Below are 55240 nucleotides of genomic sequence, written 5' to 3'. Positions count from 1 at the left end.
CGCGGCGCCAACGAGCGCGGCCTGACCTTTGCGCTCGCCGGCTACGACCTCTGCCCGGAGGTGACCATCCTCAACATCATCGGCCAGGTTCGCGCCGCCGCGATCGCGCTGCACCGGCGGATCGGCCGCGCGGTGGTCGCGGTCGGCCACGGCGCCGGCGGCCACCTCGCCGCCTGCCTGGTCGCCACCGACTGGTCGACCATCGACCCCTCGCTGCCGACCGATCTGGTGCCGACTGGCCTTGCCATCTCCGGCCTGTTCGACTTGAAGCCGCTGGTGTCGACCAGCCTCAACGCCAAGCTCGGGCTCGACGACAGCGAAGCCCACCGGCTGTCGCCGCTGAACTGGCAGATCGCCGCCGGCCGCACCTTCGACGCCTGGGTCGGCGAGAATGACACCGCCGAGTTCCAGCGCCAGGCCCGCGACGTCGCCGCCGCCTGGGCCGAGCGTGAGGTCGACGCCCGCATGGTGGTGGTGCCCGGCGCCAACCACTTCAACATCCTGGCACCGCTGGCCGACCCCAACAGCACCATCACCCACCGGCTGGTCGAGCTCGCCCGCGGCAGCAAGATGTCGCGGCCGTCGAGCTGAACGATAGCGGCCAGGGCTTGCCGCCAGCGCGTTGCCCCTTCTGCCAAAAATCATGCCGTTTGGGAGGATTTCATGGGAATTCTGTCGGAAATTGGCGCGGTGATCGGCTTGGGCCGCAAGGCCGAGGCGATCGATCGCGCGGCGCTGAAGGCCGGGCTCGCCAACGGCACGGTGGCGTTGGTGGATGTCCGCGAGGCGGGCGAGTTTGCCTCCGGCCACGTGCCCGGCGCCACCAACATGCCGATGTCGGCGTTCAAGGTCGACCAGCTGCCGAACGACGGCCGCAAGGTGGTGGTGATGTGCCACACCGGGGCGCGGGCGCGCATGGCGGCGGTGCGGGCGGCGGACCGCGGCCGCCCCGGCGTTGCGGTCTACAACGGCAGCATGGTCGACTGGACCAGAGCCGGCGAGACCGTCGAGAAATAGGCCGGCGCGTCAGCCCGCCGTCTTGCCTGGGAACCGGCAGAGGTCGGCCACCGGGCAGTGGCCGCAGTCCGGCTTCAGCGCCTTGCAGACGTAGCGGCCGTGCAGGATCAGCCAGTGGTGGGCGTGGCGCTTGAACGCGTCCGGCACCACCCGCTCCAGCTCATCCTCCACCGCCAGCGGCGTCTTGCCCGGCGCAAGGCCGAGCCGGTTGGCGACCCGGAACATATGGGTGTCGACCGCCATGGTCGGCTCGCCGAACGCGGTGTTCAGCACCACGTTGGCGGTCTTGCGGCCGACCCCCGGCAGCGCTTCCAGCGCGGCGCGCTCGCGCGGCACCTCGCCGCCATGATCGGCGATCAGCCGCTCTGACAGCGCGACGACGTTCCTGGCCTTGTTGCGGTAGAGCCCGATGGTCTTGATGGCCTCGCGCAGCCGCTCCTCGCCCAGCGCCACCATCTTGGCCGGGGTGTCGGCGATAGCGAACAGCGGCTTGGTCGCCTTGTTGACCCCGGCGTCGGTGGACTGCGCCGACAGCACCACCGCCACCAGCAGGGTGAACGGGTTGACATAGACGAGCTCGCTGGTCGGCGACGGGTTGGCCGCCTCGAAGCGGCGGAACAGTTGGACGATTTCGTCCGGCGTCAGGCGCGCCACCGCGGCGCCGAGCCGGGCCGCCGTGGCGTTGGCCTTGGCGCGGCCGCGCGCCGTCGCGGCGGTCTCGTGTGGCGGCGCCTCGGCCTCGTCGCCGGTGGCGGAACGGGGCGGATCGAACATGGGTTTGCGCGGCATGGCAGGGTCCGGACCGGAACGCTTCCTATATCCGGCTTGGCGGTGCGAGACCACGGCCGCGGACGCGGCGAAATCGGGTGGCGCGGTTGGCGCATTCGGTCACACTGCTGGCGCAGCGTTCCCGGAGGCTGGCTATGCTCGACCGCGCCACCTTAACACCTGATGCCGGCCCGAACCTTGGCTCAAGCCTTGATGCGCAGGCCGATTGGTGCGCCGACTATGAGGTGGTGCGGCGGGCGATCGCCTTCATCACCGAGGCGTGGCGCAGCCAGCCCGAGGCCGAGGCCATCGCCACCGCCGCCGGCGTCGACATTCGCACCCTCAACGCGCTGTTCCGGCGCTGGGCCGGGCTGACGCCGAAGGGGTTTTTGCAGGCGGTGACGCTCGACCACGCCAAACGGGTGCTGGCGGGAAGCGGCAACGTGCTCGACGCTGCGTTCGAGCTTGGCCTGTCCGGCCCCGGCCGGCTGCACGATCTGTTCGTCACCCATGAGGCGATGTCGCCCGGCGAATGGCAGCGCGGCGGCGCCGGCGCGGTGGTGCGGTTCGGCTTCCACCCCTCCCCGTTCGGCACCGCCCTGGTGATGGCGACCGCGCGCGGCCTCGCCGGTCTCGCCTTCGCCGACCCCGGCGGCGAGGCGGCGGCGCTGGCTGACATGCGGGCGCGGTGGCCGGCGGCACAGTTCGAGGATTGTCGCGACGCCACCGCGCCGCTGGTCCGGCGCATCTTTGACCCAACGGCATGGCAGCCTGAGGTGCCGCTGCGGGTGGTGCTGATCGGCAGCGACTTCGAGATCAGAGTGTGGGAGACACTGCTGAAGATCCCGTTCGGCCGGGCGGCGAGCTATGCGGCCCTGGCGCACGACATCGGCCGGCCCACAGCGGCGCGGGCGGTCGGCGCGGCGGTCGGCCGCAACCCGATCGCGTTCGTGGTGCCCTGCCACCGCGTGGTCGGCAGCGGCGGCGCCCTCACCGGCTACCACTGGGGGCTGACGCGCAAGCGCGCCATGCTGGGCTGGGAGGCGGGGTGGCGCGCCGCAGCGGCCTAGAGCATTTTTCGCACAAGTGGGATCCGGTTGTGCGAAAGAAAATGCGAAATAACAAAGACCTAAAGCATCCGACCTGATGCAGTCAGGTCGGATGACGCTCTAGCGGCATCACGTCGCCAGGCGGCCGGGGGCGGAGGATTTCGCCCGCGGCTGCTCGGCCGGCGCGGGATGGTGATGGGCGCCCGCCTTCGCTCCCGCCGGCAGCTGCAGCACCGTCACCTTCTGGCCGGGCCGCAGCGTCGTCAGCAGCACGATGCGCCCGTCCGGGAATTCCAGCGCGTCGCGGTGGGCGTAGACGCTGTCGGTCTCGAGCTGGCGGAAGCGCGCGAGCCGGGCGTGGATTTTCCTGCGCGGCATCAGCCAGAACGAGGAGACGCACTCGACGTCGGTCTCGAACCGAAGCTCGGTTCCCGGCAACAGGCAAACGGCGACCTCCGGCTCGGCCGGCGCAGCAAAGCCGCGGGTCACCGAATTCTCGAACTTCCGGGAGACCAGCGTTTCGCCGACTTTGGCCGGCCGGGAGGTCACATGGTGAAGACTGTAATCGCACATCAACGTTCTCCGTCGAAGACAGCGAAGAGCGCCGGTTCGCGACCCGGCCGAATGAGGGTGGCGCCCGGGCCCCTCGGCCACTCGCGTCAACCGGTTTCCGGGATCACGACGTGATCACCCGGAAACCGAATCAGAACGGGATTTTCGACGACCGGCACACCAATGCCGGCGCGATCAGTCGGAAGCCATCGCACCGGCCAGAGCCGGCGGGCGCTGCCCGGCCTCCTCCGTCGGCGCAGTTGCGGGTTCGGCGTCCTCGTCGGCGGGGTGGTGATGGTCGGCCTCGCCGGACACCCCGGCCGGAAGCTGCAGCACGGTGGCGCGCTGGCCCTGGCACAAATGGGTGACCAGCACCGTCTCGCCGTTGGGGAATTCCAGCGCGTCGTGATGGAGATAGGGGTTCTCCAGATTCACCTGACGGAAGCGGGCGAGGTTGGCGCCGACGGTCTTGTTGGACAGCATTCCGTACGCGAACTCGCACTCCACGTTCTTCTCGAACCCAAGTTCGGTGCCCGGCAGCAGGCACACCGCAACGTTCGGCTCGTCCGGCGAGGTGAAGCCCCGCGTGATCGAGTTGGGGAACGTCGTCGAGACCAGCGTTTCGCCGACCTTGGCCGGCCGGGACGCCACATGATGAAGACTGTAGTCGCACATGTGAGGCTTCCTCTGGTTACGAACAGCCGAAAGAGTCAGGTGCCGCGGAGGAACCCACGGCGGCCGATTCCACGATGACGGTTGCTGAAGCGTCCGGGCTGCGCCGGGCGCCCCGTTACCGATGGGTCGAAAATGTCCGAGCCAGAGCGGATGTTCCGGAGGGCAAGGCCCTGCGGCAACGTCGCGCGGTGGCAAAACCGGGACGATCGCGGCAGCTGTCGGAATTTCGGGAAGGTCAGCGTGGCCTTGGCCGCGGCTCGGCCGTCACGTCAGAGCACCGTCCGCACCGCGCGCGCCGGGTGCGACAGGCGCTGGGCGCGAACGGCAATGCAAGGCCTCGAAGGCTCACAGCGGCCGTCCGGTTCAATCGGATCGGCGGAGGCTCGAATAGTCAGCCCGGCGCCGGTCCTAAATGAACATCGGGTGGCCGGAGTCGTCGGCAGGCTCCGCCAGCAGCCGGATATTCTCGAGCGGCATTTGGTGGGCGTCGCGACTGCGGGATCGGGCGGCCTCGCTCAAAGTCGGCAGCCGCACCACGGTGGCGCGCTGGCCCTCGCACAGCTGCGTGAGCAACAGCAGCTGGGTGCCGCCGAACTCCAGCGCATCGTGGTGGATGCAGGGGTTGTCGATCACCACTTGGCGAAGGCGGGCCAGCCGGTGCCCGGTCGGCGCAGCGCCGGCCGAGGGCTCGCAGGCCACCGGCTCGGTGAAGCGGATCTCGCTGCCCGGCGGCAGCCCCACCGCCACCGAGGGATCGTCGGCCGCGGCAAAGCCGCGGAGGTCGTGACGGCCGAACGTGGTCAGCACCAGTTCGTCGCCCGGTTCGGCCAGCCGGGTCTTGATGTGACGGTCGATCTCGCCCATGCGCCGCATCCTCCCTCGTTTTTCTGCCGGACCACCGTTGCGCCCGCGAGACCAAGCGGTCCGGGGCGGTTCAGGTCACGTCATGGCTGGACAATGCGGTGAGGGAGCGGAGGTTCCGCCGGGCGCCGTCAGGCCGGGCCGACGTCGGCACCCATCACCTTGCGCAACGCCAGCGGGATGCGGGTGGCGCGCTCGCCGGCGACGAAGGCGACCTTGACCTCAGCCGCCACCAGGACCTCGCCGTCGCGCCGCACGCTCTGGGCCAGGGTGAGCGAGGCCCCGCGCACTTCGGCCGGGTGGGTGTGGACCTCCAGAATGTCGTCGATTCGCGCCGGGCGGCGGAAGTCGAGGTCCATGTGGCGGACCACGAAGGCGAAGCCGGCGCCGACCTCCTTCACCGCCTCCTCGAACAGCGCGCCCTGCTCGACGCCGAGCAGGCGCAGATAATCGGAACGGCTGCGCTCCATGTAGCGCAGGAAGTTGGCGTGATAGACGAAGCCGGAGAAATCGGTGTCCTCGTAATAGACCCGCACCGCCAGCACGTGGCCGCCGGGTACCAGACGGCCGGCAAGGTCCGGCCAGGATCGGCCCTGCGGGCCGGCAGTGTCGTTCACGTCAGTCATGTTCGCTCGTCGCCCCCATCGATGAAGAATGCCGCGTCGGCGCTGTTGTCGCCGGGCGCGCGCGATGCCGGCACCGCAGATGAATTCATTTGTAACTTTCGGTGTGCGGCCGTCGGCGCGATCAGGTCTTGCCCTCACCCGATATGACAGCGGCATAACGTCATCGTAAACCTCGCTCTAATCATTTCAGCGCCATGGCTGACGTAACGTTCACGCCAGGAACAAGCCATGCTCGCGAAACTCGGGTTGCGGACCCGAATCCTCGGCGCGGTCGCGCTCTTTCTCGTGCCGCTCGCCTATGTCACGTGGTCGCTGCTGTCGCTTCAGCTCGCCGAGATCCGCACCGCGGAACGCGAGCGGGTCGGCAACCGCTATCTGATGGCGATCGCCGACGTTAACACCGCGCTCGCCGAGCGCACCCGCGCCTGGGATTTCGGCATGCCGACCAGCAGCGATCTCGCCGCTGCGGCGGCCAAACTCAAGGCGGCCGAGGCCGAGTTCGGCGCCGGCTATGGAACCGGGGCGGAAAACGCCCGCGCCGCCGAGCTGCTCGAGGCGATGGCCGCCGCCAAGCGTCTCGACCGCGGCAAGGTGCTGGCGGTGACCGAATCCCTCACCAGGCTCCGCCAGGCGGTGCTCGATCAGTCCGGTCTGATCCTCGACCCCAAGCTCGATACCTACCATATGATGGATCTGGCCGGTCAGGTGATGCCGGCATTGTCCGAGTCGGTGCGCAACCTCGGCAATCGCGGCCGGCGCTTCTCGTCCGCCAACGTGTCGGACGAATCGCGGGTCGAACTGTTGATCGCCGGCGGCGCCTTCGATCTGGTCCGCCAGCGTTTTGGCGGCGTGGTCGCGCGCGTGCTGGAGAACGTCACCCGGCCGGACGTCCACGCTCGCATGGTGGCCGCGCGCGACCACGCGGTGCCGGCGGTCGATCGGCTGGGCGAGGCGGTGCGCCGCACCGCGCTCGGCGATCCGGTCGGCAGCTTCGCGCTGCACGACCTTGAGGTCGCGGCCGCGACTGCGCTCACCGCGTTCATCGCCACCGCCAGCGCCGACCTCGACCTTCTGATCGCCGACCGCATTGCCGACAACCGGGCGCAGAGCCTGACCTTGTTGCTGATCGCCGCTGGCACCTTCTGCTGCGCGGTGGCGGCGATCTACGCGCTGCTGTCACATGGGGTGTTCAATCCGCTCGACCGCATGACCGTCGCGCTGACCCGTCTGGCGGACGGCGACGTCACCGTCACGGTCGATCCCGCCAGCGGCGGCGAGGTCGGCCGCATGGCCGCTGCCGTGCTGACGCTGCGCGGCTCGATCGAGGAGCGTCAGCGGCTGGAGGCCGAACGCGCCGCCACCCGCGCCGGGATCGAGCGCACCGAGCGCCGCCGCCAGAGCCTTACCGAGGATTTCGACCGCGCCAGCGGCGCCGTGCTCGGCGCGGTGTCCGCGGTGGTGACCGACCTGCGTGCGGCGGCGCGCCACGTCCGCGACGAGATCGAGCTGGCCGGCGTCCGCTCCGGTTCGGTGGTCGAGGCCGCCGGCCGTGCCGCCACCGCGGTGGAAACCGCCCGCCGCTCCAGCACCGACCTCGACAGCGCCAGCGCCGACATCGCCGCGCGCGCCGACGCTGAGGCCAAGATCGCCGAGCGCGCCTTGGTCGCAACCGAACGGGTCGAGGCGGCGATCGAACGGCTCGGCGGCATCGCCGCCGGTATCGACCAGGTGGTGGCGACAATCGCCGCCATCGCCTCTCAGACCAACCTGCTCGCGCTCAACGCCACCATCGAGGCGGCGCGCGCCGGCGATTCCGGTGCCGGCTTCGCGGTGGTCGCCGCCGAGGTCAAGGGCCTCGCCCGCGAGACCTCCCGCGCCACCGACGACGTCGGCGAGCAGATCAAGGCGGTGCAGCAGGCGGTCGACGACGCCACCGCGCTGACGCGCGAGCTCGGCGGCACCATCCGCGACCTCCACGTCTCCTCCCAGGCCATCCAGCAGGAAACCGCGCAGCAGATCGCGCTGGCGGCGAGCATCGTCGAGGCGATGGGCACCGCCGAAACCGGCGCCTCCACCGTCACCCGCGACATCGCCGACGTGCAGCACGCGGTGGCGTCCACCGACGCGGTGGTGGCCAAGCTGACCGCGACCGCCGAGACGCTCGACCGCGAGTTCGAGCAGCTCCGGGAGCGTACCGAGACGTTCCTGCATGGCGTCCGCGCCGCCGACGCGGCGTGACACCAAATCCGGTCGATCGCGCTGGGCTTTCGTCGCCGGCGTTGGCTCCAGATGTTCGAGACGGCGGCTGAGCCCGCCGTCTCACCCTGCGGCCCGTGATGAGGCCCGGCACGGGCGTTCTCACCCGTCCCCCTCGTCCTGGAACAGCTGGAACTGCGGCGTCTCGCGCACCGGCTCGGCGAGGCCGAGGTGGCGGAAGGCCTGGGCGGTGAGGAGCCGCCCGCGCGGTGTGCGCTGCACGAAGCCCTGCTGGATCAGATAGGGCTCGATGATTTCCTCGATGGCGTCGCGCGGCTCCGACAGCGCCGCGGCGATGGTCTCGATCCCCACCGGGCCGCCGCCGAAATTGTGCGCGATCATCGACAGATAGCGGCGGTCCATGGCGTCCAGCCCGGCGGCGTCGACTTCCAGCGCCACCAGGGCGCGGTCGGCCACGGTGCGGTCGATCGCCCCGGACTTGTCGACCAGCGCGAAATCGCGCACCCGCCGCAGCAGCCGGCCGGCGATGCGCGGGGTGCCGCGGGCTCGTCGGGCGATCTCGTTGGCGCCCTCCGGCGTCACGCCGATGCCGAACACCCGGGCGCCGCGGCTGACGATGAATTCCAGCTCGGCGACGGTGTAGAAATTGAGCCGCACCGGAATGCCGAAGCGGTCGCGCAGCGGCGTGGTGAGGAGGCCGGCGCGGGTGGTGGCGCCGACCAGCGTGAACTTGGCGAGGTCGATGCGCACCGAGCGCGCCGCCGGCCCCTCGCCGATGATCAGGTCGAGCTGAAAATCCTCCATGGCGGGGTAGAGGATCTCCTCCACCGCCGGGTTGAGGCGATGGATTTCGTCGATGAACAGCACGTCGCGCTCCTCCAGATTGGTGAGGAGGGCGGCCAGGTCGCCGGCTTTGGCGATCACCGGGCCGGAGGTGGCGCGAAAGCCGACATTGAGCTCCTTGGCGACGATCTGGGCCAGCGTGGTTTTGCCGAGGCCGGGGGGCCCGACGAACAGCACGTGGTCGAGCGCTTCCTTGCGCTGGCGCGCCGCCTCGATGAACACTTCGAGGTTGGCGCGGGCCTGGGCCTGGCCGACGAAATCGGCCAGGCGCTGCGGCCTGAGCGTGGCGTCGGGCGTATCGTCCTCGCGCTTGTCGGGCTGCACCAGGCGGCGGGGGGGCGTGGTCACGGCAGTCCCTCTTGCGGTCGCGGGGTCCGGTCGGCAGCCCGGTTATACCCCGGCGGGGTCGGCAGGCCAGCCCGCAGGCCCGCTGGCGCTGCGGCGGTCGCCGCGACGCTCGCACGCGCGCGCGAAGTTCGCTATAGACCCCGCCAATGACCGTGCTCGTCAAGATCTGTGGGCTCTCGACCTTTGCGACGCTGGATGCGGCGCTGGAGGCGGGCGCCGACATGGTGGGGCTGGTGTTCTTCGCCAAGAGCCCGCGCCATCTGTCGCTGGCGGCTGCGGCCGAGCTTGCCGCCCATGCCCGTGGCCGGGCGCGGGTGGTGGCGCTGACCGTGGACGCCGACGACGCGGCGCTGGCCGGCATCGTGGACGCCGTTGCGCCCGACGTTCTTCAGCTCCATGGCCGCGAGAGCCCGGAGCGGGTGGCGGAGGTACGCGCAAGGTTCGGCCGGCCGGTGATCAAGGCGGTTGCGATCGGCGGTCGCGACGACCTTGGCGCGGTGGCGGGCTATGCCGCGGTCGCCGACATGCTGCTGTTCGATGCCAAGCCCGCGCCGACCGCAGCCCTGCCCGGCGGCAACGGCCTTGCCTTCGACCATCGTCTGGTGGCCGGTCTTGACCCCGGCGTGCCCGTCATGCTGTCTGGCGGCCTCGATCCCGCAACCGTGGCGCAGGCGATTGACTTGGTCAGGCCGGCCGCGGTTGACGTTTCCTCGGGGGTCGAGCGCGCTCCGGGCGACAAGGACCCGGCCATGATCCGCGCCTTCATCGCGGCGGCGCGGGCCGCTTGACGCGGCATTGCCCGCGATCCTTTGAAGGAGCCGCCGCAGTGACGGTGCATCAACCCAATTCCTTCCGCACCGGACCCGACGAGCGCGGCCGGTTCGGCGATTTCGGCGGCCGCTTCGTCGCCGAGACCCTGATGCCGCTGATCCTCGACCTGGAAGCCGCCTATGCCGCGGCCAAGGCCGACCCGGCCTACCGGCAGGAGATGGACGGCTACCTCAGCCATTATGTCGGCCGGCCCAGCCCGCTCTATTTCGCCGAGCGGCTGACCGACCATTTCGGCGGCGCCAAAATCTACCTCAAGCGCGAGGAGCTGAACCACACCGGTTCCCACAAGGTGAACAACGTTCTCGGCCAGATCCTGCTCGCCCGCCGCATGGGCAAGAAGCGCATCATCGCCGAAACCGGCGCCGGCCAGCACGGCGTCGCCACTGCCACCCTGTGCGCCCGCTTCGGCCTCGAATGCGTGGTCTATATGGGCGCGGTCGACGTCGAGCGTCAAAAGCCCAACGTATTCCGCATGAAGCTGCTCGGCGCCACGGTAGTGCCGGTGCAATCCGGCAGCAAGACGCTGAAGGATGCCATGAACGAGGCGCTTCGCGACTGGGTCACCAACGTCGCGACCACGTTCTACTGCATCGGCACGGTGGCCGGCCCCCACCCCTACCCGATGATGGTTCGCGACTTCCAATCCATCATCGGCCGCGAAACCCGCGAGCAGATGCTGGCGACCGAGGGCCGTCTGCCCGATTCGCTGGTGGCCTGCATCGGCGGCGGCTCCAACGCCATGGGGCTGTTCCACCCCTTCCTCGACGATCCCGCCGTCGAGATCTTCGGGGTCGAGGCGGCCGGCCACGGCATTTCCAGCGGCCTCCACGCCGCCTCGCTGTCCGGCGGCAAGCCCGGCGTGCTGCACGGCAACCGCACCTTTTTGTTGATGAGCGAGGACGGCCAGATCGACGAGGCCCACTCGATCTCGGCCGGCCTCGATTATCCCGGCATCGGGCCGGAGCACGCCTTCCTGCACGAGACCGGCCGGGTGAGCTATCTCTCGGCGACCGACGAGGAAGCGCTCGCGGCATTCCAGCTGTTGTCCAAGCTCGAGGGCATCATCCCGGCGCTGGAGCCGGCCCATGCCTTGGCCAAGGTCGCCGAGCTGGCGCCGGCGCGGCCGAAGGACCATCTGATGGTGGTCAGCCTCTCCGGCCGCGGCGACAAGGATGTGCCGCAGGTGTCCGAGATGCTGGAGAGCCGGCTGTGATGACCGGGGCCGACCACGCCCGCGGCGCCCGTCCCCGTTGCGGGGCAGGGTTGGCGGTGTTGCCGCCGGTTAGCCGCACCCTTGCCCCCCTCCCGGCGCCTTTCGCGCCGCCCTCCCCCGCCGCGGGAGAGGAAACCGGCAGAGCAATCGCATGACCGCCCGCCTCGACGCCAAGTTTGCCGCGCTCGCCCAGCAGGGCCGCGCCGGGCTTGTGACCTTCCTCACCGCCGGCGACCCCGACCCCGGCACCACGCTCGAGCTGCTGACGGGCCTGCCGGCGGCAGGCGCCGACGTCATCGAGCTCGGCATGCCGTTCTCCGACCCGATGGCCGACGGCCCGGCCATCCAGTGGTCGTCGCTGCGGGCGCTGAAGGCGGGCCAGACCCTGGCGAAGACGCTCGATCTGGTGCGCGCCTTCCGGGCCGGCGACGACACCACGCCGCTGGTGCTGATGGGCTACTACAACCCGATCTACGTCTATGGTGTCGCGCGATTCCTGGCAGATGCCAAGGCCGCCGGGGTCGACGGCCTGATCGTGGTCGATCTGCCGCCGGAGGAGGACGACGAATTGTGCCTGCCGGCGCTGGATGCCGGCATCGCCTTCATCCGCCTCGCCACCCCGACCACCGACGATCAGCGCCTGCCCAAGGTGCTCGCGAACACCGCCGGCTTCGTCTATTACGTCTCGATCACCGGCGTCACCGGCACCGCGACCCCCGACTTCGACAAGGTCGGCGCTGCCGTCGCCCGGCTGAAGCGCCACACGCGGCTGCCGGTCGCGGTCGGCTTCGGCGTCAAGACCGCCGCCCACGCCGGCGCGGTGGCGCGCGGCGCCGACGCGGTGGTGGTCGGCTCGGCGCTGGTGGAGACGGTGCGCACCTCGCTCGACGCCGAGGGGCTCGCCACCGACAAGACGGTGCCGGCGGTGCTCGGCCTCGTCCGCGAGCTCGCCGCCGGCGTGCGCGGCGCCGTTCGCGCCGCCTAGCGGCCCGGCCGCCGCACCTCGGCGCCAGGACCGGTTCGGCGCGGGCGGACACGACCAATGCGACCCGATCGGACGACGTGATGTTTCGTTCGCGGAGCATCGTGCAGAAAACAGGTTAGTTTCGGAGCAACAAAAATGCCCGTCGAATCCGGCATGAGAGGACCAGCCATGAACTGGATTTCGAATACGCTGCGTCCGAAGATCCGCACGCTGTTCAAGACCGAGACGCCGGAGAACCTGTGGATCAAGTGTCCCGAAACCGGGCAGATGGTGTTCCACCGCGATCTCGAGGCCAACCAGTACGTTGTGCCCGGCTCGAACTACCACATGCGCATGGGCGCGACGCTGCGGCTGAAGTCGGTGTTCGACAACGCCACCTGGTACGACATCTCGCTGCCGGAAGCGCCGGTCGATCCGCTCAAGTTCCGTGACGAAAAGCGCTACATCGACCGTCTCAAGGACGCCCGCACCAAGACCAGCATGCAGGACGCCGTCAAGCTCGGCTTCGGCAAGCTGGAGGGCCTGCCGGTGGTGATCGGCGTGCAGGACTTCTCCTTCATGGGCGGCTCGCTCGGCATGGCGGCCGGCGAAGCCATCGTCAAAGGGCTGGAGACCGCGCTCGAAAAGAGCACGCCCTTCATCCTGTTCGCCGCCTCCGGTGGCGCCCGCATGCAGGAGGGCATCCTGTCCCTAATGCAGATGCCGCGAACCACGGTGGCGGTGCAGCGCCTGCGCGAGGCGAAGAAGCCCTACATCGTGGTGCTGACCAACCCGACCACCGGCGGCGTCACCGCGTCCTACGCCATGCTCGGCGACATCCACATCGCCGAGCCCGGCGCGCTGATCGGCTTCGCCGGCCCGCGCGTGATCGAGCAGACCATCCGCGAGAAGTTGCCGGAAGGGTTCCAGCGCGCCGAATATCTGCGCGCCCACGGCATGATCGACCTCGTGGTGCACCGCCACGACATGCGTTCGACGCTGGCGCGGCTGTGCCACCTGCTGACCAAGACGCCGCTGCCGGCGGTCGAAACCGTGGCGGCGGCGGCGGAGACGGCGCCGCCGCCCGAGCCGGTCGCCGCCGCGGCGCCCGAGCCGGCCCCGGTAGAGACGCCCGCGAGCTGAACGCGCCCGCGCTGACCCCGACAGGGCGCCGCCCGGAGGACGCCGTGACCGCCGTTGACGCCGTGCTGGCGCGGCTTGCTGCGCTCCACCCCAAGACCATCGACCTGTCGCTCGAGCGCATCGCCCGGCTGCTGGCGCGGCTGGGCGATCCGCAGCTCAAGCTGCCGCCGGTGATCCACGTCGCCGGCACCAACGGCAAGGGCTCGACCGTCGCCTTTCTGCGGGCGATGCTGGAAGCGGCCGGCCGCCGCGTCCACGTCTACACCTCGCCCCACCTCGTCCGCTTCAACGAGCGCTTCCGCATCGGCCGCGTCAGCGGCGGCCGGCTGGTCACCGACGACGAACTGGTCGCGGTGCTCACCGACATCGAGCGCGTCAATGCCGGCGAGCCGATCACCGTGTTCGAGGTCACCACGGTGGCGGGGCTGGCGCTGTTCGCGCAGCATCCCGCCGACGTCACTTTGCTCGAGGTCGGCATGGGCGGGCGGTTCGACGCCACCAACGTGATCGAGCGGCCGGCCGCCACGGTCATCACCCCGATCTCGTTCGACCACATGGATTTTCTCGGCACCACCCTGGCGGCGATCGCCGGCGAGAAGGCCGGTATTCTCAAGCGCCGGGTGCCGGCGGTGTCGGCGCGCCAGCCGCCTGAGGCGCTCGCGGTGATCGAGCGCCAGGCAGCGCGCCTCGCCGCGCCGCTCGCCGTCTCCGGCGAGCAGTGGCACGCCCATGAGGAGGGTGGCCGGATGGTCTATCAGGATGACGACGGCCTGCTCGACCTGCCGCGGCCGCGGCTGGTCGGCCGCCACCAGATCGAGAACGCCGGCGCCGCCATCGCCGCGCTGCGGACGGCCGGGTTCGTGCTGCCGACCTCGGCCTATGAGGCCGGCGTCGCCGGCGCCGACTGGCCGGCGCGGCTGCAGCGATTGGGCAGCGGCCGGCTGATCCGGCTGTTGCCGCAGGGCGCCGAGCTGTGGCTGGACGGCGGCCACAATGCCGGCGGGGCCGAGGTCGCCGCCGCGGCGCTGGCCGACCTGGAAGAGCGGGCGCCGAAGCCGCTGGCGCTGGTGTGCGGCATGCTCGACACCAAGGAGCCGCTGCCGTTCCTCCAGCATTTCGCCGGGCTGTCGCGCCGTCTGGTGGCGGTGCCGGTGCCGGGCAGCGACCGCGGCCGCCCGGCGGCGGCGCTGGCCGAGACCGCCCGTGCGCTGGGTTTCACCGCCGATGTCGCCGGCGACGTCGAGGCGGCGCTGGCCCGGCTCGCTGGCGAGTTCGCGGTGCCGCCGCGGCTGCTGGTGACCGGCTCGCTCTATCTGGCCGGCGACGTGCTGGCGCGCGACGGCACCCTGCCGAGCTGACGGCTGTGCGGTTCGCGCGCACGCCCTCTTGCCCCCGGCCGCGCTTCCTCGCTAATGTCTGCCCGACGCGGGCGTAGTTCAGTGGTAGAACATCAGCTTCCCAAGCTGAGTGTCGTGGGTTCGATTCCCATCGCCCGCTCCAACGCCCAATCCAGCAAACTCGAAGAAACGCTGTCGGTGCGTGGCGGCGTGGCGCCGAAGGCTTGCGTTCACCGCCAAGCCGGGAATAGCCGCAGGGCGCTGGCGTAGTTCGCCGGGCCGACGGCGTTGGGTTTTCGCCTCGGCGGGTAGCGTTTCGGTGGCGGGGCGGCCGGCCGGAACAGGTTCACCAGCAGCGCGAACGGTCCGGCCGACAGCGCCTGCGCCGAATATGCGCGCGCGCGAGCGGACCGCGCCGCCTCGGCGCGGTCGCGCCTGGCCGCCGCCGATTCGCTCGGCCGCGGCCGCCGCGTCGGTGATACCTCGGCACGCCGCACCTTGGCGCTGGAGGCTTCGGGGTTCGATTCGGCCGCCGGCGGCTCGGCCAGGCGCCGCGCCTGGCCGAAATCGGCGCGGGCGAGGTCGAGTTGGCCCTTGGCATGATAGACGTTGCCGCGGTTGTGGAAGGCGTTGGCAGCGGCCGAGTTGAGCCGGATTGCCTCGTCATAGTCGGCGATGGCCTGATCGAGCCGACCCTGGCGGGTGAAGGCGTTGCCGCGGTTGAACAGGGCGGGGGCGAACGCGCGGTCGAGCCGAAGGGCGGCGTCGTAGTCGGCGATGGCGCGGTCGAGCTGGCCGCTGGCCTTGTAGGTGATGCCGCGATTGTTGAACGCTGCGGCGTGGCTTGGATGGAGCCGGATCGCCTGGTCGAAGTCGGCGATCGCCTTGGCGAATTCGCCCCTGGCGCGCAAGGCCAGCCCGCGATTGTTGAAGGCGTCGGCGAAGCTCGGGTCGAGTTCGATCGCCGCGCTGTAATCGGCGATGGCGCGGTCGGCGCTGCCTTTGCCCCAATAGGCGAGCCCGCGATTGTAGAGCGTCTGGGCGGAAGTGGGATCGAGCTGGATGGCCTCGTCATAGGCCGCAATGGCGCGGTCGAACTGGCCGGCATCGAGCTGGACGTTACCGCGGCCGGTGATCGCGGCCACCGCCTCGGGCCGTGCCGTCGCGGCGTCGAGGCTGGCGGTGCGGATTTTCCCCGGCGAGCTGTTGGCGGCGCCGGGCGGCACGGTGCCGCTCGGCCGCTCCTGGCGGGTGCGAGCGGCCGTGGTGTTGGCCACCACCGGTCCGGCGTCGTGGCGCAGGACGGCAGAACCGCGGCCGGTCGAATCGCCGCGGCGCGAGGCAAGGCCGGCCGGCAGCACCTTCGCGCACGCCAGCACCGTCGTCTCGTCCGATCGCAGCCGGCAGACGTCGAACTCGTTGGCCGCGTTCCAGATCAGGCCGACTGCCGCGACAAAAACTCCGGATGCCGCCCACACAAGCCAACGCGACGCCATGACGCCATCCTCGCCGCCCCGTCCGCCCGCGATGGCATGGCCGGCGGTTTCACCATACCGCATCCATGCCACAAATTGTCGCTGCGGCAACCTGACCCTGCAATACGCAACTAAGAGGACAGGATGCGGCGTTCGACAAGAGCCATGACAACCGTAGTCGCCACGATATCGTTCCGGCACGCCGCGGTCGGCAATTGCGGCCGGCGCTGCGACGGATGGACGGCACCCTGGCGTCTGGCCATAATCGGGCCATGACCCAGGCAGGCGACGTCCCTGGTCGGTCGGCAGCCAGGCCGGCATGGCGGTGGGCGATGGTCGCGAGCGCGGCCGTTGCGGCGTTCGGCGTCGGCCTCGGCGCCGGGCTGTTGTGGACGACTCAGGGCGGCGCGGTGTTCTACGAGCTGGTAACGGCCGGGTTGTCGGCCTGTTTCTGAACGGGTGGCCTGATGCGCAGAACCGTTGTGTTCGTCGTGCTGGCGGCGGTCGGCATTCTCGCTGGGGCCGGCGTCGGCCTGTGGCTGATGAACGGCGAGCGCGGCAGCTCGGCGTCGGCCTCCGCTGTCGGCGGGCCGTTCCGCCTCACCGCCCACGACGGCCGCACCGTCACCGAGGGCGATTTCAGGGGCATGCCGATCCTGGTGTTCTTCGGCTTCACCCATTGTCCCGACATCTGCCCGACCACGCTGTTCGAGGTGTCGGAGATGATGGGGCGGCTCGGCGCCGACGCCAGCCGGACCCAGGCCCTGTTCGTCACCGTCGATCCGGAGCGCGATACGTCCGAGGTGCTGGCGAGCTATCTCGGCTCCTTCCACCCCCGCATTCTCGGCCTCCGCGGCGATGCGGCGGCGACGGCGGACATCGTTCGCGCCTTCCGCGTTTATGCCAAGAAGGTGCCGCTCGCGAGCGGCGACTACACCATGGACCACACCGCGGTGGTCTACCTCATGGACAAGGACGGCCGCTTCGTCGCGCCGTTCAACCTCAAGCGGCCGCCGGAGGCGGCGGCTGCCGAGTTCAGGCGCTATTTCTGACGCTGGCGCTGCGGTCGCCGCACCGAGGTGCGGCCGAAGCCGTGCTCGGTCTTCTCCCAGCCGAACGGGTTGACCGCCAGCTGCCACAGCGCCCGCCACGCCGCGGCCGACAGCAGCAGCCAATAGAGCGGCTGGAACGCGAACACCCAGCCGATTCCGATCAGCCCTCGCCGCGTCAGGCCGGCCAGCGCCAGCGTCGCCGAGCCGACATAGCCCGCCACCAGCGTGGCGGTGGTGAGACCCGCCAGCACCAGCTCGAGCGCGCCGTGCTGCGCCCGCAGCCCGCCGGCGAGCTGCGCCACGAACAGCAGGGCGAATAGCGGGTGCACCAGCGCCGACAGCACGGTGCCGCCGACCGTGAGCTGGAAACTGGCGAAGCCGAGCCAGCCGAGTTCGCCGACCAGCCGACGCGGCTGGCGCATGTGGACCAGGTAGGTCTGCATCCAGCCCTTGAACCAGCGGGTGCGCTGCCTCAGCCAGGCCGGCAGCCGGCTCGGCGCCTCCTCCCAGGTGGTGGAGGCGATCAGGCCGGTGCGCCAGCCGAACCGGGCCAGCCGGATGCCGAGGTCGGCGTCCTCGGTGACGTTGAAGGCATCCCAGCCGCCGACCCGGCGCAGCGTGGCCAGCCGGAAGTGATTCGAGGTGCCGCCGAGCGGCACCGGCAGGCGTTGGGCCACCAGCATCGGCAGCAGCACGTCGAACTGCCCGGCATATTCGCCGGCGAACAGCCGGGTCAGCCAGCCGTCGCGCGCGTTCTCGATCGCCAGCCGGGCCTGGACGCAGGCGAGGTCGGGGCCGCCGGCGGCAAAGGCGGCGGCCGCCTTCCGCAACTGGTCGGGCTCCGGCCGGTCCTCGGCGTCGAAGATCGCCAGCAGCGCGCCGCGCGCGAGGGGCAGCGCGGCGTTGAGCGCCTTCGGCTTGGTGCGCGGGCCCGCGGCGGGGGCCTCCACCAGCCGGACATGGCGGGGCAGGCCGGCGGCGAGCACGGCGGAGCGCGTTTCGGCATCGTCGGGCTCGATCACGATCAGGATGTCGAGCTTCTCGCGCGGATAGTCGAGCGCGTCGAGCGCGCGCAGCAACCCGGCCACCATGCCGGCCTCGCGGTAGAGCGGTATCAGGATGGAATAGACCGGCAAGGCGCGCTCGGACGCCGGCGGCGGGCCGCGCGGCAGATCGGGAGAAAACAGCGCCAGGCAACGCAGCGCGATCCAGCCCAGGAATACGAGCGACAGCGCGACGTGCGCTGCCACCGCGGCGATGTCTGCGGCGATCAGCACGGCGAGCGCCGCCACGCCGCCGGCGACCGCCACCGGCCGGTAATGTTGCGCGCGCCGGGTTGCGGCCGACATGTCCGGCGCCCGCCGCAGCAGGCCGAACGCGGCGACGTCGCCGAGGCGGGGGCGGGCGCGCCGGGTGACATAGGCCTCGAAGCGGTCAGGCGTGGTGAGCACGAGGTTGCCCGTCCCGCTGGCCCGGGCATGCACCAGCCGCACCAACTCCCGGATCATCACGCCGCGCGGCGCGATGGCGATGCGAAGGCCGGCGGCGGTGCGCGCCACCGCGCCCACGCCGCTCGCAACGGCTTCGAGCCGCGGCGGCGGCAGATCGCCATCGCCAACATCGCCGCCATCGTCCGCCAGCTCGGCGAACGGCAGGCCGAGCCACGCCGCCAGCCGCCGGGCGTAGGCGTCGCGGTCGATCAGCCCGGCGGCGATGACGACCTCATCACCGCCGACGGCGATGAGGTCGGCCCGCTGCGCGGCGGCGACCAGGCATTCGAGCGGCAGACGATCGATCAGCGGCAGCAGCTCGACCGGCAGGCCGGCGCCGTCGTCAGCCCGCGGCCCGCGAATATCCGACGAGAATTTGGCCGACACGCTGCCCCGCCCGCTTGCGCCTGGGAGCATGGTCTGCAACCGTGCCGGCCGTGAAAACTGCGGACAAACGCGGAGCGTGTGAGCTGAACTCAATGCGACGACTGCGGGTATTCGCCACCGTGCTGGCGCTGCTGGGACTGGCGGCGCCGCTGTTGCCCGCCCAGGCGGCCGGGCCGGGCGATGGCGTGCGGGTGCCGAGCTTCTGGGATCCCAAGCGGCGGCCCGAGCGGCCGGACCTCGGCCGCCTCGGCCTGATCCGCTTCCTCACCGAGGAGGATTACCCGCCGTTCAACTTCAAGGGCGCCGACAACAACCCGACCGGCTTCAATGTCGACCTCGCCCGCGCCATCTGCGAGGAGCTGAAGGTCGCCTGCACCGTCCAGGTGCGCCGGTTCGACACCCTGCTCGACGCGCTGAACGAGAACCGCGGCGACGCCGTGGTCGCCTCGCTCGCCATCACCCCGCAGACTCGCGCCAAGGCCGATTTCACCGACCGCTATTACCGCACCCCGGCCCGCTTCGTCGCCCGCACCGACCTCGACCTCGTCGACCTCAAGCCGGAAACCGTGATCGGCCGCTCGGTGGCGGTGGTCGCCGGCACCGCGCACGAGGCCTATCTGCGCGCCTTCTTCACCGAGACCAGCCTCAAGCCGTTTCCGAGCCTGGAGGCTGCCGAGGAGGCGCTGAAGGCCAAGCAGGTCGACCTCCTGTTCGGCGACGGCATCCAGCTGGCGTTCTGGCTCAACGGCACCACCTCGGCCAATTGCTGCGCCTTCCGCGGCGGCGTCTTCTACGAAAGCCGCTATTTCGGCGAGGGCGTCGGCATCGCGGTGCGCAAGGGCAACGAGCCGCTTCGTCGCGCGTTCGATTGGGCGCTGCAGAAGCTGTGGGAGAAGGGCGTCTATACCGACCTCTATTTGCGCTATTTCCCGATCGGCTTTTTCTGACGCTTGACGCTGGCGGGGTCGCCGCCCGTTGACCCCCGGCGCCGCGCGGGATTTATGTCCGCGCGACCATCAGGGACATGCCATGACCACCGAAACCGCCGCCGCCCTCAGGGCGCTCGCCGAATCCTCCACCGCCTGGCCGTTCGAGGAGGCGCGGAAAGTGGTCGAGCGGCTGAAACGGCTGCCCAAGGACGAAGTGCTGTTCGAGACCGGCTATGGCCCGTCCGGCCTGCCGCACATCGGCACCTTCGGCGAGGTCGCCCGCACCACCATGGTGCGCCATGCCTTCCGCATCCTCACCGAAGACCGCGTCAAGACTCGCCTGATCGCGTTTTCCGACGACATGGACGGCCTGCGCAAGGTGCCGGACAACATCCCCAACAAGGAGCTGGTCGGCGCCAATCTCGGCAAGCCGCTGACCAAGGTGCCGGACCCGTTCGGCACCCATTCCTCGTTCGGCGCCCACAACAATGCCCGCCTGCGCGCCTTCCTCGACGCCTTCAGCTTCGACTACGACTTCGTCTCGGCCACCGACTGCTACACCTCCGGACGGTTCGACCAGACGCTGCTGACGGTGCTGGAGCGGTTCGATCAGGTGATGGCGATCATGCTGCCCTCGCTCCGCCAGGAGCGGGCGCAGAGCTATTCGCCGTTCCTGCCGATCTGCCCGCGCACCAAGGTGGTGCTGCAGGTGCCGATCGTCGCGCGCGACGTGAACGCCGGCACCATCTCCTACGACGACCCCGAAACGGCTGAGCGCGTCACCCTCCCGGTCACGGGGGGCCACTGCAAGCTGCAGTGGAAGCCGGACTGGGCGATGCGCTGGACCGCGTTCGGCATCGACTACGAGATGGCCGGCAAGGACCTGATCGACTCGGTCAAGCTGTCGGGCGAGATCTGCCGGGCGCTGGGTGGCACGCCGCCGGAGGGCTTCAATTACGAGCTGTTCCTCGACGAGAAGGGCCAGAAGATCTCCAAATCCAAGGGCAACGGCCTCACCATCGACGAGTGGCTGGCCTATGCCAGCCCCGAGAGCCTGTCGCTCTACATGTTCCAGCAGCCCAAGGCGGCAAAGCGGCTCTATTTCGACGTCATTCCCAAAACCGTCGACGACTATCTGACCTACCTCGAGAAGTATCCCGGCCAGGACGGCAGGACGCAGCTGTCGAACCCGGTGTGGCACATCCATTCCGGCGCGCCGCCGAACAGCGAGGTGCCGATCTCGTTCTCGATGCTGCTCAACCTCGCCTCGGTGTCGCACGCCGAGGACAAGGCGGTGCTGTGGGGCTTCATCCAGCGCTACGCGCCGGGCTCCTCGCCCGCGACCCATCCCAAGCTCGACCAGCTGGTCGGCTATGCGGTGCGCTACTACCACGACTTCGTCAAGCCGGCGAAGCGGTTCGCGGTGGCGGACGAGGTCGAGCGCGGCGCGCTCGAGGCGCTGCGCGCGGCGCTGGCGGCGCTGGCGCCGGACACCGCGGCCGAGGACATCCAGGTCAAGGTCTACGACATCGGCCGGGCGATCCCGCGCTACCACGACCTGAAAGCCAAGGGCGCGACGCCGGAGCGCCCCGGCGTGTCGCAGGAATGGTTCGGCGCGATCTACCGCCTGCTGCTCGGCCAGGAGCGCGGGCCGCGGTTCGGCTCGTTCGTGGCGATCTACGGCGTGCCTGAGACGGTGGCGCTGATCGACAAGGCGCTGGCGGGCGAACTCGCCAGCGCTGCCTGATCGGTCGGGCGGATCACGCCGCGGCGGCGCGGCGGAGGCCGACGCTCTTGACCAGAGCGTAGACCGCCGGGATCACCACCAGCGTCAGCACGGTGGACGACACCATGCCGCCGATCATCGGCACGGCGATGCGCTGCATCACCTCCGATCCGGTGCCGCTGCTCCACAGGATCGGCAACAGGCCGGCGATGATGGCGACCACCGTCATCATCTTCGGCCGCACCCGCTCGACCGCGCCGAGCATGACCGCCCGGTGCAACTCGGCGCGGCCGAACGTCCGGCCCTCGGCGCAGCACCTCGCGCGGACCTCGGCCATGGCGTGGTCGAGATAGATCAGCATCACCACCCCGGTTTCGGCGGCAACGCCCGCCAGCGCGATGAAGCCGACCGCCACCGCGACCGAGAAATTGAAGCCGAGCCACCACATCAGCCACAGCCCGCCGACCAGCGCGAACGGCAGCGAGGCCATCACGATCAGGGTCTCGGTCAGCCGGCGGAAGTTGAGATACAGCAACAGGAAGATCGCCAGCAGCGTCACCGGCACCACCACCTTGAGACGCGCCGCGGCGCGCTCGAGATACTCGTACTGGCCGCTCCACACAGCAAATGTGCCGGGCGGGAACGTCACTTCGCCGGCGACCGCGCGCTTGGCGTCGGCGACAAAGGAGCCGAGGTCGCGCTCGCGCAGGTCGACGAAGATATAGAGCGCGAGCTGGCCGTTCTCGGTGCGGATGGTGGTGGCGCCGCGCGTGCGCTCGAGCTTCGCCACCTCGCCGAGCGGCACCGCGCCGCCGCCATTCGGCAGCGCCACCAGCACCTCGCGGGCGATCGCCTCGGGGTCGGAGCGCAGGTCGCGCGGATAGCGCACGGTGACGCCGTAGCGCTCGCGGCCCTCGACGGTGGTGGTGACGGTCTGTCCGCCCAGCGCGCCCGCCACCACCTCCTGCACCGCGGCGATGGTGAGGCCGTAGCGCGCCAGCGCGGCGCGGTCCGGCACCACGTCGAGGTAGTAGCCGCCGATGACGCGCTCGGCGTAGGCGCTGGTGGTGCCGGGCACGCGTTTCACCGCCGCCTCGACTTGCCGCGCCACCTGCTCCATCTCGGCGAGGTCACGGCCGAGAATCTTGATGCCGACCGGGGTGCGGATGCCGGTCGACAGCATGTCGATGCGGGCCTTGATCGGCATGGTCCAGGAGTTGGAGACGCCCGGGAACTGCAGCGCCCGGTCCATCTCGGCGATCAGGCCATCGACGGTGAGGCCCGCACGCCACTCGGGCCGCGGCTTCAGGTTGATGATGGTCTCGAACATCTCCAACGGCGCCGGATCGGTCGCGCTATTGGCGCGGCCGGCCTTGCCGAACACCGAGGCGACCTCCGGAAACGACTTGATGATGCGGTTCTGGGTCTGCAGCAGCTCGGCCGCCGTGGTGACCGACAGCCCCGGCAGCGTGGTCGGCATGTAGAACAGCGTGCCCTCGTCCAGCGTCGGCATGAACTCCGTTCCGATCCGGCTGGCCGGCCACCAGCTTGCACCGAGCACGGCGAGCGCCAGCACGATGGTGACGACCTTGGCGTTCAGCACCGCGCCGATGATCGGCCGGTAGAGCAAGATCAGCGCGCGGTTGATGGGATTGTTCTGCTCCGGAATGATGCGGCCGCGGACGAAAAGCACCATCAACGCCGGCACCAGCGTCACCGACAGCAGCGCCGCCGCCGCCATCGCAAACGTCTTGGTGAAGGCGAGCGGGTGGAACATCCGGCCTTCCTGCGCCTCCAGCGCGAAGATCGGCAGGAACGACACGGTGATGACGAGCAGGCTGAAGAACAGCGCCGGGCCGACCTCAGCTGCCGCCTCGATCAGCACCTCGAGCCGCGGCTTGTCCTTCGGCGCGCGCTCCAGGTGCTTGTGGGCGTTCTCGATCATCACGATGGCGGCATCGACCATGGCGCCGATGGCGATGGCGATGCCCCCTAAGCTCATGATGTTGGAGCCGAGCCCGAGCGCCTTCATCAAGGCGAACGCGATCAGGATGCCGACCGGCAGCATGATGATCGCCACCAGCGCGCTGCGGACGTGGAGGAGAAACACCACGCACACCGCGGCGACGATCAGGCTTTCCTCGATCAGCGTCGATTTCAGCGTGGCGATGGCGCGCTCGATCAGCTCGGAGCGGTCGTAGACCGCCACGATGTCGACCCCCGCCGGCAGGCTCGTTGCGAATGCTGCGAGCGTCGCCTTGACGCTGGCGATGACGTCGAGGGCGTTGGCGCCGAAGCGCTGCAGCACCACGCCGCTTGCGACCTCGCCCTCGCCGTTGAGCTCGGCGATGCCGCGCCGCTCGTCCGGGCCGATCTCGATGCGGGCGACGTCGCGCAGCAGCACCGGGGTGCCGGCCTCGGCCTTCAGCACCACCTGTTCGAGGTCGGCCACGCCGGTGAGGTAGCCGCGGCCGCGCACCATGAACTCGAACTCGGCAAGCTCGACGGTGCGGCCGCCGACGTCGGTGTTGGAGGCGCGGATCGCCTCGCGCACCTGGGCGAGCGAAATGCCGAGCGCGCGCAGCCGGCGCGGGTCGACCACCACGTTGTACTGCTTGACGAAGCCGCCGACGGAGGCGACCTCGGCCACGCCGTCCGCTTTGGCCGCGGCGTAGCGGACGTGCCAATCCTGGAGCGAGCGCAGCTCGGCCAGCGTCAAATCCTTGGCGAGCAGCGCGTACTGGTAGACCCAGCCGACGCCGGTGGCGTCCGGCCCCAGCGTCGGCGTCACCCCGGCCGGCAGCCGCGCGGCGGCGGCGTTGAGGGATTCCAGCACCCGCGAGCGCGCCCAATAGATGTCGGTGCCGTCGGCGAAGATGACGTAGACAAACGACACGCCGAAGAACGAAAAGCCGCGCACCACCTTCGACTTCGGCACCGTCAGCATGGCGGTGGTGAGCGGGTAGGTGACCTGATCCTCCACCACCTGCGGTGCCTGGCCGGGAACGTCGGTCAGCACGATCACCTGGGTGTCGGACAGGTCGGGCAACGCGTCGAGCGGCAGGTGGCGCAGCGAATAGCTTCCGGCCGCGACCGCCATGGCGGTGGCGATCAGGATCAGCACCAAGTTGCGCGCCGACCACGCGATCAGGCGGGCGATCATCGCGCATCCCCCGCGGTGAGCCCGCGCAGCGCGCTGGTCAGGTTGCTCTCGGCGTCGATCAGGAAGGTCGCCTTCACCACCAGCCAGTCGCCGTCGTCGATGCCGTCACGGATTTCGACATAGCCGTTGCCGCGGCGCCCCAGCACCACGCTTTTGGGCTCGAACCGGCCCTCGCCGCGGTCGACGATCACGGTCTGGCGGGTGCCGGAATCGATCACCGCGCTGTCCGGCACCGTCAGCACCGCCTCGCCGGTGCCGCTGTCGATCTCGACCTCGGCGTACATGTCCGGCTTCAGGACGAGGTCGGGATTGTCGAGCTCGATGCGCACCCGCGCGGTGCGGGTCTCCTTGTTGATCTGCGGATAGATCAGCGCGACTTTGCCGGTGAAGGCGTGGTCCGGGTCGCCGCGCGGCCGCACCCGCGCGGTCTGGCCGAGCGCCACCGCCGGCAGGTCGGTTTCGGACATGTCGGCCAGCACCCACACCTTGGCGAGGTCGGCAAGGCGGAACAACACCTCGCCGGCCGGGGCCTTCATGCCCTCGACCGCGCTCCGCGTCAGCACCACGCCGTCGCGCGGCGCCGGCCAGTCGAGACTGAGCGCGACCTGCCGGGTGCGCTCGAGCGCGGCGATGTAGCTTGCCGGCACCGCGAGGTTTTCCAGCCGCTGGCGGGCGCCCTTCGCTCCCGTCGGGCCGTAGGCGGCGGCGCTGCCCGCTAGCACCGAGGCGTACTGAGCGGCGTCGGTGGCAAGCGCGGGGCCGTAGACCCGCATCAGCGGCTGGCCCTGGCGCACGGTGTCGCCGGTGGTGACGTTGGCGACGCTCTCGATCCAGGCATCGAAGCGCAGTGACACCACGCTCGCGCGCCGCTCGTCGACGGCAACGACGCCCGCCGCCCGCACAACGCGGCCGAGCCGGCGCCGCTCGGCCGGCGCCGACTGCACCCCCAGCTTCTGGATCTTCGCCGCGGTGAGGCGGACCGAGCCGTCGTCAGCCTCGCCGTCGTAGACGGGGACGTAGTCCATCCCCATCTGGTCCTTCTTCGGCACCTTCGAGGTGTCCGGCAGCCCCATCGGGTTGCGGTAGTAGAGGATTTTTCGCGGGCCGCCGGCCACGGCGGCAGCCGGAGGATCGTCGAACGAGACGTCCTCGCCGGCCCGCACCGGCAGATAGGCGCGGTGGTCGTCGGTGTGCTGCGGCGCGGCGGCGTAGCGCGGCTGGTCGGGGTGGCGCCAATACAGCACGGGCCCGCTCGCCGGCTGGGACGTGGCGGGCTGGGAGGGCGCCGCGCCGCGCTGACCGACAAGGTAGCCTCCCCCCGCCGCGGCGATCGCGGCGAGGGTGGCGACGACGATGGCCTGCCTCATGGCAGGGCCTTGACGATCAGCCGGCTCTGCAAGGTGCCGTCCTCGCCCTGCAGCTTGGCGGCGACCGAGAGCTGCCAGCGCCCGGCCATGGTGAGGTCGGTCCTGAAGCGGTAGACGCCTGGCTCGGTGGCCGGCAGCGGCTCCAGCGGCGCGGTCATCCCCGCCATGTTGTCCGGCGCCATGTCGAGCCGTTTGGAGAAGATCACGGCGTCCGGCACCGGCTTGCCGGTCGGCTTGTGCACCACGCGCAGCGCGACGATGGCCTCGCCGGTCTTGAGCTGAGGCTCGACCAGCTGGAACTCATAGTCCTTGATGTCGGCGCGGGCGGCGGTGGCGAACGAAACCGAGGCGAGCGCCAGGGCGAGCGCGGTGGCGCGCCCGAAATTTGAGGCGAACATGGAAATCTCCGAGATGTGAGGAAACGTCATCCGTGCCCGCGGCCGCTCGGCACGCGGGACGGCTCGCGGCCAAGTGGCCGCGCAACGCGTCGCTCAGGCTCGGGGAATCTTCGGCAGCGGCGAGGGGATGTGGCCGTCGCCGGCGCGCTCCAGCACAAGCCGCAGCACCGTGCCGGCGGTGACCGGCGCACCGATGCCGGCCGCGCCGGTCGGCAGCGCGGGCACGGTGACAATGCAGCACGCCATCAGCGGGCAGGCCGGCATTCGATGGCCCGCCGGCGGCGCGGCATTGCCGCCGCCGTCATCGCCCGCCATCGCCATCGCCGCACCGTGGCACGGCGCAGCGTCGGGTGCGGCAAGGTCGGCCGTGGCGAGGTCGGCGCTGGCGGCTGGCGTCAGGCTGTCAAGGCCGGTCGCGATCCGGCTTGCCGCCATCGGCGACGGCACCATCGCGCCCGCGATCAGCGCGATCGCGAGGCAAAACGTCAGGATCTGGTGCAGCCATCGCGCCATCGAGTTGCTTCTGCCACAGGCCGGCGCGGTCACGCCATTGGAGCGGTTCCGGATCAGCCTATACCAACGGCCCCGGATGCTGACGCATGGGGCCGTTGAAGTTCGCAGATTTTCGTTCCCGAAATCAATGATTTCACGAAAATCTGCGATCGGAACCAACGGCGGCGGCCGCCGGTATTACCGGAGCCGATTTGTCGCACCGAACCCGCCGCGGCTGCCAATCACGTCGTCGTCAGCGGCCCGGCGGTGGCGAAGGTCACGCGCTGCGGGCGAACAGCTCGTTGAAGGAATAGCCGGCGCCGCGCACGGTGCGGATCGGGTCGGGCTCGCGGCCGCGGTTGATCGACTTGCGCAGGCGGCCGACGTGGACGTCCACCGTGCGCTCGTCGATATAGACGTCGTGGCCCCACACCCCGTCGAGCAGCTGCTCGCGGGTGAAGACGCGGCCGGGCGACTGCATCAGGAATTCGAGCAGGCGGAACTCGGTCGGGCCCAGGTGGATCTCGCGGCCGGCGCGGTGGACGCGGCGGGTTTCGCGGTCGAGCTCGAGGTCGCCGAACCGGAGCAGCATGGCGACGTGCTCGGGCTTGGCGCGGCGCAGCAGCGCGCGGATGCGCGCGAGCAGTTCCGGCACCGAGAACGGCTTGGCGACATAATCGTCGGCTCCGGTGGCGAGCCCGCGCACCCGCTCCGATTCCTCGCCGCGGGCGGTCAGCATGATCACCGGCAGCCGCTGGGTTTCCGGCCGCGCCCGCAGGCGCCGGCACAGCTCGATGCCGGACAGGCCCGGCAGCATCCAGTCGAGCAACACCAGGTCGGGCAGGCGCTCGCGCAGCCGGGTCTCGGCCTCGTCGCCGCGGCCGACGGCGTCGACGTCGTAGCCCTCGGCTTCGAGGTTGTAGCGCAGGAGGAGGGTCAGGGGCTCCTCATCCTCGACGATGAGAATCTTGGTGCTCATCGCGCGCGGTCCGGTGGTGGTGTGTTCGAAGCTCACGAGTCTGCCGCCGCGTGCAAGGGGGAGATGGCAGTGGTGTCGATCTTCGGGCGCTCGCCCGGCAGCGCTTCACCGGTGACGAGGTAGTAGGCGGTCTCGGCGATGTTGGTGGCGTGGTCGCCGATGCGCTCGATGTTCTTGGCGCAGAACAACAGGTGGGTGCAGAAGGTGATGTTGCGCGGGTCTTCCATCATGTAGGTCAGAAGCTCGCGGAACAGCGAGGTGTAGAGGGCGTCGACCTCGTCGTCGCGCTTCCACACCTCCAGCGACAGCTCGACGCTGCGCTGGGCGTAGGCGTCCAGCACGTCCTTCAGCTGCGCCAGCACCAGGGTCGACAAATTGACGGCGCCGAACACCACCTTGAGCGGCGGGTATTCGCCGTTCATCGCCACCACGCGCTTGGCGATGTTCTTGGCGAGGTCGCCGATGCGCTCGATGTCGCTGGCGAGCCGCATCGCGGCGACAATCTCGCGCAGGTCCGAGGCCACCGGCTGACGCTTGGTGATGGTGAGCACCGCCTTGTCCTCGACCTCGCGCTGCAGCAGGTCGAGCCGGCGGTCGGCGACGATGGCGGTCTGGGCCAGGATGAGATCGCGCTTGAGCAGAGCCTGCATCGCCTCGCTCAGCATCTTTTCGGCGAGCCCGCCCATCTCGGCGATGCGCTGGCGCAGCTCGACCAGATCGGTGTCGTATGAGCGCACGGTATGTTCCGTCATGAATTCCTCCGCGCGGTTCAACCGAACCGGCCGGTGATGTAGTCGAGGGTGCGGCGGTCCTTGGGGTTGGTGAAGATGACGTCGGTATGGCCGTCCTCGACCAGCACGCCGAGATGGAAGAAGGCCGTCCGCTGCGACACCCGCGCCGCCTGCTGCATGGAGTGGGTGACGATGATGATGGTGTAGTTCTCGCGCAGCTCGTCGATCAATTCCTCGATCTTGGCGGTTGCGATCGGGTCGAGCGCCGAGCACGGCTCGTCCATCAAGATCACCTCCGGCGACACCGCGATGGCGCGGGCGATGCACAGGCGCTGCTGCTGGCCGCCGGACAGCCCGGTGCCGGGGTCGTCGAGCCGGTCCTTGACCTCCTCGAACAGCCCGGCCTTCTGCAGGCTGGAGATCACGACCTCCTCAAGGTCGGCCTTGCTGCGGGCGAGGCCGTGGATGCGCGGGCCGTAGGCGACGTTCTCGAACACCGATTTCGGGAACGGGTTGGGCTTTTGGAACACCATGCCGACCTGGGCGCGCAGCTGCACCACGTCGAGCGAGGAATCGTAGATGTCCTGGCCGTCGATGGTGATGTGGCCGGCGACGCGGCAGTTGGCGATGGTGTCGTTCATCCGGTTGATGCAGCGCAGGAAGGTCGATTTGCCGCAGCCGGACGGGCCGATGAAGGAGGTCACCGCGCGGGCGGCGATCTCGATCGACACCTCCTTCAGCGCTTGCTTGTCGCCGTAATAGACGTTCACGCCCTTGGCGACGACCTTGGCCGGGCGGTCGAGATGAGGCTGCGCCGTTCCGGAAGCGGCCGTTTCAAAGTTCGGCATCGTGGTCATCAATATACTCCGAAAGGATTCATGCTGCTGTCCGGCATGCCGCCTGTCACCAGCGGCGCTCGAAGCGCTTGCGCAGCACGATGGCGAAAGCGTTCATGCAGATCAGGAACGCCAGCAGCAGGATGATCGCGGCGGCGGTCTTCTGCTGGAAGGCGAGTTCGGGGAAGTCGGCCCACATGAAGATCTGGACCGGCAGCAAGGTGGCGGCGTCGGTGAAGCCCTTGGGCAGGTCGACCACGAACGCCACCATGCCGATCATCAGCAGCGGCGCGGTTTCGCCGAGGGCGTGAGCCATGCCGAGGATGGTGCCGGTCAGGATGCCCGGCATCGCCAGCGGCAGCACGTGGTGAAACACCGCCTGCTGGTGCGAGGCGCCGACCCCGAGCGCGGCCTCCTTGATCGAGGGCGGCACCGCGCGGATGGCGGCGCGCGAGGCGATGATGATGATCGGCAGCGTCATCAGCGCCAGCACCAGGCCGCCGACCAGCGGGGCCGAGCGCGGCATGTCGAAGAAGTTGAGAAACACCGCAAGGCCGAGCAGGCCATAGATGATCGAGGGCACCGCGGCGAGATTGTTGATGTTGACCTCGACCAGCTCGGTGAAGCGGTTTTTAGGCGCGAACTCCTCCAGGTACACCGCGGCGGCGACGCCGACCGGGAACGCCAGCCCCAGCGTGACCGCCAGCGTCAGGATGGAGCCGACGATCGCGACCCAGACGCCGGCCATCTCCGGCTCGCGGCTGGCGCCGCCGGTGAAGAACTCGCGCGAGATGCGCTGCTCGATCATGCCGCGTTCCTTGAGGAGTTCGAGGAACACGATCTCGCGGTCGCCGATGCGGCGGCTGGCCTCCGGCACCGCGAAGCGCATGATCTGCCATTCGCCGGGACCGGCGACGGCGTCCGAGGTCAGGGGCACGATCACCTGGCCCTCGGCCGTGGCGCTGGACAGCGCGGTGAGCTTGATCACGCCGCCATGGATGCGGACGAAATAGCTCGGGATCGAGCGCTCCAGCGCTTCGCGCTCGTCGGCGGCGGCGGCGCGGGCCTCCAGCGCCTCGGCACGGGTGCGCAGTTCGGCGGCGTCGTGGCGGGTGGAATCGAGCGCGCGGCTCTCGGTCTGGATGCGCGCCTCGTTGGCGGGCGAAGTCGGGCGGCTGCGCAGCTGGGCGATGTCGCGCTCCAGATGCACCACCACGCGCTCCTTGCCGGCGAGGTCGGCCCGCGCCCGATCGGCCGCCGCGCGCAGCTCGGCCTTCACCTCGGTCACCACCGCCTCGAAATTGTTGATGGTGGAGGACAGCTGCACCGTGCCGGTGGTGCCGGAGACGCCGATCTCGCCGAGGCCGGGCCGCGTCTCGACCGGGGTCATCAGGCCCTTGAAGAACATGTCGGCGACGTCGTCGACCGGCACGAACACCCGATGGCGGGTGCCGATCCAGTCCGGATTGTCCAGCACCTGCTGGCGCAGCAGCACCGGGGCGCCGGTCGACAGCACCGACTGCAGCGCGCGGCGGTCCGGCCGGCCGGTCACGCCCGGGAACTCGGCATAGAGCGCCTCGCGCACCAGCGCGTCGTAGTCGGCATTGCCGATCGCGCGCGGATCGCGGCTGCCGTCCGGGTCGATCTTGTCCTTGCGAAGATCGACCTCCAGCGCGGCGTAGTTCTGGAAGAACGCCGGCACGCCCTGCATGAAGATGGTGGCGAGGAACACCGCCAGGAAGGTGACGGCGAACAGGATCGCCGTCAGTCCGTAGGCCTTGAAGCGGGCCTCGGCGCGGTAGCGCTTCTTCAGGCGGGCCTTGGCAGCCGCGGTCTGGTGGACCTCGGGGGTGATGGTTGGAGTGCCCGTCCCGGGCAGCGCGACGTCACTCATATTGTTCCCGATAACGGTTGACCACGCGCAGCGCGATCATGTTGAGGACGAGGGTGATGAGGAACAAGGCGAGGCCGAGCGCGAACGCCGCCAGCGTCTTGGGACTGTCGAACTCCTGGTCGCCGGTCAGAAGCGTGCCGATCTGAACAGTGACGGTGGTGACCGCTTCCAGCGGGTTGAGCGTGAGGTTGGCGGCAAGGCCGGCGGCCATGATCACGATCATGGTCTCGCCGATGGCGCGGCTCACCGCCAGGATCAGCGAGGACACGATGCCCGGCAGCGCCGCCGGCAGCACCACCTTGCGGATGGTCTCCGACTTGGTCGCGCCCATCGCCAGCGAGCCGTCGCGCAGCGTCTGCGGCACCGCGTTGATGACGTCGTCTGACAGCGAGGACACGAACGGCACGATCATGATGCCCATCACCACGCCGGCGGCCAGCGCGCTTTCCGACGACACGTCGAGCGTGAGCTGGGTGCCGGCGTCGCGGATGGCGGGCGCCACCGTCAGCGCCGCGAAGAAGCCGTAGACCACGGTCGGAATGCCGGCCAGCACCTCCAGCACCGGCTTGCCGACGGCACGCACCGATTTGGAGGCGTAGTCGGACAGGTAGATCGCCGACAGAAGACCGATCGGCGCTGCCACCGCGATGGCGATCGCGGTGATCAGCAGGGTGCCGGCCAGCAGCGGCAGGAAGCCGAACGCCGCCTCGCCGCCGACCTGGTCGGCGCGGAACGCCATCTGCTGCGGCGTCCAGGACAGGCCGAACAGAAAGTCGATCGGCGAGACGTAGGTGAAGAAGCGCAGCGACTCCGCGATCAGCGAGAACACGATGCCGATGGTGATGAGAACGGCGAAGATGGCGCAGGCGACCAGGAACACCTTGACCGCGCCCTCGACCCGGTGGCGGGCGCGGAATGGCGGCGCGATCTTGCGCCAGCCATAGGCGAAGCCGACCGCCAGCACGATGGCGAGCAGCACCGCCAGCATCGCCGTGGAGCCGGCGTGGAGGCTGGCATAGCTCTGCGCCGCCTCCGCGCGCAGCGCGTCCTGGATGCCGGGGACGCCGCCCTCGACCATGGCGCGGACGTCGCGCCACATGCCCTCGAGCTGGGCCGGCCCCAGCCCGCCGATGCGGTCGGAGAACCGGTCGAAGATGATGATGCGTTCGATCCGCGGAACGATCAGCGTCCACAGCACGACCAGCATAAAGCCGGGCCCGGCGCAGACCAGCGCCAGCCAGCCGCCGTGATAGGTGGGCAGCGAATGGAGTTTCGAGAACTCGCCATTCACCACGCCGAGCGCTCGGTTGCGGCCGAGGACGATGCAGGCCAAGGCCAGCGCGAACACGCTCACGAACATCCAGAAGATCATCGACAAGTCCGCCGGGCTAGTGGATGAAACCGGGTGCCCAGTGCCGCGAGGCGTCCGGGCGTCCGGTGAATTTCACCCACAGACTCAAAAGCTTGTGGGCCGATTTGTCCCGACGTCTGCGAATTCAGCCGCCGGGATCGAACCACCAGAGCATCGGCCGGACCAATGCGGCCGGCCGGGTGCTCCAAGGTTGGGTTGTCGCGCTGTCGTCCGCAAAGCTGTTGCCACCGTTGCAGAACACGCTCTCGACCGGGTCTGCTCACCGCATCCGGCCAGCCGGCCCGCCCGTGTCGTACCAACGGCAGCGGCAGCCGGCCGTGGGTTCCGATCGCAGATTCGTCGGCGCCGTCAGGCGCCCCGCATCCGGCGCGGGGCCGGATGCGGCACGCGACAGGGGCCTGCGCTCGCGGATACGGTTTCCGGCCGATCAGGCCTTCGAACCGCGTGCTGACGCAAGCCCCGCTTTCGTCACAGGCCGGCGAGGCCGGTGCCGGCGCGGGCGGCCTTGGCGACGGCGTCGCGGTCCGCCTTCGGCAGCGGCACCAGGCCCTTCTTCTCCAGGTAGCCGTCTTCGCCGAACGCGGCCTCGGAGACGTACTCGTTGAGGAAGTCCTGCAGCCCCGGGATCACGCCGAGGTGCTCCTTCTTGACGTAGATGTAGAGCGAGCGCGACAGCGGGTATTGGGCCGAGGCGATGTTGTCGACGCTATCCTCGACGCCGTTGATCTTGGAGCCTTGGATCTTGTCCTGGTTCTCCTCAAGGAACGAATAGCCGAACACGCCGAAGGCATTCGGGTTGGAGTCGAGCTTCTGGACGATGATGTTGTCGTTCTCACCGGCTTCGATATAGGCGCCGTCGGCGCGAATCTGCATGCACTGCTTGGCTTCGATCTTGATGCCGAGACGCTTCTGCACCGACTTGCAGCCGCCTTCCATCGCCATTTCGTTGAAGGCGTCGCGGGTGCCGGAAGTCGGGGGCGGGCCGAGCACCTCGATCTTCTGGTTCGGCAGGTTCGCCGCGACGTCCGACCACTTTTCGTTCGGGTTCTTCACCAGCTTGCCGTCCGGCCCCGGAATTTCGGCGGCGAGGGCGAGGTAGAGCTGCTCGAGGGTGACGTCGATCTCACGCGCCTTCTTGGAGTTGGCGAGCACGATGCCGTCGAAGCCGACCTTCACCTCGATCGGGGTGATGCCGTTCTGCTTGCAGGTGTCGAATTCGGACTTGGTGATGCGGCGCGAGGCGTTCGACGCATCCGGGGTGTTGGCGCCGACGCCGGCGCAGAACAGCTTCATGCCGCCGCCGGTGCCGGTCGACTCCACGATCGGCGCCTTGCCGGACTTCTGGCCGAAGCGCTCGGCGACCGCGGTGGTGAACGGGAAGACGGTCGAGGAGCCGACCACCTGGATGCGGTCGCGAGCTTCGGCCGTGCCGGACACGAGGGCGCCGGCCGCCACGAGCGCGAGCGCGCTGGCGAAAGTCGTGAGCTTCACGGTAGATCTCCTTGCGTTGCGAGCCGACCACGATGACCGCCTCCGGGCGGCGGGCAGGGCTCTTCTGGCGCGGACAGTGCTACAGGTCCGCTCCCACGCTTGTATGACCCTCTCGTGAAGCCTATGTGACAGTCGATCGTATTGATAAGGCTTTGGTTTCAGCCGCTTAACGGGCTATGTGCCAAATCGAGCCGGATAACGAAGGCGGTGCCGCGGCCGACGTCGCTGGTAATCGCCATGCGTCCGCGGTGGCGGTTGACGATGTGCTTGACGATGGCGAGCCCGAGCCCGGTACCGCCCTGCTCGCGGCTGCGCGGCACGTCGATCCGGTAAAACCGCTCGGTGAGGCGGGGCAGATGCTCCGGGGCGATGCCGGGGCCGTAGTCGATCACCGACACCACCGCCTCGCGGGTGCCGTCCTCGCGCGCGCTCGCGGCGCAGACGATCTCGATGCCCTTGTCGCTGCCGCCGTATTTCAGCGCGTTCTCGACCAGGTTCTCGAACACCCGGATCAGCTCGTCGCGGTCGCCCTGCACCGGCAGGCTCGGCGCCTGCTCGATGAGGCGGAGCGCGACGCCGCGCTCCTCGGCGAGCGGGCCGAGCGCGTCGATCACCTCGCGCACGACATGGACGAGATCGACCCGCCGTTCCGGGCGGATGTGAAGGTTGAGCTCGATCCGCGACAGCGACAGAAGATCGTCGATCAGGCGTGACATCCGCTTGGCCTGCTCGGCCATGATGCCGAGGAAGCGCTCGCGCGCGGCGACGTCGTTGCGGGCCGGCCCCTGCAGGGTTTCGATGAAGCCGGACAGCGAGGCCAGCGGGGTGCGCAGCTCGTGGCTGGCATTGGCGACGAAATCGGCCCGCATCTGCTCCAGCCGGCGCTGCTGGGTCAGGTCGCGCAGCATCACCAGCACCACGTCGGGCGAACTGGCCGCCGCCGCGGCCTCGGGCGCGGGTTCGGAAAACCGCACCGGGGCGACGTGGGCCTCGAACCAGCGGTCGACCGGAATGCGGGCCTGGAACTCGACGCGCCGGGCCGGGCCGCCGCCGGCCACCGCGCGCACCGCTTCCAGCACCTCGGGAATGCGCAGCGTGAACGACAGCGGCTCGCCGAGCTGCGGCGGGCCGGCGGCCGCCTCGATCCGGGCATTGGCGGCCAGCACGATGGCGCGGCGGTCGACCAGCAGTGCCGCGTCCGGCAGCGCCGCCACCAGTCGGGCGAGGCGGTCGTCGGGCACCGGCGGCTGGGTCTGGCTCGACGCCACGGAAAGGTCCCGCCGCCGTGCCCGCCCGGGCAGCAGCGCCGCGGCCGCCACCACGCCGAAGCCGGCGATGGCGACGACGGGATCGAGCCCGCCCGCCACCACGCCGATACCCCCGGCCAGGGCTGCGGCGAGCAGGACCCGGCGCGCCGCCGCCAGCCGGCCGGCGAAGCCGGCGCGGGCCGAATCGTCGGCGCCGTCGGATCGTTCGAGGGAACTCATGGTCGTGTGTCCGCTTTCGTGCATAGCCCCAATGGCGTCGGCGCGCCATGTCTGCCACGGCAACCGGCGACGCGGCCGCTCCGGTCGCGCTATCCTGGTTGCAGATTCTGGTCGCAGATCCTGGTCGCCCGATTCCAGCGGTGCGGCGAGGCGGCATGTCTGCCACGGCCACACCACGACACGATGTCAGCGGCCACGCTGGTTCGGGAGGATGAGAAATGCGGTTCGGCCTTAACCGGGCGGGGGATGCCAAATCCCGCCGCCGCGGGCGGTGTTTCATTTGGCCAGGGCGCCCGGCGGATCGGGCCGGCGGGGCGTGGATGCGGTTTGCGGCCGAACGGGCGCGGGCCGGCCTTGCTGCTGCCGTGCTCGCCGGCGTTCCGGTCGCAGCGCCGGCGGCGGAAACCCTGCCGGTGCCGAGCGTCGATTTCACCGCCGAGGGCAGCTTCGCCAGCGGCGGCAAGATGACGGTGCGCCACCACGGCGGCGTGCTGCGCCTGGATATGACCATGCCGGGGGTGGCGGCGCCGGTGACCGGCTATTTCGACCTCGCCGCCAAGAAGGCGCTGATGGTGGTGGCGACCGCGGCGGGGCCGATGGCGATGGAGGTCAACCTCGCCGAGCAGGCCGGCTTCGGGGTGACGGTCGGCCAGGGCGAGCGCGCGGGGCAGGACACGGTGGCGGGCGAGCCGTGCGCGATCTGGCGGATCGAGAGCGGCCGCGCCGGCGAGCCGGCAGAAGCGTGCATCACCGGCGATGGCATCGCGCTGCGCACCGACGCCACGGTCGGCGGCCGCCGCCAGACGGTGTTCGAGATCGCCAGCCTCAGCCGCGCCGCCCAGGACCCGGCCGTATTCCGGCTGCCGAGCAACCTGCCGATGATGCGGTTGCCGCTGCCGCCCGGCGGTGGCAAGGGCCCGGCGCGGCCGGCGCCGTAATCGCGGCGGAATGGTCCGGGGGCTGCCTTAAGCCGCGGGCGGCAGGTGGTCCGGCCGCGGCTCTGCCTTGCAGGCCAGCGGCGGCGCGGCCGGCTTGGCCGCCGGCGCGGCGGGGCGAAACCGCACCGCGTCGCGCAGGCCGGCAAAGCCGCCCAGCCACAGCTCCCGCCCGGCCAGCAGCAGCACCGACAGCGTGAACGGAATCAGGTAGTAAAACACCCGGAACAGCAGCAGCGTCGCCAGCATCTCCTCCCGGTCGAACACCGGCACGCCCCAGTTGCCGCTGGTCAGCGCCACCAGTATGGCGGCGTCGAACACGCCGATGCCGCCGGGGGCGTGGCTGGCGAAGCCGAGCAGCGTCGCGGCCACGAACACCACCGCGATGGTGATGAAGCCGGCGTCCGGCGTTGCCGGCGTCAGCACGTACATCGCCAGCGCGCAGCAGCTGAGGTCGACCACGCCGATCACGATCTGCAGCAGGGTCGGCCCCCGCGACGGCAGCGTGACGTACCAGTCGCCGCGGCCATAGACCCGCGGCTTGCGGCCGATCCAGATCACGTAGGTCACCAGCGCGCAGAGCGCGGTGATGGCGATGATGCGGTTCGCCGCCGGCGGCAACTGGTCGACCGCGGAGGCCGCCTCCGGGTGGATGGCGATGCCGATGCCGAGCACGGTGATGTTGCCGAGCCAGAACGTCAGGCCGGCAACGAAGGCGAGGCGGGCGACGTCGAGGACGGTCAGGCCCCAGGCCGAATAGATGCGGTAGCGGATGGTGCCGCCGGTGAACACCGTGGCACCGACATTGTGCCCGATCGAATAGCTGGTGAAGCCGGCGAGCGCGGCGGTGGAATAGGGCACATGGCCCTTGCCGATCGTGCGCAGGGCGAACCAGTCGTAGAACGTCAGCGTGAAGTAGCCGAGCGCGACGAACAGCCCGGCCAGCAGCAGCGACGACACCGACTTTTCGGTGAACGCAGCGCCGACGCGGGAAAGGTCGATGCCGTGCAGCATCTTCCACAGCACGTAGAAGGCGATGCCGATGATCAGGATCGACAGCACGATCCCGATACGATGCCAGCCGATGCGGACGCGGAGGAAATGGCCGACGCGACTCAAGAAACCTCTGGCCATGCGCTCTCCCCGCCGCAGTCAACTCGTTGCGGCCGAACCTTCCCTGCCCGGGTAGCAGAACCGCGGCGGGCAGAGAACACCAATCTCGTGGAGCCCGTCGCGGTCGCCGGAACGACCATCGTCGAGCTATATGTCGCGGCCAGCGGCAAGGTCACGTACCGGACATCCTGTTGCGCCGCTCTCTTGCGTCGCGGCCCATCCGCATCTAAGGCAGCCCGATTAACGATGCGAGAACCGGGACCGCGCGGCACCGCCGTCGGGTGGCGCTCGCCGGCCGGCGCCGCAATCAGCGGTCGGCCCCGTGCGGATTTTCACGTCGCGCTCGGCGGTCTTTGAGAAAATCCGCGCCGCAACCGGCCCTCGCCGATCTCGGCGTGGCGCTTCATGCCCATGGATAGGCCCGTGGGAGTCCTGTATCAACCCGTTATCGACCCGTCCGTTTTCGATACGGACGCCAGCCCGAGGGGACTTCGATGCAGCCGAGCCGCGCAGGCGCGGCCTGCGGCATCCTGCCTGGCCACCGCATCGCCGCGCTGGTCGAGGCCGGCTGCCTTGGCGCCGACGACACGATCATGCCGGACCAGATCCAGCCCGCCAGTCTCGACCTCAGGTTTGGCCGGCGGGCGTGGCGGGTGCGAGCGAGCTTCCTGCCCGGCCGCGAGGTGGCGGTGCGCCAGCGGCTTGGCGCGCTGGCGCTGCACGAGATCGACCTCGGCCCCGGCGCGGTGCTGGAGACCGGCTGCGTCTATCTGGTCGAGCTGGCCGAACGGCTGGCGCTGCCGGCGGAGGTCGCTGCCGCCGCCAACCCCAAGAGCTCGACCGGTCGGCTCGACGTCTTCACCCGCGTCATCGCCGACGGCATGCGCGCGTTCGACCAGATCGCGGCGGGCTATGCCGGCCCGCTCTACCTCGAGGTCTCCCCGCGCACCTTCCCGATTCTGGTGCGGCCGGGCTCGCGGCTGTCGCAGCTGCGCTTTAGGGTCGGCCATGCGGTGCTGGACGAGGCCGAACTGGCACAGCTCCAGGCCGAACAGCGCCTGGTCGACACCCCGGACCCCGATCTCGGTTCCGGCGGCATCGCGGTGTCGATCGATCTTGCGCCGCGCGACGGCATCGTCGGCTATCGCGCCAAGCGCCACACCGGCCTCGTCGACGTCGACCGCCGCGCCGCCTGCGACGTGCTCGACTATTGGGAGCCGATCCGCCGGGTCGGCCGGCTCGGGCTCGTGCTCGACCCCGACGAGTTCTACATTCTCGCCTCCAAGGAAGCGGTGCAGGTGCCGCCCGCCTTCGCCGCCGAGATGGTGCCGTTCGACCCGCTGGTCGGCGAGTTCCGCGTCCACTACGCCGGCTTCTTCGACCCCGGCTTCGGCTGGGCGGCGGCCGGCGGCGCCGGGGCCCGCGCGGTGCTGGAGGTGCGCTCGCGCGAGGTGCCGTTCATCCTGGAGGACGGCCAGATCGTCGGCCGGCTGATCTATGAGCGGCTCACCGAGCCGCCAAAGACGCTCTATGGCAGCGACCTCGGCTCCAACTACCAGGCCCAGGGCCTCAAACTTTCGAAGCATTTCCGGCAGGATGGCTGCGAGGCTTCCGGCTGATCGCCTGGCGATCCCGCCGCCGGCATCACCGTCGCCGGGCGCGGCGGGCGCTGGTGGCGAGCGCCAGCAGCGAGCGCAGGCAGATCGGCTCTGCCAGCTGCGCCTGCTTGCGGGCGTCGGCGGCGGCGCTGCCCAGATCGATCACCGCGGTGGCGAGACCCTCGGCGGTCCAGGCGTTCAGCGCCTGCTCGATCAGCGGCTTGCGGCGGAAATGGATCGGCGGTCGGGTGTTGTCCAGCACGGTGCGGACGCCGACCCCGCCCTCGACCGCGATCCGCCAGCGATGCAGCTGGATCGCGGTGCGGATCGCCGCCGCCAGCAGGCTCTGCGGCGAGGTGCCGGCCTTGAACAGCCGCAGCGCGGCGCCGTCGGCGGTCTCGGCATCGCCGGCAAAGGCGGTGTCGATCGCCTCGTCGAGGCCGGCCGCCGAGGCGTCGCCGACGATGGCCTCGACGTCCTCCACCCTCACCCGGTCGTGGCCGTGGGCGTAGAGCGCCAGCTTGCGGACCTCGCCGCGCGAGGCGAGGCGGTCGCCGCCCAGCTGCGACAGCAGCAGGTCGCGGGCATCGCGGTCGATGGCGAGGTTGGCCGCGCGCAGTTCCTCATCGATCAGCCGGTCGAGATCGCGCCCGGCGTCGGCGTAGCAGGCGATGGCGAGGCCGTGCGGCGAGCGCTCGACCAGCTCGCGCAAGCCCTGGCCGCGCTTGAGGTCGCCGGCCTCCAGGATGACGACGCAGTCGCGCGGCGGCTCCTTGAGCAACGGCTCGACCGCGCCGGTGATGGTGCGTGAGCCGACCCGGACCCGGATGACGCGGCGGCCGCCGAACATGGCGATGGTGTAGGCCTCGTCGGCGAGGCGCGGCGGATCGGCAGCGACGGCGTCGCCGTCGAGCCGCACCAGCGCGAACGGATCGGTGGTGCCGGCAAGGCCGGCCGCGGCGGCGGTGGCCGCCCGCTCGGCAACCAGCCCGGCATCCGGGCCGAACAGCAACATCACCGGCCGTGCCGGATCGATGCGGCCCACCGCCGCGTCCGCATCGCCGGGTTTGACCGCGACCATCGCGCCTCGAATGGAAAACGACGGCGGACCTGCGGTCCTGCCATCGGCACTCAGCTTTGGGTGGCGAAATAGCTGGCCAGCCGCCCGAGGATTCGCTCGGCGATCAGCTTGGCCGCGCGGTTCTCGGCGTCGCGCTTGGCGCGGTCGCGGGCAAACACCTGCGAACCGCGCTCGATCGAGGCCTGGCCGGAGGTCAGCTCCCGCAGCACCACCTTGTCGGCGGCGGTATCGCGCAGCTCGTAGGTGGCGGTGAGGGTGACGATCTCGACGGTGGCGCGGCCGGTCACCGGGTCGATGGTCATCGACTGGGTGTTCTCGTTCAGCTGGACGTCGACCCGGTAGGGCGCGCCGGCCGGGTTGCCGGCGCCGCCGGCCAGCTCGAAGATCAGGGCGTTGCGGACTTCCAGGCCCACCCGGCCCTCGATGACCCGCACCTCGACGTTCGCCAGCTGGTGCTGCACGCCGGTGCCCGGCGTGCGTTCGGCGTAGAGCGGCGTGAAGCAGCCGCCCATGGCCAGGCTCAGGCCGAGCGCGGCCAGCACGGCGCGGCGCGGGCGCCGCCGGCGGGGGGACGAGTCTCGGTCAGGCAACGACATTGACGATCCTCTGCGGCACCACGATCACTTTCTTCGGCGGCTTGCCGTCCAGCGCCCGCTGCACCGCGTCCAGCCCCAGCACCGCCGCCTCGACCTCGGCATTGCCGGCCGCGCGCGGCACGGTGATGTCGGCACGCTTCCTGCCGTTCACCTGCACCGGAAGCGTGATGGTATCACGGGCGAGCAGCGAGGGCTCGACCTTGGGCCACGGCGCCACCGCGACGAGGTCGGCCTGGCCGAGCACCGTCCAGCATTCCTCCGCCAGATGCGGCATCATCGGGGCGAACACCCGGACCAGGATCTCGGCGGCTTCGCGCGCCGCTGCCCGGACATCGGCCGCGTGGCACGAGGTCTCGTCGAGATCGCCAATGGCGCCGGTGAGGCCGTTGGCGAGCTCATAGACCCGCGCCACCGCGCGGTTGAAGCGCAGCTTCTCGATGTCGTTCTCGATCTCGGCCAGCGCGCCGTGGGCGAGGCGGCGGATATCCAGCGCAGGCCCAGAGGCCTCGACAGGCGCCGGGGTGCCGGCCGGGGCCGCCAGTTCGGCGAGGTCGCCGACCAGCCGCCACAGCCGCTGAACGAAGCGCGCCGCACCCTCGACGCCGGAATCGGTCCACTGGATGTCGCGCTCCGGCGGGGTGTCCGACAGCATGAACCAGCGCGCGGTGTCGGCGCCGAAGCTGGCGATGATGGTGTCGGGGTCGACCACGTTCTTCTTCGACTTCGACATCGATTCGACCGCGCCGATGGTCACCGGCTCGCCCGTCTTCACATGGATGGCCGCGCCGTCCTTGATCGCGACCTCCTCGGGGAACAGCCAGCGGCCGTCCGCGCCCTTGTAGGTCTCGTGCGTCACCATGCCTTGGGTGAACAGGCCGGCGAACGGCTCGGTTGTGCCGAGGTGGCCGGTGAGCTTCATCGCCCGGGCGAAGAAGCGCGAATAGAGCAGGTGCAAAATCGCGTGCTCGACGCCGCCGATATACTGGTCGACCGGCAGCCAGCGGTCGACCACCTCGCGCTTGGTGGGTGTGGTCGCCCGCGGCGAGGTGAAGCGCGCAAAATACCAGGACGAGTCGACGAAGGTGTCCATGGTGTCGGTTTCGCGCCGCGCCGGCTTGCCGCAGCTCGGGCAGGGAACGTGCCGCCAGGTCGGGTGGCGGTCGAGCGGGTTGCCCGGCACGTCGAAGGTGACGTCGTCGGGCAGCTTCACCGGGAGATCTGCGTCGGGCACCGGCACCACGCCGCACGTCTCGCAATGGATCACCGGGATCGGGCAGCCCCAGTAGCGCTGGCGCGAGATGCCCCAGTCGCGCAGGCGGAAATTGACCTGGCGCTGGCCGACCGGGCGGCCGGAGCGATTTTCGCCCTCCAGGCGACGGGCGACTTCCTCTTTCGCTTGATCGACCGTCAGCCCGTCGAGGAAGCGGGAGTTGATCAGCCGGCCGTCGGCGTCGTGGGCCTCGGTGCCCACGGTATAGGTGGCGGCATCCGCCCCCTCCGGCAGCACCACCGGCGTCACCGGCAGGCCATAGGCGCGGGCGAAGTCGAGGTCGCGCTGGTCGTGGGCCGGGCAGCCGAAGATGGCGCCGGTGCCGTAATCCATCAAAATGAAGTTGGCGACATAGACCGGCAGCAACCAGTCGGGGTCGAAGGGATGGCGGGCGCGGAGGCCGGTGTCGAAGCCCTTCTTCTCGATGGTGGCCAGCGCCGCGGCGCTGGTGCCGACCCGGCGGCACTCCTCGGCGAACGCCGCCAGCTCGGGATTGCCCGCCGCCGCCGCTTTCGCCAACGGGTGGTCGGGCGACAGCGCAAGGAAGCTGGCGCCGAACAGGGTGTCGGCGCGGGTGGTGAACACCTCAAGCTCGGTCTGATCGGCCGGGGCGCCCTCGGCCAGCGCGAAGCGCACCAGCATGCCCTCGGAGCGGCCGATCCAGTTCTTCTGCATCAGCCGGACCTTCTCCGGCCAGCGCTCCAGGCCATCGAGGGCCGACAGCAGGTCCTCGGAGAAGGCGGTGATCCTGAAGAACCACTGGGTCAGCTCGCGCTGCTCGACCAAGGCGCCGGAGCGCCAGCCGCGGCCCTCGATCACCTGCTCGTTGGCGAGCACGGTGCAGTCGACCGGGTCCCAGTTGACTTTCGCACTCTTGCGCTCGACCAGCCCGGCCTTCAGGAAATCCAGGAACAGCGTCTGCTGCTGGTGGTAGTATTCCACGTCGCAGGTTGCGAACTCGCGGTCCCAGTCCAGCGACAGGCCCATGCTCTTCAGCTGGGCCTTCATGGTGGCGATGTTGGCGTAGGTCCAGGTGGCGGGGTGGGTATTGTGCTGCATCGCCGCGTTCTCGGCCGGCATGCCGAAGGCATCCCAGCCCATCGGGTGCAGCACGGCAAAGCCCCTGGCGCGCTTGTAGCGGGCCACCACGTCGCCCATGGTGTAGTTGCGCACGTGCCCCATATGGATGCGCCCCGACGGATAGGGGAACATCTCCAGCACGTAATAGCTCGGCCGCGGATCGGTTTCGTCGAGTTTGAAGATGCCGCGCTCATCCCACGCGGCGCGCCATTTCGGCTCGACGTCGCGGGCGTTGTAGCGCTCGGGTGTTTTTGTCATCGTGGATGTCGGATCGTCTGGCCGGTCAACGCTGAACTGCCCCGTAGCTGTGGCGCGAGGCGGAACCGCCCGGACTAGGACACGATCGCCCGGCGAGGTCAACGGCCTCACCCTGATTTCGCCGGGCCCGGCAGCGGGGCGGATCGGGCCGGGTTGCTGGCGCTGCCGGAGCCCGCGGCCGAACTGCCGCTTGCCGAACGCTATCGAAACATCCGATAGGCAGTGACCCGTAACAGAGCCGCCGAAAATGTCCGCCACCACCTCCGCCTTCGCCGCCAACCTCGCTTTTGTCCGCGCCGAGATCGCCAAGGCTGCCCGCGCCGCCGGCCGCGATCCGGCCGCCGTCACGCTGGTGGCGGTGTCGAAGACGTTCGAGGCCGAGGACATCTTGCCGGTGATCGAGGCCGGCCAGCGTGTGTTCGGCGAGAACCGCGTCCAGGAGGCCAAGGGAAAATGGCCGGCGCTGAAGGCCGCCTTTCCGGACGTCGAACTTCACCTGATCGGCCCGCTACAGACCAACAAGGTCAAGGACGCGCTCGGGCTGTTCGACGTCATCCACTCGCTCGACCGTCCCTCGCTGGCGGCCGAGCTGGCGAGGGGATTTGCCAAGCTGGAGGGCCGGCCGCCGCGGCTGTTCATCCAGGTCAATACCGGTGCCGAGCCGCAGAAGGCCGGGGTGCTGCCGCAGGAGGCCGACGCCTTTATCGCGCAATGCCGATCCGAGTTCGGCCTTTCGGTCGAGGGGCTGATGTGCATCCCGCCGGCGGACGAGGCGCCGGCGCCGCATTTCGCGCTGTTGGCGAAGATCGCCGCCCGCAACGGCCTTGCCGAGCGGTCGATGGGCATGAGTGCGGATTTCGCCTCCGCCATCGCCTTCGGTGCCACCTTCGTCCGGGTCGGCTCGGCGATCTTCGGCCACCGCGGCTGATCGGGCCCCGACTCGCCTCCGCGCCGGGCTTTTCGGCGGCGAGCCTTATCGGCCGCGATCCGCCGGGAAGCGGGCGGGCGAAAACCCGATTACTTGCACTCCTGCGCCACGCGATCCAGCGCCTGGGCAAGCCCCGACAGCGAGTAGCGGTCGGTCGATTCGTTGCCGCGGCGCGAGGTGCCCTTGATGGCGAGGTCCTTGCCGCGGCGCATGGTGTCGATCAGGCGCTGTTCCTCCGCCGGGTTCTTGATCCAGACGTTTTCGTCTTTGCTGGTCATGGCGAAGACGACGTTGCCGATCTGCATCGAGGCGTCGCCATCCCGGAGCGGAAAGCCCATTGTCGCCGAAACCTCGTTGCGCACGCCCTCGCCCGGCCGGTGGCTGATGAACATGAAGCCAGGGTCGCGCTTGAGCGAGGCCGGCTGGCGGTCCTTGGGCTGCGACAGGGCGTAGCAAATCTTGGTCTTCGGAGTCTGGCTGACATAGGCGGCCCAGTCGCCGAATTTGCCGAGCAGTTCGGGAGCGGCGACCGGCGCCGCCGCCGCCGGCTTGGTCGGCTTTGCCTGCGCCAGCTGGATGTTGGATTGAGCGGATGTCGGCTGAGCGGGTGCCTCCGCGGCGAATCCGACACCGAACGCGACCATCAGCGCAGCCCCGACCACATTCCTTCCCATCTTCGTCCCGCCCTCTCAGTTGTCCGCTTGAGCTTCGCACGAAGCCGAGCGGCGGCGAAGCCTCGCCGACCGGCCGAGCCGCCGCTTATCGACCGACGGGGCCAAAAAAAAGGCGCAAATGCCGCTCAGGCGCGAATTCCTATGGATGGCGACCAGCCGCGGCGCGCCGCGGCTGTCCGGAAAGGACCGCTCGCCGCGGAATTTTGCTCGCCGCGCGGTATTTCATGCCACGGCGGTGCAACGCGATGGATCGAACCGGTCGCTCCAACGCTTGGACTTTGTTCGGAACTTCTGGACTATGATTGCGATACCCGAGCCTGACTGGGCCGGAGCGTGAGGAGTCGGCGTGACGTTGCAGGACGAATGGGCCGATCTGATCGCGGCGGTGGCCGAACGGCGTGACCGGTCGGCCTTTACCCGGCTGTTCGATCACTTCGCCCCCCGCATCAATGGCTATCTGCTGCGACTCGGGGCCGATTCGGCCCTCGCCGACGAACTGACCCAGGAGGTGATGGTCACGCTGTGGCGCAAGGCCGAGCAGTTCGACCGCTCGAAGTCCTCGGTCGGCACCTGGCTTTACCGCATCGCTCGAAACCGCCGGATCGACATGCTGCGGCGCGACCGCTCCGAGCCGCTCGACACCGACGAGGCCGAACTGGTGCCTTCCGACGACACCGCGGCGGACGACGCGCTCGATTCGATGCAGCGCGAGGACCGCGTCCGCGCCGCGATGAAGACGCTGCCGCCCGAGCAGCTGGCTTTGATTCGGCTCGCGTTCTTTGAGAACCTGTCGCACAGCGATATCGCCGACAAGCTGCGCCTGCCGCTCGGCACGGTGAAATCGCGCATCCGTCTCGCCTTCACCCGGCTGCGCCGCCAACTCGAGGCGGGTGGAGTCGACGCCGCCGTTTGACCACCTGTTCACCTGCTCAGGCCGGCAGCCCCCAGCGCTGCCCCTGCGCAAAGGCCAGCGCGTCGGCGAGGCGGTCGCTGCCCCAGAACAGCTCGCCATCGGCCGCGGTGAAGCTCGGTGCGCCGAAGATGCCGCGCTGTTCGGCCGCTGCCGTCGCCGCCCGCAAGCTCGCCTTGACCTCATCGCTCGCCGCGCGCGCCAGCACCGCCTCGGCGTCGTGGCAAAGAGCGGTCAGCAGCCGCGCCATCACGCTGCGGTCAGCGATGTCCGCGCCACCGACGAATTCGGCGCGGAACACCGCCCGGGAGAAGGCCGGGCGGTCGGTGTCGGCGAGCGCGGTGGCGACCCGCGCCGCCAGAAGGCCGTTGGCCGGAAACGGGTCGGGCCGAACGATGGCAGGGTAGCCGAGCCGGGCAGCGAGGCGCGCCAGATCGCGCCACATATGGCGGCCCTTGGCGGGATAGAGGTTGAATGGCGAGGTGGTGTAGCCCTGGCCGGCGAAGATCGGCCCGAGCAGGAATGGCCGCCAGGTCACCTCGACCCCGGCCACTGCCGCAGCGTCGTCCACCGCCTCCGCCGCCAGGAAGGAATAGGTCGAGGCAAAGTCGTACCAAAACGTCAGCGTCGGCATCGCGCCTCATCCCTTCATTGTTTCTTGGCGGAGACCGTGCCCCGCAAGTTGCGGCCGGCGCCGGGCTTCCGGCTGCCGCGCCGCCACGCTACGCTGTGTTGCCGTGGCGGCGAAAGCCGGCTGTTGGCATTCGCTTCGCCTGCGACAGGAGGGTTCCATGATCGCCATCCGCGCTCTGCGCGCGCCGCTGTTTGCCGTGCTGCTCGCGTTCGGTGTCGCCGGTTGCGGCGTCAACACCATTCCCTCCGCCGAGGAGGAGGCCAAGGCGACCTGGAGCGAGGTGCTGAACCAGTACCAGCGCAGGTCCGATCTGGTGCCAAACCTGGTCGAGACCGTGCGCGGCTTCGCCAAGCAGGAGCGCGAGGTGCTCGAAGCGGTGGTCAATGCCCGCGCCAAAGCGACCTCGGTCCAGCTGTCGCCGGACGTTTTGACCAACCCGGAAGCGTTCAAGCGCTTCCAGGACGCCCAGACCCAGCTCTCCGGCGCGCTCGGCCGGCTGATCGCGGTGTCGGAAGCCTACCCGGACCTGAAATCCAATCAGAACTACCTCGCACTGCAGTCGCAGCTCGAGGGCACCGAGAATCGCATCGCGGTGGCGCGGCGCGACTACATCGAGGCGGTGCGCCGCTACAACACCGAGCTCAAGACCTTCCCCGGCGTGCTGTGGGCCTCGACCCTCTACCGCGCCTACCAGCCGATGGCGACCTTCACCATCTCCGAGGAGCAGATGAAGGTGCCGCAGGTGAAGTTCAATTGAGCCGGCGGCGGGTGACGCAGGTTGGCGCGCTGGCGACGGCGCGGTTTGCCGTCGCCAGCTGGCTCCTGTCGTTCGTGCTCACTCTAGCGCTCGCCGGGCCGGTGGTGGCCGAGACCTCGCCGGTCTTTCCGGCGCTGACCGGCCGGGTGGTCGACGACGCCGGCATCATCGACCCCGCCCGCCACGCCGCCATTACCAAACAGCTGGCCGACTATGAGGCCAAGACCACCGATCAGATCGTGGTGGTGACGCTCAAGTCGCTGCAGGGCACCACCATCGAGGAGTTCGGCTACCGCCTCGGGCGGTCCTGGCAGATCGGCCAGGCCGGCAAGAACAACGGCGCGCTGCTGATCGTGGCGCCGAACGAGCGCAAGGTGCGCATCGAGGTCGGCTATGGCCTTGAAGGGACACTGACCGACGCGATCGCGCGGGTGATCATCGACACCGCCATCTTGCCGAAGTTCCGCACCAAGGATTTCGCTGGCGGCATCGCCGCCGGGGTCGACGCCATCATCGATGTGCTGACCCATGACGATTCGGAGTGGAAGGCGCGTGCGGTCGCGCCGCCGCCGGAGCCCGATTGGGTTGGGCTCGTCATCGTCGGCGCGATCATCGTGATCATCGTGATCGTGTTCATTCTGAGCGCCCACGGCGGCGGGCCGCCTGCTCGAGGCCGCAGCCGCGACTTCGTGGTCGGCTCGGGGGCGTCCTCGGGCGGGTCGTGGTCCGGCGGCTCGGGCGGCGGCTTTTCCGGCGGTGGCGGCTCGTTTGGCGGCGGCGGCTCGTCGGGGGACTGGTAATGATCGATGACAGCGTCCGAACCCGCATCATGGCGGCCATCGCCGCCGCGGAATCGCAAACGTCCGGCGAAATCGTCTGCTTGATCGCCCGCCGCGCCAGCGACTGGCGGATGTGGCCGCTGGCCTATGCCGCCGCGGCGGCGCTGGCGGTGCCTTTGCCCGCGCTTTTCGCCACGACGTGGTCGGCGGCGATGATCTACGCGGTGCAGCTCACCGTGTTTGCCATCGTCGCGGCCGCTGGCCTGGTGCCGGCGGTGCGGCTCGCCTTGGTGCCGAGATCGATCAGGCGGTCGCGGGCGCACCGCGCCGCCGTCGAGCAGTTCGTCGCCCGCGGCTTGACCGGGACGAAGGGACGTACCGGCGTCTTGATCTACGTCGCGCTGGCCGAGCGTTCGGCTCAGGTCATCGCCGACCGCGGCATCTACGAAAAGGTCGGTCCCGAGGTGTGGCGGACCGCGGTCGACACGCTGACCGCGGCGATCAAACGAGGCGAGCCGGCGAGCGGGTTCGAGTCCGCCATCGCCGCGGTCGGCGAGGTGCTGGCAGCGCATTTTCCGCGTGTCCGCACCGACGTCGACGAGCTGCCGAATCGGCTGATCGAGATCTGAACCCAACGGCGGTCGATCGCTATTGCTGCCGCGGCGGCGGCAGCACGCGCCGCACCAGCGGCATCACCACCAGCCACAGCCGATAGGCGACTTCGAGCACAGCCGCGCCGGCGCGGGTGGCCGCGAGCCGGCCGAGACGGCGGAACTTCGGCAGCGCCAGCCACAGCGAGGCGAAGGCGGCGCCGCCATCGGCCAGCGTGCCGTCAGCGCGTCGGACATGGAAACGGCCATCCGCCTCGGCCCGGGTCAGGTCGGCGGCGACCAGTGCGTCGCTCGACCCTGAGATGTCGGTCCAAACGATCGAATCGGCGCCGTCGCAGCCGCGATAGTGCGCAATCTCGCGGGCACACACCGGGCAGGAGCCATCATAATAGACCGTGGTGGCGGGAGCGGAACTCAAAGCGGCATGTGTCATCTCAAACCCGAAAAGCCGTCGCCGGCGGTACCGGTATGGGGGATACGCCGGTCGCGGTGGGTGGATCATGCGACGCCGGCCGCCTCACGCGGAGTTGTCTCTGGGCCGCAATGAAAACGCGATTTGGGCCGACCAGCCGGCGAGACCGATCTCTGACGTCAGCCGGCGAAATCGGCACCGGCACGGCACCGCTGGTCGCCCAACGCGGCACCGGACATCGCGTCCAGGTGGCTTAAAGTCCTCCAAATTGGGGAGGTGAATGAGCGCATAGGTTGCAATACTGTCAGGATGGTCAAATCGAGTTGTCACACACGGAAAGATTGCGTGAGGACGCGTCGCCCAAAATGGCACGTTATTCTACCGAACGCAGTGTGAGGGCGCCGGCACAACCTGAGTGCAGAAGGCCAATACTGTAAATTCTAACAGTGGCCTGTCATTCCGACATCGTGAAATGTCCTGGTCCACGAACTTCCACCGTGATCCAGGTTCACGGTCGAAACAGGGGCACGCCGATGGACCGCTCAGACGTGACGCAGATCATTCTCGAGGCCTATGATAGCCGCTGGCGGGGAGACCTTGAAGCCGCGCTGGCCTGTTTCCATCCCGAGGTGAGGATCTCCTCCCTTGGCGATCCTGAAGTGGTGCCGTTCGCCGGCCGCTACAACGGGCTCGACGGCTTGAAAGTGTATCTCGACCGGCTCGGCGCGTGGGCGCAGCCGGTGGGCCCCACCCTGCAGGACCTGATCGTTGACGGCACCCGCGCCGTGGTGCGCTGGACCATGCCGGTGCGAAGCGGGCGGGCCACGGAGCCGGCCAAGCTGCAGTTCATCGATGTCGTCAGCCTCGATCACGATCTGATCGTCGCGGTCGACCAGTTCCTCGACACCGCCGCTGCCGCCAGGCTGTTTCAGGACGGCGGCGAGGGCGGCGGGACCAGGGCGGTGGCCTGAACACCGTCCGATCTGGACAATGCTCATCGGTGGCCGCCGATAGGCTCGGATCGCGGCGGGACAGAACGTGATCGGCGGCACCGGGCTTCACTCGAAATCCGGCCGATCCGGCCGGCGTTTCGTCGCCCGGAATCCCTACGGCCTGCATCGGTCGCGCGCAAAGGTTGGCGGCGAACCAGCGTGCGAACCCGGCTCGAAGCGCACCGGTGCCGGGCGCAACCGGTACTGCCTGCACGGGCGCGGGGATGGCGCCCTTCGCAAAAGCCGTTCCCATCGCCGCACAAATTGGATTAAGCAGGCGGCCGGGCCGGGCGGCGGCCCGCTTCGCAACACGCCCGTGCCGTCGGTCGGGCCATGCGGCCGCCTTGCGGTGCTGCCTTGCGGCCGCGTCCGCCACCCTGCCTTGGTCCTGCAAGTTCGGCGTTCTTCCCGCAATGAACATTCTGTCGATCCAATCCCACGTCGCGTTCGGTCACGTCGGCAACGCCTCGGCGGTGTTTCCGCTGCAGCGCCTCGGTGTCGAGGTGTGGCCGATCCACACCGTCCAGTTCTCCAACCACACCGGGTATGGCGCCTGGACCGGCCAGGTATTCGACGGCGCCGCCATCCGCCAGATCGTCAGTGGCATCGCCGACCGCGGCGTGTTGCCGACCTGCGATGGCGTGCTGTCCGGATACATGGGCGGCGCCGACATCGGCGAAGCGATCCTTGACGCCGTCGAGCGGGTGCGCGCCGCCAACCCGGCCGCGCAGTATTGCTGCGATCCGGTGATCGGCGACGTCGGCCGCGGCATCTTCGTACGGCCGGGCATTCCCGAGTTCATGCGCGAGCGGGCGGTGCCGGCTGCCGACGTGGTGACGCCCAATCAGTTCGAGCTCGATTTTCTCGCCGGGGGTGCGGTTTCAACGCTGGGATCGGCACTGAAGGCTGCCGACACCGTCCACCGGCTCGGCCCCAAGGTGATCTTGGTCACCAGCCTGGTTACCGATGACACGCCGAGCGATGCCATCGACCTTCTGGTGTCGGACGCCGCCGGCAAATGGCGGGTGCGTACGCCGCGGCTCGGCCTGTCGGTCAATGGCGCCGGCGATGCCATCGCCGCGCTGTTCTTCTATCATTGGAAGCGCACCGGCTCGGCCCGTGACGCGCTGGTGCTGGCGGCGTCCTCGACCTTCGGCCTGCTCAAGCGCACCGATGATGCCGGCTCGCGCGAGATCCTCACCGTCGCCGCTCAGGACGAGTTCGTCGCGCCGAGCCGGGTGTTCACCGCCGAACCGGTCTCCGGCGCGGCGGGATGACCGGCGGGCGGGCGTGAAAGGCGCGACGATGCCATGAGCCTGCCGGCGATCCGTCACATCGACGCGACCGATTTCGACGTCGGCGCCCCGCAATGGCCGCTGGCGGTGGAGCGCCGGGCCGACATCGACCGCAATTTCGCCGAGCGGAAGCGAGCGCAGCCGAAACTGTGGAACGGCCGGGTGCTGCTGTTCCGCGACGTTGCCTGTCACGGCGGCACCCTCGCCGGCCGGGCGTTCGAGACCGATTTCGCCAGCTTTCTGTGGTGGCGCGGCACCGGCTTTCCCGACGACGCCGTCCGCAACGTGTTCGGCATGGCCGCGGTGCGGGGCCGCGACGGTGGCTTTCTGCTCGGCGTGATGGCCGACCACACCGCGGCGGCCGGACAGGTCTATTTTCCCGCTGGAACGCCCGATCCCGGCGACGTGCGGGGCGGCCGGGTCGACCTCGCCGGTTCGGTGGTGCGGGAGTTGCGCGAGGAGACCGGGCTCGATGCCGTGGCGTTTCGCGCCGAGCCGGGCTGGACCGCGGTGTTCGCCGGCCCGCGCATCGCCGTGATCAAGGTGTTTGCGGCCGATCAGACCTGCGCGGCGCTGCTGGCCCGGGTGCGCGCCGGGATCGGCGCCGACCCCGAGGCCGAGCTGGCGGATGTCATCGCCGTGTATCGCCGCGCCGATATTCCCGCTGCCGCGCCGGTCTTCATGCGGGCTTACCTAACGGCGTCGCTGTCCGATTGACGGCGTCTCAGCGCACGCCGAGGCTTTGACGCACCACCGGGTGGGCCATGGTGGCCTCGATGCCGGCATTGACCACCAGGTCGACCTCGTCCCGCTCGAGCTTGAGCCGGGTCGGCACCGCGTTGAGAATGGCGGCGCGGTCGCCGAGTTGGCTGAAGGCGATCTCGGCGATGTCGAACGTGACGTCGGCGCAGCGCCAGCCCGGCCCGGCGCCGAGCTTTTGGGCCTCGGCGGCGGAAAGGCCGCAGCGCCATTTGCGCGTCGCCGCCTCCCACTGGCTCATGGTGAGGCGGAAGGCGTCGAACGACGAACTGGCGGCGGCGTCGATGGCGGTGTCGGTGACGGCGCCGAACAGCTCCCGCCCCGACGGTCCCTCCAGCTTGCGCCCCCAGTCGCCGCTCGGCCCGCGGCCGGCATTGACCACGACGAACAGCACGCGGCGCAGCTTGACCGCGCGCTCCGGCGTCAGCGGCGCGTAGGGCTTGTCGACGATCTCGCGGGTGATGACGATGCCGGTCAGGCCGAAATTGTCGACCAAGCCGCCGTCGGCCAGCTTGACGTAGCGGAGCTGGCCGGGGTCGCGATAGCGGGTCAGGGCCTGGGCAAAAGCGCGGACCTGGCTTCCGGCGGTCGAGCTTTTCAGCACCCGGTTGACCCAGCTCGGCAGCGGCGCCTCGCAGGAGTTGGGGAATGATTCCAGCACGATCGGCGCGAACGCCACCGGCACCGCCGCCGACGCGGCCACCGCGTGCGACAGCGGATAGGTGGTGATGTCGCTGCACAGCGCCGTGAAGGTCGACGGCGAGAAGTGGAACGGCGTCCGGTTGTAGAGATCGGAGGCGTTGATCCACACCAGCGGCCGGTTCGGCCGGTAAAGATCGGCGATGGTGGCGCCGTGGAACAGCTGGCGATCGAGCCAGGCCGGCAGGCGGGTGGAGTCGTTGACGCCGCCTTCCAGGCCCCGCACCAGGTTGGCGACGCTGATCTGGGTGTCGAGGCTTTCCTCGGCGTTCCGCTCCAGGAACTTCTCGCGGAAGTCGGTCAGGGCGTCGCGGCCCTTGAGGCCGAAATAGGCGGCGGCAACCGAGCCGCCCGACACGCCCGACACGAACACCACGCGGTCGAGGTTGCTGCGGCCGCCTTTGCCCGGCATGCGGTCGAGTGCTGTGAGCACACCGTGGGCGAACGCCGCCGCGCGGGTGCCGCCGCCGGAAAACGACAACGCAACCGCGACGTCGCCGGAAATCACCGCCGAATCGGCCGCGTCCAGCCGCGGCGACTCCGCGGTGATCGGCCGGTTGGCCGGCAGGTTGAAGACGGTTCCGCAGCCGGCAGCCACGGCGCCGAGCAGCGCGACCACGGCGAGTCGGCGGCGTGTCATTGCTGTTGTCTCACAGATGGAAGGCCCAGGCGGCCGATACGATCGAACGACGTGAGCAGGGGTTACGTCCCGCCGGCGAGGTCGCGACGACGAACCGGGCCTTCGCCTTGCGGAACCGGGTAGCCGAAGCGGCGCTTGGTGGCGTTCATCAGCGCGATCGCTTCGTAGCTGCGGGCGGCTTGGCAGGCGGCCACCGCCGGCCGGAGCTCGTTGATCACCTTATCATAGACCGGCTTGTTGACGTGGCCGGTGCGAAGGTCGTTGTCCATCACCGACTTGTAAGCAGAAAGCTCGGCGCCGCAAGGCTCACCGAACGGGATGTCGAGGGTCGCGACGCTCGCGTTCGGATTGACCGGCGCGGCGGGCGCGGGCGCGGTGGCGGTCTCCAGTGTGTTGCAGGCGGCAAGGGCGAGAGCGGCGATCAGGGGAACGGCACGTACCAGGGACATCGTAGGCCTCTTCGGAAACCATGGTCGTGATCTCGTCATAGCAGCGAGATTGTGGCCTTGAAATAACCATACGAAGGCGGCATGAGAGAGACACCGGGATTCGTGGCGACTGTGGCTGCGAGGCCTCGCGTGCGCGCAACCTTCGTTCCGGGGTCGACCTTGTACGGTTTCGACCCTCATTTGAAGGTTCTGGCCCATTTCGCCCGGTTTCAGACCCGACAGCCCTAGTCACGCGGGCGCGTCTCGACCGTTCCCGCCGCCGCGGCCGCGCCCACACCGGGCTCGCACTGCCGCGCCTGTGGGCTCGCCGGAGTCGCCCGGTCCATTCGTTTCCGGTGGACGGCTCCATGTTGGTGTCCTCTCGCGTCGCGACCTAGCGCCGGAACGGTGCATTGCGGACGACGCAAAGAAAGCAACCCCTTGACCGAATTCTCAACGCTCGGCCTCGCTGCGCCCATCCTGCGCGCCCTCGCCGAGGCGAACCACACCCATCCGACCCCGATCCAGCTCCAGGCGGTTCCGCCGGTTCTCGCGGGCCGTGACCTGGTCGGCATCGCCCAGACCGGCACCGGCAAGACCGCGGCGTTCGCGCTGCCGATCCTCAACCGCCTCGCCACCCACCCCGGCCCGGCCCGGCCCGACAAGGGCACGGTGCGCGCGCTGATCCTGGCGCCGACCCGCGAACTCGCCGGCCAGATTCTCGACTCGGTGAAAATCTATGGCCGCCACCTGCGTCTGAAGACGGCGCTGGCCATCGGCGGCGTGTCGATCAATCCGCAGATCAAGGCGCTGGCCCACGGCGTCGACGTGTTGGTGGCGACGCCCGGCCGGCTGATGGACCTCCATAACCAGCGGGCGGTCCGGCTCGACCGGGTCGAGGTCCTGGTGCTGGACGAGGCCGACCAGATGCTCGACATGGGCTTCATCCAGACCGTGCGCAGAATCGTCGGGCTGCTTCCGGCCCACCGCCAGAGCCTGTTGTTCTCGGCCACGATGCCGAAGGAGATCGAGTCGCTGGCGGCGAAAATGATGCGCGAGCCGGTGCAGGTGGCGGTGA

General features: G+C 69.7%; 52 protein-coding genes and 1 tRNA gene (2 of these 53 cut by a window edge). 25 read left to right on the top strand and 28 right to left on the bottom strand.

What is annotated here, in order from left to right; genetic code table 11:
- Together BVIR_RS15845 and BVIR_RS15840 are read left to right on the top strand one after the other, a co-directional pair.
- A protein-coding gene (locus tag BVIR_RS15845; protein WP_055038501.1) for an alpha/beta hydrolase crosses the window boundary here: on the top strand, positions 1–591 show its 3' portion. 261 nt of this gene lie to the left of the window's left edge; 591 of the gene's 852 nt are visible here — the last part of the coding sequence; its start codon lies beyond the left edge, outside the window; the stop codon is at positions 589–591.
- 72 nt (positions 592–663) lie between these two features.
- Positions 664–1017, top strand: a complete 354-nt coding sequence (locus BVIR_RS15840; protein WP_055038500.1) for a rhodanese-like domain-containing protein — start codon at positions 664–666, stop codon at positions 1015–1017.
- Positions 1018–1026: 9 nt separating this feature from the next.
- Here BVIR_RS15840 and nth read toward each other — a convergent pair whose 3' ends face one another.
- Positions 1027–1806 carry an endonuclease III gene (nth, locus tag BVIR_RS15835; protein ID WP_082417252.1) on the bottom strand — a complete coding sequence of 260 codons (780 nt, stop codon included), beginning with the start codon at positions 1804–1806 and terminating at the stop codon, positions 1027–1029.
- Between the two features lie 134 nt (positions 1807–1940).
- Here nth and BVIR_RS15830 point away from each other — a divergent pair, with 134 nt between their 5' ends.
- Positions 1941–2855 carry a methylated-DNA--[protein]-cysteine S-methyltransferase gene (locus BVIR_RS15830; protein WP_055038499.1) on the top strand — a complete coding sequence of 305 codons (915 nt, stop codon included), beginning with the start codon at positions 1941–1943 and terminating at the stop codon, positions 2853–2855.
- 108 nt (positions 2856–2963) lie between these two features.
- Here the strand turns inward: BVIR_RS15830 and BVIR_RS15825 are convergent, their stop codons facing one another.
- The 4 genes from BVIR_RS15825 to ybgC form a co-directional block, all read right to left on the bottom strand.
- Positions 2964–3407, bottom strand: coding sequence for a hypothetical protein (locus BVIR_RS15825; RefSeq protein ID WP_060832950.1), 444 nt, complete (start codon positions 3405–3407; stop codon positions 2964–2966).
- A gap of 174 nt (positions 3408–3581) precedes the next feature.
- Positions 3582–4061: a hypothetical protein gene (locus tag BVIR_RS15820; RefSeq protein ID WP_179944855.1), complete on the bottom strand. Its 480-nt coding sequence runs from the start codon at positions 4059–4061 to the stop codon at positions 3582–3584.
- A gap of 408 nt (positions 4062–4469) precedes the next feature.
- Positions 4470–4925 (bottom strand): hypothetical protein, encoded by a 456-nt coding sequence (locus BVIR_RS15815; RefSeq protein WP_055038497.1) that lies wholly within the window; start codon positions 4923–4925, stop codon positions 4470–4472.
- Positions 4926–5053: 128 nt separating this feature from the next.
- Entirely contained in the window at positions 5054–5548 is a 495-nt protein-coding gene (gene ybgC, locus BVIR_RS15810; RefSeq protein ID WP_055038496.1) for a tol-pal system-associated acyl-CoA thioesterase, read from the bottom strand.
- 228 nt (positions 5549–5776) lie between these two features.
- On the opposite strand from ybgC, the gene BVIR_RS15805 reads away from it, so the two are divergent.
- Entirely contained in the window at positions 5777–7786 is a 2010-nt protein-coding gene (locus tag BVIR_RS15805) for a methyl-accepting chemotaxis protein (protein ID WP_055038495.1), read from the top strand.
- A 120-nt stretch (positions 7787–7906) separates the two neighbouring features.
- Here the strand turns inward: BVIR_RS15805 and ruvB are convergent, their stop codons facing one another.
- Positions 7907–8956 carry a Holliday junction branch migration DNA helicase RuvB gene (gene ruvB / locus BVIR_RS15800; RefSeq protein ID WP_055038494.1) on the bottom strand — a complete coding sequence of 350 codons (1050 nt, stop codon included), beginning with the start codon at positions 8954–8956 and terminating at the stop codon, positions 7907–7909.
- A gap of 146 nt (positions 8957–9102) precedes the next feature.
- Here ruvB and BVIR_RS15795 point away from each other — a divergent pair, with 146 nt between their 5' ends.
- The 6 genes from BVIR_RS15795 to BVIR_RS15770 all read left to right on the top strand — a co-directional run bounded on the left by BVIR_RS15795 (position 9103) and on the right by BVIR_RS15770 (position 14607).
- The gene (locus tag BVIR_RS15795; protein WP_055038493.1) at positions 9103–9744 is read left to right on the top strand and encodes a phosphoribosylanthranilate isomerase; all 642 of its coding nucleotides are present in this window, start codon (positions 9103–9105) and stop codon (positions 9742–9744) included.
- A gap of 38 nt (positions 9745–9782) precedes the next feature.
- Complete coding sequence (gene trpB, locus BVIR_RS15790) at positions 9783–11000, top strand: tryptophan synthase subunit beta (RefSeq protein ID WP_055038492.1); 1218 nt, start codon at positions 9783–9785, stop codon at positions 10998–11000.
- 151 nt (positions 11001–11151) lie between these two features.
- Positions 11152–11985 (top strand): tryptophan synthase subunit alpha, encoded by an 834-nt coding sequence (gene trpA / locus BVIR_RS15785; RefSeq protein WP_055038491.1) that lies wholly within the window; start codon positions 11152–11154, stop codon positions 11983–11985.
- A gap of 168 nt (positions 11986–12153) precedes the next feature.
- A complete protein-coding gene (gene accD, locus BVIR_RS15780) occupies positions 12154–13107 on the top strand; it encodes an acetyl-CoA carboxylase, carboxyltransferase subunit beta (RefSeq protein ID WP_055038490.1) in 954 nt (317 codons plus the stop codon).
- A 44-nt stretch (positions 13108–13151) separates the two neighbouring features.
- Positions 13152–14465, top strand: a complete 1314-nt coding sequence (locus BVIR_RS15775) for a bifunctional folylpolyglutamate synthase/dihydrofolate synthase (RefSeq protein ID WP_236823628.1) — start codon at positions 13152–13154, stop codon at positions 14463–14465.
- Positions 14466–14532: 67 nt separating this feature from the next.
- A tRNA-Gly gene (locus BVIR_RS15770) sits at positions 14533–14607 on the top strand.
- 67 nt (positions 14608–14674) lie between these two features.
- Here BVIR_RS15770 and BVIR_RS15765 read toward each other — a convergent pair.
- A complete protein-coding gene (locus tag BVIR_RS15765; RefSeq protein WP_169788620.1) occupies positions 14675–15940 on the bottom strand; it encodes a tetratricopeptide repeat protein in 1266 nt (421 codons plus the stop codon).
- 311 nt (positions 15941–16251) lie between these two features.
- Here BVIR_RS15765 and BVIR_RS17335 point away from each other — a divergent pair, with 311 nt between their 5' ends.
- Together BVIR_RS17335 and BVIR_RS15755 are read left to right on the top strand one after the other, a co-directional pair.
- Entirely contained in the window at positions 16252–16374 is a 123-nt protein-coding gene (locus BVIR_RS17335; protein ID WP_257720202.1) for a hypothetical protein, read from the top strand.
- A 12-nt stretch (positions 16375–16386) separates the two neighbouring features.
- On the top strand, positions 16387–16971 hold the full coding sequence (locus BVIR_RS15755) for an SCO family protein (RefSeq protein WP_055038487.1): 585 nt from the start codon (positions 16387–16389) through the stop codon (positions 16969–16971).
- Here the strand turns inward: BVIR_RS15755 and BVIR_RS15750 are convergent.
- The gene (locus BVIR_RS15750; protein ID WP_082781138.1) at positions 16962–18878 is read right to left on the bottom strand and encodes a glycosyltransferase; all 1917 of its coding nucleotides are present in this window, start codon (positions 18876–18878) and stop codon (positions 16962–16964) included. The two genes, BVIR_RS15755 and BVIR_RS15750, sit on opposite strands and share 10 nt — an antisense overlap.
- A gap of 62 nt (positions 18879–18940) precedes the next feature.
- On the opposite strand from BVIR_RS15750, the gene BVIR_RS15745 reads away from it, so the two are divergent.
- Positions 18941–19795, top strand: coding sequence for a transporter substrate-binding domain-containing protein (locus tag BVIR_RS15745; protein ID WP_055038486.1), 855 nt, complete (start codon positions 18941–18943; stop codon positions 19793–19795).
- 82 nt (positions 19796–19877) lie between these two features.
- Complete coding sequence (locus BVIR_RS15740; protein ID WP_055038485.1) at positions 19878–21524, top strand: lysine--tRNA ligase; 1647 nt, start codon at positions 19878–19880, stop codon at positions 21522–21524.
- Positions 21525–21537: 13 nt separating this feature from the next.
- On the opposite strand, the gene BVIR_RS15735 is transcribed toward BVIR_RS15740, so the two are convergent.
- The 11 genes from BVIR_RS15735 to BVIR_RS15685 form a co-directional block, all read right to left on the bottom strand.
- Positions 21538–24666, bottom strand: coding sequence for an efflux RND transporter permease subunit (locus tag BVIR_RS15735; RefSeq protein ID WP_055038484.1), 3129 nt, complete (start codon positions 24664–24666; stop codon positions 21538–21540).
- Positions 24663–26033, bottom strand: a complete 1371-nt coding sequence (locus tag BVIR_RS15730) for an efflux RND transporter periplasmic adaptor subunit (protein ID WP_055038483.1) — start codon at positions 26031–26033, stop codon at positions 24663–24665. The genes BVIR_RS15735 and BVIR_RS15730 overlap by 4 nt, the downstream gene beginning before the upstream one ends.
- Positions 26030–26431 (bottom strand): FixH family protein, encoded by a 402-nt coding sequence (locus BVIR_RS15725; RefSeq protein WP_055038482.1) that lies wholly within the window; start codon positions 26429–26431, stop codon positions 26030–26032. The genes BVIR_RS15730 and BVIR_RS15725 overlap by 4 nt, the downstream gene beginning before the upstream one ends.
- Before the next feature lie 93 nt (positions 26432–26524).
- A complete protein-coding gene (locus BVIR_RS15720) occupies positions 26525–26944 on the bottom strand; it encodes a hypothetical protein (protein ID WP_055038481.1) in 420 nt (139 codons plus the stop codon).
- A 256-nt stretch (positions 26945–27200) separates the two neighbouring features.
- The gene (phoB, locus tag BVIR_RS15715; RefSeq protein ID WP_055038967.1) at positions 27201–27902 is read right to left on the bottom strand and encodes a phosphate regulon transcriptional regulator PhoB; all 702 of its coding nucleotides are present in this window, start codon (positions 27900–27902) and stop codon (positions 27201–27203) included.
- 32 nt (positions 27903–27934) lie between these two features.
- On the bottom strand, positions 27935–28654 hold the full coding sequence (gene phoU, locus BVIR_RS15710) for a phosphate signaling complex protein PhoU (RefSeq protein WP_055038966.1): 720 nt from the start codon (positions 28652–28654) through the stop codon (positions 27935–27937).
- Positions 28655–28671: 17 nt separating this feature from the next.
- The gene (pstB, locus tag BVIR_RS15705; protein WP_055038480.1) at positions 28672–29490 is read right to left on the bottom strand and encodes a phosphate ABC transporter ATP-binding protein PstB; all 819 of its coding nucleotides are present in this window, start codon (positions 29488–29490) and stop codon (positions 28672–28674) included.
- A 46-nt stretch (positions 29491–29536) separates the two neighbouring features.
- Positions 29537–31363, bottom strand: coding sequence for a phosphate ABC transporter permease PstA (gene pstA, locus BVIR_RS17445; protein ID WP_055038479.1), 1827 nt, complete (start codon positions 31361–31363; stop codon positions 29537–29539).
- Entirely contained in the window at positions 31356–32735 is a 1380-nt protein-coding gene (gene pstC / locus BVIR_RS15695) for a phosphate ABC transporter permease subunit PstC (RefSeq protein WP_055038478.1), read from the bottom strand. Before pstC ends, pstA begins: the two co-directional genes overlap by 8 nt.
- A gap of 468 nt (positions 32736–33203) precedes the next feature.
- Positions 33204–34226, bottom strand: coding sequence for a PstS family phosphate ABC transporter substrate-binding protein (locus tag BVIR_RS15690; protein ID WP_055038477.1), 1023 nt, complete (start codon positions 34224–34226; stop codon positions 33204–33206).
- A 158-nt stretch (positions 34227–34384) separates the two neighbouring features.
- A complete protein-coding gene (locus BVIR_RS15685) occupies positions 34385–35713 on the bottom strand; it encodes an ATP-binding protein (protein WP_055038965.1) in 1329 nt (442 codons plus the stop codon).
- A 320-nt stretch (positions 35714–36033) separates the two neighbouring features.
- Between BVIR_RS15685 and BVIR_RS15680 the strand changes: the two genes are divergently transcribed.
- Positions 36034–36651 carry a hypothetical protein gene (locus BVIR_RS15680; RefSeq protein ID WP_055038476.1) on the top strand — a complete coding sequence of 206 codons (618 nt, stop codon included), beginning with the start codon at positions 36034–36036 and terminating at the stop codon, positions 36649–36651.
- Positions 36652–36678: 27 nt separating this feature from the next.
- Here the strand turns inward: BVIR_RS15680 and BVIR_RS15675 are convergent, their stop codons facing one another.
- Positions 36679–37782: a putative bifunctional lysylphosphatidylglycerol flippase/synthetase gene (locus BVIR_RS15675; protein ID WP_055038475.1), complete on the bottom strand. Its 1104-nt coding sequence runs from the start codon at positions 37780–37782 to the stop codon at positions 36679–36681.
- Positions 37783–38255: 473 nt separating this feature from the next.
- On the opposite strand from BVIR_RS15675, the gene BVIR_RS15670 reads away from it, so the two are divergent.
- Positions 38256–39380, top strand: a complete 1125-nt coding sequence (locus BVIR_RS15670; RefSeq protein WP_055038474.1) for a 2'-deoxycytidine 5'-triphosphate deaminase — start codon at positions 38256–38258, stop codon at positions 39378–39380.
- Between the two features lie 25 nt (positions 39381–39405).
- Here the strand turns inward: BVIR_RS15670 and holA are convergent, their stop codons facing one another.
- The 3 genes from holA to leuS are packed head-to-tail and all read right to left on the bottom strand — an operon-like array spanning position 39406 to position 43644.
- Positions 39406–40440 carry a DNA polymerase III subunit delta gene (holA, locus tag BVIR_RS15665; RefSeq protein WP_055038473.1) on the bottom strand — a complete coding sequence of 345 codons (1035 nt, stop codon included), beginning with the start codon at positions 40438–40440 and terminating at the stop codon, positions 39406–39408.
- A 50-nt stretch (positions 40441–40490) separates the two neighbouring features.
- The gene (lptE, locus tag BVIR_RS15660) at positions 40491–41036 is read right to left on the bottom strand and encodes an LPS assembly lipoprotein LptE (protein ID WP_055038472.1); all 546 of its coding nucleotides are present in this window, start codon (positions 41034–41036) and stop codon (positions 40491–40493) included.
- Complete coding sequence (leuS, locus tag BVIR_RS15655; RefSeq protein WP_055038471.1) at positions 41023–43644, bottom strand: leucine--tRNA ligase; 2622 nt, start codon at positions 43642–43644, stop codon at positions 41023–41025. Before leuS ends, lptE begins: the two co-directional genes overlap by 14 nt.
- Positions 43645–43891: 247 nt before the next feature.
- Here leuS and BVIR_RS15650 point away from each other — a divergent pair, with 247 nt between their 5' ends.
- On the top strand, positions 43892–44572 hold the full coding sequence (locus BVIR_RS15650; RefSeq protein WP_055038470.1) for a YggS family pyridoxal phosphate-dependent enzyme: 681 nt from the start codon (positions 43892–43894) through the stop codon (positions 44570–44572).
- 89 nt (positions 44573–44661) lie between these two features.
- On the opposite strand, the gene BVIR_RS15645 is transcribed toward BVIR_RS15650, so the two are convergent.
- The gene (locus BVIR_RS15645) at positions 44662–45246 is read right to left on the bottom strand and encodes an invasion associated locus B family protein (RefSeq protein WP_236823627.1); all 585 of its coding nucleotides are present in this window, start codon (positions 45244–45246) and stop codon (positions 44662–44664) included.
- Between the two features lie 346 nt (positions 45247–45592).
- Here BVIR_RS15645 and BVIR_RS15640 point away from each other — a divergent pair, with 346 nt between their 5' ends.
- Positions 45593–46159, top strand: coding sequence for a sigma-70 family RNA polymerase sigma factor (locus BVIR_RS15640; protein WP_055038468.1), 567 nt, complete (start codon positions 45593–45595; stop codon positions 46157–46159).
- A gap of 16 nt (positions 46160–46175) precedes the next feature.
- On the opposite strand, the gene BVIR_RS15635 is transcribed toward BVIR_RS15640, so the two are convergent.
- Positions 46176–46790 (bottom strand): 2-hydroxychromene-2-carboxylate isomerase, encoded by a 615-nt coding sequence (locus tag BVIR_RS15635; RefSeq protein WP_055038467.1) that lies wholly within the window; start codon positions 46788–46790, stop codon positions 46176–46178.
- Positions 46791–46947: 157 nt separating this feature from the next.
- On the opposite strand from BVIR_RS15635, the gene BVIR_RS15630 reads away from it, so the two are divergent.
- Genes BVIR_RS15630 through BVIR_RS15620 form a run of 3 tightly spaced genes read left to right on the top strand, consistent with a single transcriptional unit; the run spans position 46948 to position 48955 of the window.
- Complete coding sequence (locus BVIR_RS15630) at positions 46948–47547, top strand: LemA family protein (protein ID WP_055038466.1); 600 nt, start codon at positions 46948–46950, stop codon at positions 47545–47547.
- Positions 47548–47558: 11 nt separating this feature from the next.
- A complete protein-coding gene (locus BVIR_RS15625; RefSeq protein WP_055038465.1) occupies positions 47559–48347 on the top strand; it encodes a TPM domain-containing protein in 789 nt (262 codons plus the stop codon).
- Positions 48347–48955: a TPM domain-containing protein gene (locus BVIR_RS15620; RefSeq protein WP_055038464.1), complete on the top strand. Its 609-nt coding sequence runs from the start codon at positions 48347–48349 to the stop codon at positions 48953–48955. The genes BVIR_RS15625 and BVIR_RS15620 overlap by 1 nt, the downstream gene beginning before the upstream one ends.
- A 19-nt stretch (positions 48956–48974) precedes the next feature.
- Here BVIR_RS15620 and BVIR_RS15615 read toward each other — a convergent pair whose 3' ends face one another.
- Positions 48975–49370, bottom strand: a complete 396-nt coding sequence (locus tag BVIR_RS15615; RefSeq protein ID WP_055038463.1) for a thiol-disulfide oxidoreductase DCC family protein — start codon at positions 49368–49370, stop codon at positions 48975–48977.
- 512 nt (positions 49371–49882) lie between these two features.
- On the opposite strand from BVIR_RS15615, the gene BVIR_RS15610 reads away from it, so the two are divergent.
- From BVIR_RS15610 to BVIR_RS15600, 3 genes are all read left to right on the top strand, one after another.
- Complete coding sequence (locus tag BVIR_RS15610; RefSeq protein ID WP_055038462.1) at positions 49883–50320, top strand: nuclear transport factor 2 family protein; 438 nt, start codon at positions 49883–49885, stop codon at positions 50318–50320.
- A gap of 434 nt (positions 50321–50754) precedes the next feature.
- A complete protein-coding gene (pdxY, locus tag BVIR_RS15605) occupies positions 50755–51618 on the top strand; it encodes a pyridoxal kinase PdxY (RefSeq protein WP_055038461.1) in 864 nt (287 codons plus the stop codon).
- Positions 51619–51651: 33 nt separating this feature from the next.
- Positions 51652–52353: an NUDIX hydrolase gene (locus tag BVIR_RS15600; RefSeq protein WP_055038460.1), complete on the top strand. Its 702-nt coding sequence runs from the start codon at positions 51652–51654 to the stop codon at positions 52351–52353.
- A 7-nt stretch (positions 52354–52360) separates the two neighbouring features.
- On the opposite strand, the gene BVIR_RS15595 is transcribed toward BVIR_RS15600, so the two are convergent.
- Together BVIR_RS15595 and BVIR_RS15590 are read right to left on the bottom strand one after the other, a co-directional pair.
- Complete coding sequence (locus BVIR_RS15595; RefSeq protein ID WP_055038459.1) at positions 52361–53734, bottom strand: patatin-like phospholipase family protein; 1374 nt, start codon at positions 53732–53734, stop codon at positions 52361–52363.
- A gap of 62 nt (positions 53735–53796) precedes the next feature.
- Entirely contained in the window at positions 53797–54183 is a 387-nt protein-coding gene (locus BVIR_RS15590; protein WP_055038458.1) for a hypothetical protein, read from the bottom strand.
- Positions 54184–54603: 420 nt separating this feature from the next.
- Here BVIR_RS15590 and BVIR_RS15585 point away from each other — a divergent pair, with 420 nt between their 5' ends.
- Positions 54604–55240: the start of a DEAD/DEAH box helicase gene (locus tag BVIR_RS15585; RefSeq protein ID WP_061349894.1), read on the top strand. It continues 893 nt past the right edge of the window; only the first 637 of its 1530 coding nucleotides appear in the window; its start codon is at positions 54604–54606; its stop codon lies off the right edge, out of view.

It is taken from the genome of Blastochloris viridis (genome assembly GCF_001402875.1).
In the GTDB taxonomy this organism is placed as follows: Bacteria; Pseudomonadota; Alphaproteobacteria; order Rhizobiales; family Xanthobacteraceae; genus Blastochloris; species Blastochloris viridis.
Note: the sequence above shows the minus strand (reverse complement) of the source record. Positions and strands in the feature narration are given on the sequence as shown.

Excerpts from the sequence above, each read along its gene's own strand:
- BVIR_RS15670 (WP_055038474.1), top strand. The coding sequence starts at position 38,256 with ATGCAGCCGAGCCGCGCAGGCGCGGCCTGCGGCATCCTGCCTGGCCAC.
- BVIR_RS15820 (WP_179944855.1), bottom strand. The coding sequence starts at position 4,061 with ATGTGCGACTACAGTCTTCATCATGTGGCGTCCCGGCCGGCCAAGGTC.
- BVIR_RS15830 (WP_055038499.1), top strand. The coding sequence starts at position 1,941 with ATGCTCGACCGCGCCACCTTAACACCTGATGCCGGCCCGAACCTTGGC.
- BVIR_RS15685 (WP_055038965.1), bottom strand. The coding sequence starts at position 35,713 with ATGAGTTCCCTCGAACGATCCGACGGCGCCGACGATTCGGCCCGCGCC.
- BVIR_RS15740 (WP_055038485.1), top strand. The coding sequence starts at position 19,878 with ATGACCACCGAAACCGCCGCCGCCCTCAGGGCGCTCGCCGAATCCTCC.
- BVIR_RS15750 (WP_082781138.1), bottom strand. The coding sequence starts at position 18,878 with ATGCTCCCAGGCGCAAGCGGGCGGGGCAGCGTGTCGGCCAAATTCTCG.
- BVIR_RS15635 (WP_055038467.1), bottom strand. The coding sequence starts at position 46,790 with ATGCCGACGCTGACGTTTTGGTACGACTTTGCCTCGACCTATTCCTTC.
- BVIR_RS15620 (WP_055038464.1), top strand. The coding sequence starts at position 48,347 with ATGATCGATGACAGCGTCCGAACCCGCATCATGGCGGCCATCGCCGCC.
- BVIR_RS15630 (WP_055038466.1), top strand. The coding sequence starts at position 46,948 with ATGATCGCCATCCGCGCTCTGCGCGCGCCGCTGTTTGCCGTGCTGCTC.
- BVIR_RS15795 (WP_055038493.1), top strand. The coding sequence starts at position 9,103 with ATGACCGTGCTCGTCAAGATCTGTGGGCTCTCGACCTTTGCGACGCTG.
- pstB (WP_055038480.1), bottom strand. The coding sequence starts at position 29,490 with ATGACCACGATGCCGAACTTTGAAACGGCCGCTTCCGGAACGGCGCAG.
- pstC (WP_055038478.1), bottom strand. The coding sequence starts at position 32,735 with ATGATCTTCTGGATGTTCGTGAGCGTGTTCGCGCTGGCCTTGGCCTGC.
- BVIR_RS15725 (WP_055038482.1), bottom strand. The coding sequence starts at position 26,431 with ATGTTCGCCTCAAATTTCGGGCGCGCCACCGCGCTCGCCCTGGCGCTC.
- BVIR_RS15825 (WP_060832950.1), bottom strand. The coding sequence starts at position 3,407 with ATGTGCGATTACAGTCTTCACCATGTGACCTCCCGGCCGGCCAAAGTC.
- BVIR_RS15720 (WP_055038481.1), bottom strand. The coding sequence starts at position 26,944 with ATGGCGCGATGGCTGCACCAGATCCTGACGTTTTGCCTCGCGATCGCG.
- BVIR_RS15645 (WP_236823627.1), bottom strand. The coding sequence starts at position 45,246 with ATGGGAAGGAATGTGGTCGGGGCTGCGCTGATGGTCGCGTTCGGTGTC.
- pstA (WP_055038479.1), bottom strand. The coding sequence starts at position 31,363 with ATGAGTGACGTCGCGCTGCCCGGGACGGGCACTCCAACCATCACCCCC.
- BVIR_RS15840 (WP_055038500.1), top strand. The coding sequence starts at position 664 with ATGGGAATTCTGTCGGAAATTGGCGCGGTGATCGGCTTGGGCCGCAAG.
- BVIR_RS15675 (WP_055038475.1), bottom strand. The coding sequence starts at position 37,782 with ATGGCCAGAGGTTTCTTGAGTCGCGTCGGCCATTTCCTCCGCGTCCGC.
- BVIR_RS15650 (WP_055038470.1), top strand. The coding sequence starts at position 43,892 with ATGTCCGCCACCACCTCCGCCTTCGCCGCCAACCTCGCTTTTGTCCGC.
- BVIR_RS15730 (WP_055038483.1), bottom strand. The coding sequence starts at position 26,033 with ATGAGGCAGGCCATCGTCGTCGCCACCCTCGCCGCGATCGCCGCGGCG.
- leuS (WP_055038471.1), bottom strand. The coding sequence starts at position 43,644 with ATGACAAAAACACCCGAGCGCTACAACGCCCGCGACGTCGAGCCGAAA.
- BVIR_RS15735 (WP_055038484.1), bottom strand. The coding sequence starts at position 24,666 with ATGATCGCCCGCCTGATCGCGTGGTCGGCGCGCAACTTGGTGCTGATC.
- BVIR_RS15765 (WP_169788620.1), bottom strand. The coding sequence starts at position 15,940 with ATGGCGTCGCGTTGGCTTGTGTGGGCGGCATCCGGAGTTTTTGTCGCG.
- accD (WP_055038490.1), top strand. The coding sequence starts at position 12,154 with ATGAACTGGATTTCGAATACGCTGCGTCCGAAGATCCGCACGCTGTTC.
- BVIR_RS15615 (WP_055038463.1), bottom strand. The coding sequence starts at position 49,370 with ATGACACATGCCGCTTTGAGTTCCGCTCCCGCCACCACGGTCTATTAT.
- BVIR_RS15590 (WP_055038458.1), bottom strand. The coding sequence starts at position 54,183 with ATGTCCCTGGTACGTGCCGTTCCCCTGATCGCCGCTCTCGCCCTTGCC.
- nth (WP_082417252.1), bottom strand. The coding sequence starts at position 1,806 with ATGCCGCGCAAACCCATGTTCGATCCGCCCCGTTCCGCCACCGGCGAC.
- BVIR_RS15595 (WP_055038459.1), bottom strand. The coding sequence starts at position 53,734 with ATGACACGCCGCCGACTCGCCGTGGTCGCGCTGCTCGGCGCCGTGGCT.
- BVIR_RS15680 (WP_055038476.1), top strand. The coding sequence starts at position 36,034 with ATGCGGTTTGCGGCCGAACGGGCGCGGGCCGGCCTTGCTGCTGCCGTG.
- holA (WP_055038473.1), bottom strand. The coding sequence starts at position 40,440 with ATGGTCGCGGTCAAACCCGGCGATGCGGACGCGGCGGTGGGCCGCATC.
- lptE (WP_055038472.1), bottom strand. The coding sequence starts at position 41,036 with ATGTCGTTGCCTGACCGAGACTCGTCCCCCCGCCGGCGGCGCCCGCGC.
- BVIR_RS17335 (WP_257720202.1), top strand. The coding sequence starts at position 16,252 with ATGGTCGCGAGCGCGGCCGTTGCGGCGTTCGGCGTCGGCCTCGGCGCC.
- ybgC (WP_055038496.1), bottom strand. The coding sequence starts at position 5,548 with ATGACTGACGTGAACGACACTGCCGGCCCGCAGGGCCGATCCTGGCCG.
- BVIR_RS15805 (WP_055038495.1), top strand. The coding sequence starts at position 5,777 with ATGCTCGCGAAACTCGGGTTGCGGACCCGAATCCTCGGCGCGGTCGCG.
- BVIR_RS15745 (WP_055038486.1), top strand. The coding sequence starts at position 18,941 with ATGCGACGACTGCGGGTATTCGCCACCGTGCTGGCGCTGCTGGGACTG.
- BVIR_RS15815 (WP_055038497.1), bottom strand. The coding sequence starts at position 4,925 with ATGGGCGAGATCGACCGTCACATCAAGACCCGGCTGGCCGAACCGGGC.
- trpA (WP_055038491.1), top strand. The coding sequence starts at position 11,152 with ATGACCGCCCGCCTCGACGCCAAGTTTGCCGCGCTCGCCCAGCAGGGC.
- phoB (WP_055038967.1), bottom strand. The coding sequence starts at position 27,902 with ATGAGCACCAAGATTCTCATCGTCGAGGATGAGGAGCCCCTGACCCTC.
- pdxY (WP_055038461.1), top strand. The coding sequence starts at position 50,755 with ATGAACATTCTGTCGATCCAATCCCACGTCGCGTTCGGTCACGTCGGC.
- BVIR_RS15610 (WP_055038462.1), top strand. The coding sequence starts at position 49,883 with ATGGACCGCTCAGACGTGACGCAGATCATTCTCGAGGCCTATGATAGC.
- BVIR_RS15600 (WP_055038460.1), top strand. The coding sequence starts at position 51,652 with ATGAGCCTGCCGGCGATCCGTCACATCGACGCGACCGATTTCGACGTC.
- BVIR_RS15755 (WP_055038487.1), top strand. The coding sequence starts at position 16,387 with ATGCGCAGAACCGTTGTGTTCGTCGTGCTGGCGGCGGTCGGCATTCTC.
- phoU (WP_055038966.1), bottom strand. The coding sequence starts at position 28,654 with ATGACGGAACATACCGTGCGCTCATACGACACCGATCTGGTCGAGCTG.